Below are 57,671 nucleotides of genomic sequence, written 5' to 3'. Positions count from 1 at the left end.
AGAGCAAGACTGCCCCAAACTTGTTTTTATTCAATTCATCGCACAAGGAAGAAAGGTACAATAAAAATGCATTTTGCTTGTCTTGGAGATTCGCTAATGGGAGGTTGATTATCTTTATCGATGTGAATAGTCTATACATATAGTGATTGATTAAAATTGGGAAATCGTCCTCTGAAACGTTTTTCATGATTCTTTCGATAGCTTTTTGGGTGTCCAGAAATAAATTTCCTGTTAAGCCGTTCTGGTCAAGGGTGCGAAAGACAAAAGAATCATTACAGATTGTTTCAATGACAGCTATTCTTTCCTTGGGAGGGTTGGATTCCGCGTTGGCTGCTATATCGATACAGTCCTTGATTGAGGCATATAAGACATGGGTAATATAATTTAACGTTTCGGTGTTAAGTTTATTCCAGCGTTGCAATAACATTTTGCTTTCATCATATATGATTTTGTAATCGAGATACCTGATTGTATCCACTTGGGTATGATAGTAAGAAGTCTTCCTGATCCTGTAATAATGAAGTACTTTGTTAATGCCTACTACAGAGTTGGCAAACCTTAAGCAATCCAAGTTAAATACCGTATCTCCCCCATTGGTCAGATTGAGGGGGGATTGCTTTCTATATTCTTGTTGCTTTTTGACAATAGAAACTTTAAACAGCTTCCCCCATATGGGTCGAAAGCAGCCATAAATTTGCGGAAACATATCACCCAAGCTTGTGATATCTTCTGAATAAAAATCTGGGGGACAGCGAGTTCCACGCATTTGGACATTTTCATCCATAAACATTTCTGTACCGCCCACAGCAATATCCGCATCGTATTTTTTTGCGGCTTGATATAGTTCCTTCAAAAAGTCAGCGTGCAGGAAATCGTCACTATCCACCATGCACCAGTATTCAGAGGCAAGGTTTTCGCCATAATATACAAAGTCCGGATTAAGCGGTCCATTATGCAAAAAACTATTGTTTTGATTGCGAAATAATCTTATCCGGTTATCTGTATTTGCATATTCCTCCAGAATCCCGCTGGTTCGATCGGTGCATCCGTTATCTAAAATAACCCATTCAAAATCAGAAAATGTTTGATCTAAGACACTTTCTACACACTCTCTAATATAATTTTCCACATTATACGCATAAGTGATTATCGAGATGGCAGGTGCCTTTCTCCTTTCATCCACTTGTTTCGCTCCTTCCATAATGGGACAAGGGGACAGGTTCCTTGTCCCAGGAATAAATAACGGGACAAGGAGCCAATCCCTTTGTCCCTCTCCGAAAACATCATTCTTTATGTTTCCTTTTGATTTCCGCTTCAAGCTCAAGAATTTGAAAAGGTAATATCTTTTCTAAGAAAAATTCACGCTCTTTCTCACAACGCTCTTTCTCACAATGCCTTTTTTCACAATGATCCTTCTTACAATGCCTTTTTTTACAATGCTCTTTCTTACAATGCCTTTTTTTACAATGCTCTTTCTCACAATCCTCTTTCTTACAATGCTCTTCCACGCGAATTATTTTCTCAATATCCACAAAACCGGTCAAAGCATTTCCACCCAAAGCATGTTTAGATCTTGGAATTTTTACGTTCAGGGCAATGATTTGCTCATCAACAGGTCTTACCTCCATATGAAACTCTTTCGATTTTTTTTCTTTTTTATGTTTTTTGTGTTTTTTGTCCTTTTTGCTCATATAAATTGGGATGTCCAGCATCTTTTACCTACATCCTTTTTCCAGTAGTAGCTGTCTCATCCCTCTTCCCTCCCTTCTGTATGAAATATGAATTAAAAGGGAATCTTCTTCCTCAAACGCCCCATTTGCATATTTTTTTCTCATTATGGGTGGTATTTAACAGACGACCAATGAATTGTTCTCATTAGAAAGATAGGACCAGGGAGGGCATCCCCTCCTGGTCCTATCGGATCACTGATAGTGAGTCAATATAACAGCTTCTCCCGAACAATAGAGAAGTAATATACGGCTCTCCTAATCAACAATCCAAATGGTATTGCTTAACACTGTTAAGCAGGATCCAAATCAAGAATCACCGTTGAAAACATCAATTTCTTTTCTAAAAACAGTGTGTGTGTAGCCTGAGCAGTAGGGCTGAAGAAAGAAATGAGCTTTTCAACGTCAACGACTCCTGTCAATTGAGTTCCACATACAAAATCTGGTTCACATGGAAGGCTGATAGGTTGTGATTCCGAAAAAATGGTAAAACTAACAGGTGTAACTGAAATAGAAGTTGCCATGTAATTCACCTCCCTTCATTGATCTACTTCATATTATTAAAGTTTATACGGACAAGCTTGGACGAATTAATTGGTGCAAATATACATTTTTGCTAATTATAAATATTCTTCTACTCTAAGTAACTCGGCATTCACATAGGTAAAGTCACCAATTCCTGCCCATCATGTTACTTGGCTTAAGATTCGTTATCTAATTCAAGCTCCAGTACTTGGAACGGCAATATTTTTTCGAGGAAAAATATGCGATTACGTTTATCTTTCACGCGAATCAATTTTTCAATATCTACAAATCCTGTCAATACAGTTCCACCCAAAACTGTTTCGGATTTAGGGATTTCAATATTTTCCGTAATGATCATCTGTCCAACAGTGGTAACCTTGATATGATCTTTATCGTGCCAATTGTCAGGGAATAACTCATCAAGGCGTTTCATGTTTTTAGTCAATTTCTTTGATGTGGAAAGCCATTCTTTAGATTCACATTTGCTCTCCAACTCAAGCTCAAGAATTTGAAAGGGAAGGATTTTTTCCAGAAAAAAAATACGCTTCTTACCGGAAGTCTTATCTTTAATACGAATCAATTTCTCGATATCAACAAACCCCGTAGTGGAAGACCCTCCTAAAACTGAGCCAGTTTTAGGAATTTCAGTGTTTCCTGTAAAGATTTTCTTGCCAACGGTTATGATCTTACTCTTATCTTCATCGTCCATTCCTTCATGACACCCGCTATTTAATTCAAGTTCGAGAATTTGAAATGGCAGCTTTTTCTCTAAAAAAATTGCCTTTTCATGGAATGGCTTATCTTTAATTTGAATCAACTTCTCAATATCCACGAATCCCGTTATAGAAGTCCCGCCCAAAACGGAACTGGTTTTAGGAATCTTTTCATTATCTGTAAAGATTTTTTCCCCAACGGTTTCTACTTTGATGGAATTTTTTTTATGGTCTTTAGAATCCAACTAAATTTTCACTCCCTTCGTTAGAATTAAAGTAACGGTAGATAAATACTGTCTTATCCATTGATGGCTCTAACTCTAAGGAAGGCAATAGAGTTGACCTCAATAAGTTATTGAAACGATTCTACCAAGAAGACCCAATATCATCTAAATATATTATTCAAAATTTGTTGTTGGGGTAAGGGACAACTTCCCTACACAACAACGTAAACATAAAATATTCCCTTCCTATCAATAGTTAGTGGATTGAAATATTATTAAGGAAACTTTTGAAAGACGAAGTGACTTGTGACCCTAAGGCGAAGACAATTCGTAGTCGCAACGTATGCCTGATGGAAAAGTTGTACTTTCTGGTCGACAAAAAAGAGCATGTGTCACATGCTCTTTTTCTTTTCTTAATGATTGGCTACTCCCATATATTGAAACCCTATACTCTTGACCTTCTCCTTATCCACCATATTGCAGAAATCAAAAAGGTATGTCTGTTTCATAAGCGACTTAAGAGATGCCCAGTCTAGATTCTTATATTCATCCCAGTCCGTACAAATGACAACAGCATCAGCACCCGTAACAGTTTCCTCAATCGTCCTAAATTGATGTTCCTTCTCCATTTTTACAATTGGGTCATGGGCTCTAATCTCGGCCTCTTCCGCTAACAAATGCTCAATCAATTTCAGACTCGCCGACTCCCTCGTATCATCCGTATTTGCTTTAAAGGCAACGCCAAATACGCCAATCGTTTTATTTTTTAAATTGCCGCCAAGGGCATCTTTGATTTTTTCCATCAAATATAACGGCTGTTCTGCATTAACTTTTACAACACTCTCCAGGATTGAAAGCGGCTGGCCATTTTCCTTAGCAGTCTGGATCAAGGCATTCACATCCTTTGGGAAACAAGATCCACCATAACCCATGCCGGCACGAAGGAACAGCGGACCAATCCGCTGATCGAGTCCAATTCCTCTTGAAACATCATTTACATTGATGTTTAACTCGTCACACAACCTAGCTAACTCATTAATAAAAGAAATTTTCATTGCAAGAAAGGAATTGGCGGCATACTTGATCATTTCGGAGGCTTTCGGATTGGTTTCGACGATTGGACAGTGGAAGTCTTTATACAGCTCCTTCATGATGGATCGCGCTTTTTCACTTGTTGCTCCGATGACAATTCGATCGGGATTGAGGGCATCCTGAACCGCGGAACCCTCGCGGAGAAATTCCGGGTTCGAGACGACATCAAAGGGAATCAGGTCTTCTTGACTTTTTTTAATCCAATTTGTCACCAACTCTGCCGTTCCAACTGGTACTGTGCTTTTCGTGACAATGATTTTATAGTTGTTCATATATTTACCGATTGCTTCGGCGACATTTTTAACATAACTGAGGTCTGCACCTCCATCTGAGTTCTGCGGTGTACCGACACATATGAAAATCACATCATTCTCTTCAACTGCTTCTTTTGTCCTTTTTGTAAAATAAATATTTTGGGCTGCGGCATGCTTGGTTAGTAAGTCTCCGAGTCCAGGCTCGTAGAAATGTAGTTTACCAGCTTGTAAAGCTTGAATTTTACATTCGTCAAGATCCAGGCCCGTGACCCGGTGACCCATTTCACAAAAAATAAGCCCTGTCGTCGTGCCCACGTAGCCTGTGCCGACGATTAAAATTTTCACGTTTATTTATTCCCCCTTTATTTCACAGAGATAAGTAATCAGGTTAAAACTAGCTGAACTATTCGCAAGATTAATTTTTGAATGGTTCTCTTTATATGTCGTGGCTTGTATTAATTTATTCATAAAGGTGGTTTGTGGAAAATTGTCCGATGTAGAAAGGGCTATTAATGGAGAGTTATCCGAGAGGCAGAGTATGGAACGAGGCAATTTCTTTCCAACAAAAATTATTAGTGACCGGAATAGGGAAAAAATGCAATCTTCGGGCACAAAAATTATTTGTAACCGGAAAAGATGAAAACCCAGGTATTTGGTCACAAAAAAAAGGCACACTTAAATGGTACCTTCGCGCCGCTAGATCCATCCTTTTTTCTCGGCGATACTAGCGGCTTCGGTTCGATTTTTAGCATCAAGCTTGTGGATAGTTTCGGAGATGTAGTTGCGGACCGTTCCGGACGACAAGTATAGTTCAGAGGTAATCTCCTTAGTCGTCTTACCTAATGCTGCTAATCTTAAAATCTCTTGTTCTTTTGGGGTCAGCGGATTTTCTTCGCGGATGACGTCAAAAGTGAGCTCCGTGCTGAACACCCGTTTTCCTGTCATCACCTTGCGAATCGCCTCGGCAAGTTCATCAATTTCCCCATCTTTAAGTAAATAGCCGTGGACACCAATTTTTACTGCACGTTCAAAATATCCAGGTCGGGCAAAGGTGGTTAGGATGATCACCTTACTAGGAGACGAGCGCCGTACGAGTTCGTCAGCCACCTCGAGTCCGTTCAAAATGGGCATTTCAATATCCATCAAGCAGACATCCGGCTCGAGTTCTAAGATTGCCGCGAGTGCCTCTTCTCCGTTCAGCGCCTGGCCAATCACCTTCATGTCCACTTCCAAATCAAGCAGAGAACCGAGCGCCCCCAATAACATTCGTTGATCTTCAGCAATAAACAAGCGAATCATACAGCAGCCCCCTCTTTTTTTATAATCGGTACATTGATTTCCAAAACCGCCCCGTTCTGGTTTGACAGCGCTAGTACTCCGTCGATGAGTGCCAACCGCTCATCCATCCCCCTCAAACCATTTCCAAAACCGTGATTATTTCTTACGCCCATCCCATCGTCACGGATAACGATGTTTATTTTTTCAGAAAAAAGCTTGATTGAAATGGAACAATGGGTGGCACGGCTATGCTTCACGACATTGGTCGCCGCTTCACGCACACACATGCCGACAATATTCTGCGTAAACGGTGATATCTTAGAAAAATCAACATCACCATCGTACTGATAGGTAATTCCCGCCGCACGTAATATTTGCTGTATTTGCAGGAGCTCTTCCGCAATGGTGGCTGCGCGCATATCTGTTACCAGCTCACGCACCTGCTTTAGTGCCGCACGGGAAGTGACTTCCATTTCCTTCGCCTCGAGCCGTGCTCGTTCCGAATCAACGGCGATCAACCGTTGAACAAGCTGACTTTTTAACGTCAACAGTGACAACGTATGGCCAAGTGTGTCATGAAGATCGCGGGCAATCCGCACCCTCTCTTCACGCTTTACCAACTCCTCAATTTTCTGATTTGCTCGATCAAGCTCCTTTTCTAGATCCATTCGGCGATTCATCGAGCGGATTCCAAACGGAGAAATCAGTATAATGATGAGAAAAGGGACGAAGTAGATGAGCTCTGCCGGGGTGAAAAAGGTCTTCGTCTGTACCACATGATAGATGAACGGAATAATTTGCACACCCACCAAGCCAAGCAGCCCACGCCTAAAGGCTGTTTTTTCCTTGTACCAGCCGATGAAATTCGCCGGAAAAAATCCCATAAACATATAGTTTAAGTGATAAAACATGCTAAAAATAAACACAATCGCTAGTTGCACCGCTAACCAGTAGGTGAACTTTCTTTTTCCTATTGAAAAATAAAGCTGGCGATACGTCACCAAAAACAGCAGCACCATCCCATAGCCAATGAGCTGCTTCACTCCCGTTTCCCTCGTTAAATATATAACAGGAAATCCTATATAAATAAGAAAAATATAAGGGAAAAAGCCAAATTGCCTTGGAAAAATTGACCATTTCAAACCAAATCACACCGCTTCTTGTTTTCTTCTAATATATTTAGATAGTAGCATGAAGACGGCCAAATAGGCGATTAAAATCAGGATATTTTTCCACTCAGGCATATTTCCGCGAAAAATTTCCCAAGCACCGTTGCCAAAATTGTAAGATGGAAGCCATTTACCGATGGACTGCATCATTTTTGGCATAATCTCAAGCGGCATCCACAGCCCGCCTGCCACCGCAAGCACCATATAAATCACATTGCTGATACCTGCGGCTGTTTCAACCTTTTTCATCATTCCGATTAAAGTGCCAATTGCAAGGAATGGAAGCGATCCGAGCAAAATCCATAAACCGCTCGCGATCCATTCAAACGCGGTAAGCGAAACGCCATTGATGATCGCCCCTGCGATAAAAATAATTGTAATCGATAACAGATGCATCACACCTTGACCCATCATTTGTGCCGCAAAATAGACGGTGTCTGAAAGCGGCGTGATGCGAATAAATGTCGACCAGCCTTGCGAACGCTCCTGTACCATCCGGATTCCGAGTGTCATCATTGACGAGCCCATCACGCTGAACACTGTCATTGACATGAGGTAATGCGCCTGCCACTCCGCCTTATCCGGCGCATTCGTATTCACCACATTTGTAAAAATATAATAGAAGAGAATCGGCATTACAAGCGACCAAAACACAAAATAGCGATTCCTTAACACCCTGATAATCTCGAATTTACATTGCATTTGAAATGTTTTCATTTATATGGCCTCCTTCGTGCCGCTTGTCAGCTGTTCGAACGCTTCCTCAAGTTTTCCGCGTTCAATTTGAATATCCCGGGCACCAATTTTTTCTTGAAAAATTAGCTCTAGTACACGGTCGGTATTATTCGACTGGACGTAGACACGATTATTTTTTCGGTAAATATCATCAATTTCACTGTGAAGGTATAGGTTTTCTAGCGATATTTCTGGGTCGACGATAAAGGAAACGGATTGCTTCGAAATTCTTGACTTGATTTGCGCCGGCGTTCCGTCAGCGACAACGGCACCGTCTTTAAACAGTAAGATTCTGTCCGCGGCATCATCCGCTTCTTGCAGATAATGCGTTGAAAAAATAATCGTTTTGCCTTGGTCAGCCAGATGATGAATGGTTTGCCAAAAACGATTTCTTGAGGTAATATCCATACCCACTGTCGGTTCATCAAAAATGATGAGCTCGGGATTTCCCGCTAGAGCAAGAGCAAAACTTAATCGGCGCTTTTGTCCGCCTGAGAGTTTTTCCGCCCGGGTTTTCATATCCTGCTCGGTCAAGCCTGTTAAGTCGATAAGTTCCTTCATAGCGAGGGGCTCAGGATAGTAGCATCTGATTAGCTCAAGGATTTCGCGTACTTTTAAACCTGGCATGACACTGACTTCCTGTAGCATCGTGCCGATTTTTTCCCGGACTTGCTTTTCGTGTGGCAAGTGGTTAAATAATTTGACCTCTCCTGTGGTTGGTTTAAGCAGTCCTAATATCATCGAGATCGTCGTTGTTTTCCCGGCCCCGTTCGGACCAAGAATGGCCACCACTTCTCCTTTCCCAATGGTGAAAGTTACATCATTAACCGCTATTTTATGTTGAAATGACTTTGTCACGTTCGTTAAGCTTAAAATTTCATTCATCTTCCGAACACCTCCTGCTTTCTTGATTTCATTGTAGTATGCAGGAGAGGGAAATTTTAGTAAGCAATGTCATCAAAAACAGATGACAAATGTCATTTTTTTATTAGAATTTAGTAACTTCAAGTAGTGTCAGCCACCAAAAAAACGCACCCTTTCCAATGAAAAAGAGACCTCCATAAATGAAAGTCCCTTCATGATTCTTTATTTGACAAAACTTGAGGCGTATCAGGCACCCATCAACATGCACACCCCACGCGGACAAATGTCCACGAAGGGTGTCAGGTACCAATATAGAAAACCTAGTAAAGTAAATATTTTTCGCGGATGTCCATAAATTTGTTTAGTCCTGGCTGCCATTCTTTTTTCATTTGTTCGATTGATTTTCCTGCTTCGATTCCGGCACGGATGGAGCCGTTGCCGACGAGGTTATCGAAGAAGGAGATTCCGTTGCTGCCCGGTGCCCGGAATTGGAAATCATTCGGATACATGTCATGGATGGTTTTGACAATGTAAAGTCCTGTTTCAAATGGTTTGTATGCATTCCGGTTTGTTACATGGATTTGCACACCATGGCTTAACTTGTTCACAAATTTTGATGTAGAAGGGATAAACGATGCAGCTCTGAATTTAACGCCAGGTAAATGATAAGAATTCAGTTTTGCCGCAAGATCATCACTGTTAATATATGGGGCTCCGATCAATTCAAATGGTCTTGTTGTACCACGTCCTTCAGAAACGTTGGTTCCTTCAATTAAGCAGGCACCACCGTAAACTAATGCCGTATCCAAAGTTGGCATATTCGGTGACGGCATGACGAATTGTAGATCCGCGTCATCGTAATACATGCTCCGGTTCCAGCCTTCCATTTTAACAACCGTTAAATCAGCACCGATGGCGAACTCCTTGTTGAATAGCCTAGCTAATTCTCCGACTGTCATCCCGTGGCGGACAGGAATCGCATATTCACCAACAAACGAGGAATATTTATCCTCTAAGATTGGTCCTTCAACCTTTGCGCCGCTGATTGGATTTGGACGGTCAAGCACGATGAAGGGGATATTGTTTTCTTTAGCCGCTTCCATCGCTAATGCCATCGTGTAAATATACGTGTAAAAACGTGCTCCAACATCCTGAATATCGAATAACAATACATCGATATTGCTAAGCATTTCCTTGGTAGGCTTTTTGGTATTTCCATAAAGGCTGTATACTGGAACTCCTGTTTTCTCATCAATATAGGATTCAACATACTGGCCAGCCTGGGCACTGCCGCGGACACCATGCTCTGGGCCGTATAAAGCAGTCAGCTTTACATTCGAGTTTTTATACAGCAAATCTACGATACTAGTAAGCTCTTGATCGACACCAGTGGGATTGGTAATTAAACCAACACGCTTCCCTTTAATTAAATCCAGACGATCCTTTAATAACACCTCAACACCTAAACGGAACTTCCCAGTGTTCTTTTCTTTCTCTTTATCATTCTTGGCAACTGCCGCCGTTACCGTGGAAAGGACTAGCAATAGCGCGAGAATACCCGTAAGCCATTTCTTTTTCATCGTTCTCCCCCTCGTAGTTTTGATAGTGTTCTTTCCAGAATATATCCAATTAGACAAAACCATTGAAAAAATGGACAAAAGCCCTTGGAAAATAGTCAAAACACTCTAAAAAACGGACGAAACCTTAAATTCGGTCAAAACAAGACTCTACCTAGAAAAATTAATATCCTAAACCATGGTCAAATCCGTATAATACACTGCCATCCTGGCTGTAAATCGTAACCGGAAGCTTGGCCGTTGGCTTATTTACGCCAAAAATCGTGTTAACAGCTGCCTCAAAGCTTACATCCTTCGTTCCATACTGTGTAAGATAAGCATCTACATTAGGGTAAGACATAACATCATATGGATTTCGAATCCCTACGCCAATAACCGATGCTTCCGTTTGCTCTATCACTTGATTGGCCAGCTTCATTAAATTGGCAGAAGGCAATCTTCCGCTCACTGTCGAAGTATTCGTTCCAACAATGATATATTTTGCCGTTTTCGCTATCGCCAAATTTTGTGCTGAAAGTGGAGCCGTGGTATCAATAACGGTTACATTTTGATGGTGCTTTTTCACTTCAGCTGTTAAAACAGAAGCACTCGAACCGACAACCACAATTTTATCGTCAGTTGCCGACTTCAGCGGAAGCACACCGTTATTTTTCACAAGTGTAATCGATTTAGCCGCTGCTTCTTTTTCTACCTGTAAATGTTCCGCTGATCTCGCAACTTTTATAGCATTAGCGATCTTTTCATCAAGGCTCTTTTCCACTTCAGCCTTAACGATGCCGCGATTTAATTTCAGCGTTAAAATCCGCTCAACTGACTGGTCGATTCTTTCCTCTGAAATATCACCGGATTTCACTGCATCGTATAGGCCATTGGCTACTAATTCAAGACCTACCGGCATTAAGAGAATATCCGTTCCTGCTTTCACTGCACGAACAGCGGCATCTACTGGACCAAAATGGTCGACGATGGCCTGCATGTTCATGGCATCCGTCACAATCACTCCCTTAAATCCCATACTCTCGCGCATAAGACCCGTTAACACTTTGTGGGATAGCGTGGCGGGAACAGCAATTTCCGTTCCATCCTTTTTCGAAATGGCCTTTGTATTATCGATTTTCGGGAAAGTAACGTGAGCAGTCATTACGGCATCAATTCCGGCATTCATCGCTTGCTGGAACGGAAATAATTCCACCTTTTTCAAACGGTCGATATCATGTGGCACCTCGGGCAGTCCTAAATGCGAATCGGTTGCGGTGTCACCATGCCCAGGAAAATGCTTTGCTGTTGCAGCAGTTCCAGTTTCGTGAAGCCCTTTGATATAAGCTTTGCCCAATTTGGCAACGAGTTCTGGACTTTCACCAAACGAACGAACCCCGATGACTGGATTATCAGGATTATTGTTAACATCGAGATCAGGTCCAAAGTTCATATTAATGCCAACAGCGTTAAGCTCTTCCCCTATCGCCTTACCCACTTTTTCGGCTACCTCTTCAGACCTTGAGGCTCCAAGCGCCATGTTCCCTGGAAAATCGGTTCCGAATTGCAGGCGGGTAACGATTCCACCTTCCTGGTCAACGGAAATCAACAGGCCATACTTTTCCGCTGCGTCCTGATAAGCGCTAATTAGCTTCGTTGTTTGCTCAGCCGTTACCGTATTTTCACGGAACAATATAACGCCGCCAAGATGATATTGTTTAACAAGTTGGGCAATTTCATCATTCATTTTCGTGACATTGCTACCCTTCCATGTACGGAAATCCGGCATCAGCATTTGCCCGACCTTTTCTTTCATCGACATATGCTTAAGTGCATTACCAATGAGGTCATAGCGTGATCCTTTTTCTTTTTCAATCAAGATTTCTCCTTGATTCCCTTTGTATTGAATCGAGATTCGGTCACTGTACCTGTCATCGCTGACAGAGATAAAGGTTTTTCCATTGTGCCCTGATAAGGTAACTAAACCCTCTTTGACAGAGGCGACATTTTTATTGGAAGACTTCCAGGTTAGATTCTCCGAAGCCAACATAAAGTGGCCGTCTTCATAAACATGTAGGGCATTTAAATTAATCTTGTTGTCTTTCACTTCTCTTGTCACTTGCGGAACGTTAAGGTCAATGACTACATCCTTGATACCCGAAGACGCTGTTGCCTTCGAATGCGGCATCCCTGATAACAATAGGGCAAATGCCAAGCATGAGGTGATAAACATTTTGAAAAATTTACGCATGGTTTCCCCTCCTCTATTTTTTTAAAAATTAGTAATTTCTTAACTGCCATTCATTGCTGCTAAACTTCAGCTCCGAAGAATCAAGTTTCGGATTCAAGATATACCAGCCGCGGCCGTTCGTTGCCGTATCCGTTTTGTAAAGAAAGCGCAATTTTTCTGCGTCTTTCGGAATCGTCACTTCTTTTTTCTCCCAGCCATTACTTGCGCCAGTGAACTCAGCAAGTTTTTTCCAGGCGCCGTCTTTGAAGATCTCCACATTGCCGAAATCCCAGCCATCCTCGGTCATATACCAAGTAGTAAACATCAGTTTCGCGTCCATTTTCAGATGAAGGTCAGCCTCCATCACACGGTTCAGCTTATCTCCATACCCGGCAAACCAAGCCGAATCCTTGCCAGGAATCGAAACTGGAATGGCGTCTGCTACCTGCCGAGCAAACAATCTTCTTGTTTGATTCGTGGACACGGTATTTCTGCTCGGATGAACACGGTTGGTTAGTAAAATCGCAATCGTTTTATTGTTCGGACTGACGACAATCGATGTTCCTGTATAACCAGTATGTCCAAAGGAATAGGTTCCTTCCGATAAGGCATCCATATACCAGCCTTGGCCAAGTTCCCAGCCAAGTCCATGGTCATTACCAGGGAATTTCTCATTCTGATTTTCGAGCAATAGCTTAACCGTTTCTGGCTTCAAGATCCTTTTTCCAGCATACTTTCCATCGTTGATGAAAATATGAGCTAGCTTAGCAAGATCTTCAGCTGTTGAAAAAACACCGGCATGGCCAGCCACCCCATCAAGCGACCAAGCATTCTCATCGTGAACTTCGCCCCAAACCAGGCCGCGATTCGGAGTGGTTTGAAATTCAGTCGCAGCAATGCGATTTTTCAGTCGAGCTGGTGGATTATACATCGTGTCCTTCATCCCTATAGGCCCGGTGATATGCTCTTTCACAAATTCATCCTGACGCTGGCCGGATAATCGTTCCACCAATGCACCTAATGTAATCATGTTTAAATCGCTGTATTCATAGGCCGTGCCAGGAGGATTTTTTAATGACTGTTTAAAAACTAACTGCAGTCTCTCATCGCGTGAACTCCCTTTCGTATAGAGAGGAATCCAGGAGACAAAGCCGGATGTGTGTGTCAGCAACTGGCGGATGGTGACATTTTGCTTGCCGTTTGCAGCAAATTCCGGAATATACTTGGCAACCGGGTCATCCAGTTCAAATAATCCTTTTTCAAAAAGAATCATCACGGCTGTAGCTGTGAAAATTTTACTAATGGATGCCAGATCAAAAATCGTGTCCTCGTGCATCGGAACTGGGTTTTCCATTTCGGTAAACTTGCCGTCGATGTATTGAGCCGAATTACCATAGGCTGTATGTTTCACTATTTTCCCACCCCTAGCGACAAAGGCAACTGCACCGGGCATGATTTTTTCCGAAATCGCTTGGTTAATAATCTGGTCGATTTGCTGAAGCGGCGTTTCTACCATGCCAGCCCCTCTTGCCGAGCTGGGGTGAAGAACGCTTGATACTGGGATGACTGTTGAATTCCAGGTGAAAACTGGGTGAGGTTTCTGTGATGTAGAAGAACTCTTTTTTTCATGTTTTTCAATCGTTGGAACAATGGTTGTGTCACTTGTCGCAAAAGCAGTGGTGGTTCCCAAAAAAACGGTGCAAATTGAAGAAATGAGTAAGGTTTTTCTTTTCATAAGTCCCCCTTTGATAATTAATGAATTAATTGTAGGCGTCCCGTTATGTATAGAAAGATGATAACGCTTACAACTTATTTTAATCATATCTGCAGCAGTGTATAGTTGTCTATACCACATACGTCCTATTAAAGCCCTATTTGCTTATATTATCGGGTATAAAGCAGTGCATCATTAGTACCATTTTTTGAAATTTCTTGAAATTAAATATACAAGACAGGTGAACCCCTAGAATCAGTTAGGCAAATATAGGTTACCTTTCCTTGAAGCCCAGTTGACGGATATGTAATATCCACAGATTTAAAGGCTATATCCACATATATTTAGAAGTTACCAACAACAATTTAATGATATCCACAAGTTTATCAACATATTTTTATTGTTTACCGACATTAATTGACCCGAAATTTTTTTATCCACATTTCGCCTGCGTTTATCCACATTTTTAAAAATAATATCCACAATTTCTATAATGTTATTCACAACTTTTTACCTACCTTGAGGATAACTCCATTGTCCATAACAAAGGGACCTAGAAATATATTCTAAGTCCCATCTTTCCCCACTATTGATTCTCTATTCTGATATGTCAGCTTGCTTTTTATTGGTGGATATTCTTTCTTTTTCAACAATTTCCTTAAGTTCACCTTCATCGCCTTTTGCATTAATAATCTCGAAAATTTGATTCAATCCTTCACTTGTTTCATCCATGTTATTTTTCAAAAAAAAGCCTCCTTTTACTAATAGAATAACCAATTTGAAAGGCTGTATTTACCCTAAACGAGGTGTCAATATGAGTATGTTCACCGATTGACAAAATATCCAAATCGTTTAATCGCTAGAGTTAGTTTTTGCCAAGATAAAATGAAAGCGCATTCAATATTTAAGGGGTTAACATGTACAAACTTGGTCGCCGGGATCATCGGTGCTTTTGCTTGGAGAGAGATTGAAATAGCGGGAAATTTTCCCTATTGATTTCGACATTATTTTTCTTTTCTTCACTTCTATTTTTTGATATGTTTAAAGATAGCGTAGTGTCTTATCATAATAAAAATCCTTGACATTCTAGGCTTCTTCCATTTTTGATCCAGTTACATCCTTGAGCCCAGTTCAACAGCTTTACTACTATGATATGTTGCTTTCACCTTTAGCTTCATTCTTAACTCGTCACAAAGGCAATCTTGCTGCAACAGTTGGTTGTGGCGCTGCTGGAATAAATGATAATAATATTTACCCCTAATAATCATTTTCAACACATGAAAACCTCCTCAATAAGTTGGTTGACATAAATCGAAGGAGTTAGTCGTGTTCGGTAACTGGCAAGCATCGTCGTTAAACATTAGCCCCTTTAGTTTTGCGTCACCATTTTTCAATGGTTTTGCCGTTTCGTACGATTTATGTGTTTATAAAAAATATAAGCAACTTAATAAATAAAAAAAAGAGTCAATAGACCCAGAAAGTGTAAAAATTTGGTCATTGTGGAAAATAAAAAACATGTAACATATTGCGATTTACTAACGTCTTGGGAGTGTGGGCTTTATTTTACTAGTATGTTTTAAAGCTTCTTATAATGCCCATGCTGTAAATGAAGATAATTTTAATAAAAAGGAAGTTTAACATGGCAAAATTTCGATCTATTATTCTTTGTTCTATCGCTCTTATGATTCCTTTAGCAGGTTGCTCAGGAAAAAATAATTTTGTACAAAACGATAAAAAAATGGTCACCCAATCTCCACCCTCTGCTAACAAGCCATCAGCTGACACTAAAAATGTCAAGTATCGTCAGAATGGTACAAGCATCCAAGTTGTATCTAATCCTGAAACAGTCCCTGTTCTAATTAACAAGCTGAATAAGCTGCCTGATGATTACACGCCAAATGATTTGACTTATCCAAATATACCTTTCACCTTTAAAGAGAAAATAGAAAAACGAAAAATGCGGGCAATTGCCGCCGCTGCAATCGAAAAATTATTTGCTGGCGCCAAACAAGACGGTGTAAATTTACTAGGTGTTTCGGCCTACAGATCTCACGCTGTCCAAACGTCTTTGTTTAATTCCTATGTTAAAAGAGATGGCTATGAAGCAGCCAAAACCTATAGTGCTGTTCCTGGCACGAGTGAGCACGAAACAGGCCTTGCCATTGATGTGACCGGTGGAGACGGAAAATGTGCAGCCGAAAAATGCTTCGGCGGAACGGAAGAGGCAGCCTGGCTTGAGGATCATGTAGCCGAATACGGCTTTATCATCCGATATCCAAAAGGAAAAGATGCTATCACCGGCTACACATACGAACCATGGCACATCCGCTACGTTGGAAAATCAATTGCCAAAGAAATCATGAGCCGCGGCATTACCCTCGAGGAATACGTCAATGCTACTCCAGTCAATAATTAATTGGTTGATTGGTGTTCCTTTTGCTTTCTAGTGTGGCATCACTTTTAATGTGGTGCCTTTTTTTATGATGGTACCTAGATGGTGCCTGACACCACAGATGAACAAATGTCCTCGTAGGGCGGACATTAAAATAAAAAAAGGTGCCCCTGCTGCAGCTCTTTTGCAGTAGAGGCACCTTTTGTGTTATTTCCCCTTAATTTCCAACAACTTCAATCGCAGGTCATTTTCCATGGTAGCTAGGTCTTGTTCTGCAAGGCGGCGCTTATGTCTGCCTTCTTCTTGGATGCGCATTGTTTCCTCTAGCGTGCTGATCAAGCTTTCCTGAGTTTTCTTGAGGGTTTCAATATCGACGAGGCCGCGCTCGTTTTCTTTCGCGGTTTCGATTGTATTCGTTTTTAACATTTCTGCATTTTTCAACAGTAGCTCATTGGTTGTTTTAGAAACCTGCTTCTGAGCCTCGACCGCATGACGTTGACGAATGAGTGTCAATGCAATGGCCACTTGATTTTTCCATAATGGAATGGCCGTCATTATCGACGATTGAATCTTTTCCACAAGCGCTTGGTTCGTGTTTTGAATCAATCGGATTTGCGGGGCACTTTGAATCGTGATTTCACGGCTTAATTTCAAGTCATGCAGACGCTTGTCTAAACGGTCGGCAAATTGAATCATATCGTTGACTTCTTGAAATTTCATTTGATCATTTGTCGCTTCAGCCGCTCTTTTCAACTGTGGGATGGTTTTCTCCTGCATTTCTTCAAGCTTAATTTCCCCCGCGGCAATATATACATTCAAAGCATGGAAATATTCTTTATTTGTTTCATAAAGCTGTTCAAGCAATTTGATATCGGATAACAGGACGTTTTTACTGCGGTCCAGCTTCACACTGATCCGGTCAATTTGCGCTCCTGTTTTTTGATATTTGGAAAGTACCTCTTGCAGAGAGCCGGAAATTTTCCCAAACATACGAGCAAACAAGGATGGCTTCCCATCCTTAAGTTCATCTGGATTTACCTCATCAAGCCTCTTCATTAAATCACTAATGATTTCTCCAATTTCGCCAACATCCTTTTTCTGAACATGCTCAAGCATCATGTGTGAGAAGGATAATAGCTTTCCTTGAGCTTGGGTTCCGTATAAAATCATCGACTGATGGTTTGTCGGATCAATTTGCTCAGCAATCTGATACGCCTTTGCCCGGTTCTCCTCCGGAATCACATCAATTAATTTGACCGGTTTAACCTCACTGGTTTGTGCGACAGGGTCTTTGGCCAGTTCAAGTTTATCACCAAACGGATCGGCTAGTATATCATCTAATAAATTTCCAGTTTTATTCAGTTCCAATGGGTTGTTTTCGCTCATTTAATCCACCTATTCTTTTCAGGGAATTTAGAATCCTTTTGCTTATTAATCGTATGCTTTGCTACATCAATTTCAAAATTCAATGTATCGATATCATTAGAAATCACATGATATAAATCCTCTTCCAAAACCTTTGACATTTCATTTAATGTTCTACGCGTTTCAATGAGGGATTGCCCCATTTCAATGTTTTGTTTCGGCTGGGAGGATAAAAAGTTATATTTCTCAGTGAGCTCGACGACTGAATCTAAATGGGAAAAATAAAACTGCTCTGCTTGATAAAAGCGTTTCGGCTCCTTAGCGGTCATCTTGTGGATTTTTTTTGTAATCCGGAGAATATCAAGCCGTTGCTTTACAGATGCAAGATCACGAATCGTAAAAAGGTTTTTATTCAGGCGATTGATTTTCTGTTTTGCTTCGACTAAATTTTTCTTAATATAGCGGTATTCTTTTCTTGATAGCTGATGCTTGTTTATAAATTGACGGTTCATGTATAAGGAAAGGACAACATGGGTAAGGATTCCCCCAAGTATTGCATACCCTGCTGACGGCCAAAATGTCAGCCCAATTGGGAAAATGCATACTAGCCAAGTGATTACTGTTATCGGGACGGCCACAAACGAGCGGACAATAAACGAAAGAAAAGGGTTCATCATTAATCGACTCCTGACTATTTATCCATTATATTCATACGAAAGAAAGCAAATAAAGGTTTCACTTCCGTGAAAAAACTCATCAGAAGAAAGTTATTTCCATTTACTACTTCCACAATACACGAAAAAAATCCTGCCTGCTATAGACTTCAAGCGGAAAGAAATCTAGGGCTAGAGACGTATTTTTTCTTTGATGGTGTCATTGATGGTGTCAGGCACCACTTGTGTACATTTGTCCTTGTGTAGAGGACAGTGTAAAAAAGAAGAGCAAGACCACGATTTATGGTCTTGCTCTTCTTTTTGTTTTTTGATTTTAGTTTATTTGCCTTTCCAAGCTCCATCTTTGCCTAGTTTGTAGCCTTCAACGACGGTATTGGATAGCATTTGACCGGATTTATTTAAGTAGTACCATTTGTTTCCTATTTTTTTCCAGCCAATAGCCATGTCACCGCTTGAGTTTAGGTAATACCATTTGCCATTTTGGAATAGCCAGCCGATTTTCATAGACCCGTCGCCATTTAGATAATACCATTTGTTACTATCTAAAACCCAACCAGTAGCCATCGCGCCAGTTCTGTTCAAGAAATACCACTTGTTATTGACCTTAACCCAGCCAGTGAGCATTTTTCCTGTGTTGTCGAGGTAATACCAACTATAAGAATCTTTAACCCAGCCTGTTACTTTTTCGCTATTTTTGTAGAAATACCAAGCACCAGCTTCCTTCAGCCAGCCGCCTGTAACCGCAAACTTAACCGTTGTCTCATTTCTAGCCGCATCGGTTACTACTAAGGTGTAGGTTCCGTTCGCTTTAACTGCATCTCCGCTATTGAACTTAGATCCATTTAAAGTTGCGGTTCCTTCATTAAAAGTAATCGTGACACCTTTGACAAACTTTTGACCATCTTCTACTCCACTAACAACTGGAGCCGTTTGATCAATCTTGAAGTTAACAGTAGTTTTATTTCCAGCTTTATCCGTCACTATTAGAGTATAGGATCCGTCTGCCCTGACAACATCTCCACTTATAAATGCCTTTCCATTTAGAGTAGCCGTACCTTCATTAAAGGCAATGGTAACATCATAATTGAAGAGAGCATTGTTTTCGACACCGTTTACTACTGGAGCCGTTTGGTCAATCGTGAATTTGATGGTTGTCTTATTACCAGCAGTGCCATTTACTACTAACGTATAGGTTCCATCCATTTTCACAACATCGCCGCTCTTAAACGGAAAGCCATTAATAGTAGCATTTCCGTCGTTAAAAGTAATCTTAACATCATGGTTGTATAGGCCGCCGTCTTCAACGCCTGTAACAACTGGAGCAGTCTTCTTAACTTTCACTTCTACCGAATTAACCGCTTCTGTGTTGCCTGCATTGTCAACACTACGGTATTCTATTTTGAAAGTTCCATCAGTTGCTAATTTAAGGGAGGAGGTATAATCTTTCCACTCGCCTTGGTTCACTCTGTATTGAGTAACCTTTACGCCAGAAGTGGCATCTGTTGCGGTTAAATCAACCGCTGCATCAGACGTGTAGAAGCCATTTTCTCCGGTAGTACCTGTTACTTTTGCCGTAGTTACTGGAGCCGTTTTATCAATTTTCACAGTAAGTGATTGAGTTGCCTCCACGTTTCCAGCATGATCTGTACTGCGGAAGTCAACTTGGGTTGTTCCAGCAGTAGTCAGACTAATTGCTTGGGAGTAAGCAGTCCATTGACCGCCATTCACTTTGTATTCCGTTGATTTAACACCCGTTCCTTCATCTGTTGCTGAAAGCGTAACATTGACGTCAGAAGTATACCAGCCGTTTGTGCCCTCTGTTCCGGTGACTTTTGCCGTTGTTACTGGAGCCGTTTTATCAATTTTTACAGTAAGTGATTGGGTTGTTTCAACGTTTCCGGCATTATCTACACTTCGGTAGTCAACTTTGGTTGTTCCAGGAGTATTTAGACTAATTGCTTGGGAATAAGTAATCCATTCACCGTCATTTACTTTGTATTCCGTTGTTTTAACACCCGTTCCCTCATCTGTTGCTGAAAGCTCAACCGATACATCAGAAGTATACCAGCCGTTTATACCCGCAGTGCCAGTAACTTTTGCCGTCGTTACTGGTGCATTAGCATCAACATCAACAAGGTTAACTACAATTACTTTCTCAGCATGGTTTTGTCCTTCATCATCGACAATAAGCTTAACTTTGTTTTCTCCAAGGGTTAGACCGCTTAAAGAAAGCTTAAATTTACCGTCTTGAACAAGTGTGATTGGCTTTGTGCCTTCTTGCTTCTCACCCTTGCTGTTTGTGAATTCATATTTTGCATGCAACTTCGAATTTACATCATAATCTTCTTCAAAGACTTCTTCGACTAACGACTTCCAATCAATAAAGGAGTCTTCAATAGCTCCTGATAGGTCATAAGTTGAAGTCTTAACATTATAGGTAGCCTCTGTGACAATTTTCGGAGCAGTCTTTTTGACAAAAATTGGACCAATAAAATCCGAAACTACAACATCATCTTCAGTTACATTTAGAGTAGTTAAATCAAGGCTATATACACCATCAGGAGCATTCACCTTTTTACCCGTTGTCCAATCAGTGTAGCTTCCATTAAACGGTACTGTTTTCGCTCCAGTGGTAGTTGAAGTTGAATTCACTAACCATCCTAGATATCCATCACCATATTCACCTGCAGTTTGATTACTTGCATCCCACAGTTCCATATAAGTAATGTATTGACGATCAAAAAACTCATAGCGAGCCGTTGTGCTGTCTAACTTGCCGTCAGCATTCGGCGAAATAACTTTGCTATCAATAGAGAAATTCTTTAACCCCGTTGGTGGAGCAAAGTTTGCAGCAAACGGTAAAATTAACTTCGTTTTTCCATTGGTAATGTGGATATATCCAAACATTTCATTTCCAGCAGTACCTGTACCTTTTGGAACGTTTAATGTGACTTTTAATGAGTTTTCACCAGAGGCTGCTAGATTAAAATTCGGTTTGTCCACTTTCACAGTTGTTCCGGCTAAAGTACCTGTCGCAGCTTTCGTAACTTGTACCGTTACCGCATAGTCACTAGCGTTACCTGTTAGATTTTTTACTAAAATATCCTTTGTAATCGTGGATGGATTATTAGCATCAGTTGGAACATTTCCAAATGTTACCGTACCTTTGATGTTGTCATAGGTTTTTCCAGAAAAACTCGTTTTATCTAATGAATAAGCTAATGCTTCTGTTGTAGCAGCCTGATACGGTTGAACACGTCCTGGCCCCTGTGAAAACACGTCATATTTCGTTACATTGAGTTGCTTTGCCGTATTAGAGATGGCTACCTTAATATCAAATGGCGTCCAATTTGGATGCTCTGATTTTAGTAGGGCTGCAATCCCGGCAACATGCGGAGTCGCCATACTTGTCCCAGTGAAACGGTCATACGATTTGGAGTAGTCTGCATCTGGGAAGTCTTTGCCGTAAGCTGGAACTGAGGACATAATATCCGTTCCTGGTGCGGAAACATCTGGCTTGAGGTCGAAATTCGGGTTGGCCGGTCCACGTGAACTTGAGCTATTGATATCATCGCCAGCAGTTGTCCCTGTTGTAAAATTGCTGAATGTCACAGTGGCTTTTTTCGTTTGTAACGCTGTTCTTAATGTATTACCATCTGTAGTCGACATATCAAAGGTTGGGATAAATGAGAATGAATCACTAAGGAATACATCAGTCGGTCCATTACCGTTTGCTCCACCATTATTGTGGATAATCGCTGCCACTGCTCCAGCCTTCTTCGCATTGGCAATTTTTTCAACAAAGGCGATCGTACCCCGTGAGATAAGTGCGACTTTTCCGTTTACATCCAAACCTGTAAAATCTTTTGCTTCTCCAAGGCCTGGAACGGCAACAACATCATAAGTACCTGTTAAAACATCCTTAGGATCTTGACCAAATTTCCAACCCATTAAATTAAGGTTATAAGAAGTAAGTGCAGAACCTCCAAGCGTTACATTAACTTGTCCTGCCATCGTTTTTCCGGGAACAGTTGAATTTGCGACTGAAATAGCAAACGCTGCTGTTGAAGGGCTGCCAATGGTCCCTCGGTTCGGTCCGTCATTACCAGTTGCCACCACGGCTGTCGTACCGGCAAGTGCGGCATTATTTATAGCGATAGCATCTGATAAAGTTTGGCTATTGCTATCGCTGCTACCTAATGAAAGATTGATAATGTCCATTTTCTCTTGAACAGCTTTATCGATTCCGGCGATAACTCCTGCATTGGATCCACTTCCATATGCACCTAATACACGATAAGCATATAGCTCTACCTTTGGCGCTAATCCTTTAATTCCAAATGGATTATTACCTTGTGCAGCAATTGTTCCGGCAACGTGTGTACCGTGATCCGAATAGAAGGGGTTGCCGTCTGCATCAAATTCAGCCTTTCCTGATGGGCGGTCTAATGGAGAAGTTTCATATGGATCGTTAAAAGCTCGATCACGCGTATAATTGGCACGGCTGGATTGGTCGATAAAATTATATCCACCCTTATACACTCCTACAAATTCTGGATGATTGTAGTCAATACCAGTATCGAGGACAGCTACTTTGACACCATTCCCTTGATAACCTAAATTCCAAACTGCCGGAACATTTAGGAATGGATTACTCGTATTCATCGCTGGCTTAACCGTATCGCCATGAGTTTCTTTTCCTAAAGCATGCCTTTCTGCGTCTGGTTCAACCATCTTTACACCTTCAATGGAAAGAAGGTCTTTCACTTCGCTTGCTTTTACTTTAAGAGACATACCATTGAAAGTGTAGTTGTAAGTATAACCAACCTTGGCTTTAATGCCCTTTGCACTTATGTTATTTTTAAACTTTTGCTGCTGGGTAACCACTTTTTGCTGAATGGTTTTTTCTTCCGTTTTAGTTGTTGTTTTTCCCGCAACTTTATTGATTCCTTTTACTAATGCAACTGGGTATTCTGATAATTCGACGATTACAGCTACCTCTTCATCGCCGCTAAGGTTTTGTAAATCCTTGTGCAGGACTGCTGCCTTGCTTAATCCAGCCTTTTGCTGGGCAATCAAAGTCTTCATTTGCGTTAATGCTGCACTACTCAACTGATTCTTGGTAGATGTATTACCATTAGCTTGAGCTCTCCCGAATCCTGGAAATAACAATGTAAAGATCATAGTTAAAACTAGGAAACTACTATATAATTTTCGTTTTTGTCTAACCTTCAATCTGACAAACCCCTCTCAAATCTTATTTTTTTCTACTCTCTAAAACAGAAATCATCTCTTTAAATCCACCCCCTAATAGCCGATGCAATAGTTACTAGTATCACGCCTAATAATACTAAAATTTAGAATTATTAGGCGATAGTCATATTATACTATAAAACGACATATATTTTACATAATTTTCTAAAAATATATTAATATAGTTTTATTACTTTAGTTGGTGATGATATTTCGTAGGTGATAATAAGAGAAAGAATGGAAAAAGCAGGCTATCAGAAATGACAGCCTGCTTCTTTTCATTTATTTCCTCTTTTACTATTATTGTTCATAAAGTTCTATTGGGAGTCCATCAGGATCAGCGAAGAAAGTGAATTTTTTCTTTGTAAAAGGATCGACACGAATGGCCTCGACCTTTATTTGCTGTCCCTTTAAATAAGAAACTGCCTCTTCAATGTCTTCTATTTCGAGTGCTAGATGCCTTAAACCCACCGCTTCCGGATAGTTCGGCCTTTCTGGTGGATTTGGAAACGAGAATAACTCAATCTGATAATACCCATTCACTTCCAAGTCCAGTTTATAGGAATCTCTGTCCTCCCTGTAAACCTCTTGAACAGGCTTCATCCCAAGAATCTGAACATAAAAATCCTTTGATTTTTGATAATCAGAACAGATTATCGCAATATGATGTATTTTCGTTAACCTCATGAATGATCTCGCCTTTTCTCATCTACCATAGTCCGAAAAACAACTCCCTTGCCCGTCTTCTTAGACAAAGGGGGCAAATAAATATTGGATTATACTCAACTTGCAGCATCAACAACTGAAACCACATCTCATCCTGAAGTGTCCTCTCCACACAGACAAATGTCCACGGATGGTGCCTGACACCATTTCAATGAAACTTTAACACTACTTTAGTTTGCACCAAAGTCGGTTGGTTTCTCCGTGTCATTTTCAAAGTGGTAGAGGATGGCTTCCACGATTCGTTTGGAGGCGAAGCCGTCTCCGTATGGGTTTGAGGCTTTTGCCATTTGGTCATGTGCCTTCTTGTTGGATAAAAGCTCATCCGCCAGACCATAAATGGTCTCTTCATCGGTTCCTGCTAATTTTAATGTACCCGCTTCAATTCCTTCCGGCCGTTCCGTTGTATCACGTAACACAAGCACTGGCACTCCGAGGGAAGGTGCCTCCTCCTGAACACCACCAGAGTCAGTTAAAATCAAATAGGCTCTTGAAGCAAAGTTATGGAAATCAATCACATCTAGCGGCTCGATGAGCTGAATTCGGTCGTTATCTCCCAATATTCGATTGGCAATTTCACGGACCACAGGGTTCATATGGACAGGGTAGACCACCTGAACATCTTCGTGCTTTTCAACCACCCGGCGAATCGCACGAAACATGTTTTCCATTGGTTCTCCCGTATTTTCACGGCGGTGTGCCGTCATTAAAATTAATCGATCATTCCCTAGCTTGTCTAACACAGCGTGAGTGTAATTAGCTTTGACGGTTGTTTTTAACGCGTCAATCGCCGTATTACCTGTGATAAAAATGGCCTCTTCTCGTTTATTTTCAACCAAAAGGTTTTGCTTCGATTGAACTGTTGGCGAAAAATGAAGATCAGCCAAGACGCCCGTCAGCTGGCGGTTCATTTCCTCAGGATATGGCGAATACTTATTATGTGTCCGGAGTCCTGCCTCCACATGTCCAATCGGAATGGAATGATAAAAAGCGGCCAGGCTTGCCACGAAGGTTGTTGAGGTATCACCATGTACCAAGACAATATCTGGTTTTACTTCCGCCAACACCTGGTTAAGCCCTTCTAAGCATCGAGTCGTAACATCAATCAATGATTGTCTTTCTTTCATTATATTTAAGTCGTAATCAGGTGTAATTTCGAAAATATTCAAAACCTGGTCTAGCATTTCGCGGTGCTGTGCTGTGACCGTTACAATTGATTTTATTTTATCAGGATATTTCTCTAATTCTTTGACAAGCGGAGCCATTTTAATTGCTTCTGGCCTGGTCCCAAAAACTGTCATTACCTTCAATTGATTCACTATAAAAACCTCCAAGTCGTCTATCTACTGTTAGTATACAATTCATATCTTTAATTGAAAAATTAACGGTTAGAAAAGCCCTCATTTGTCACAATTCTCATGAAGAATAAAAAAATGATCGACTAAGATAAGCCCATTAACATGATAACAAATAACAAATGAAGGGAAAAGCGATTACCGAAATTTATGTTGCGAGCATAAAGATAGATTTCAATTGACAAAAGGGGAATATCAAGAAGGAAAGGTTTGTCCACAGGGTAACGGTGCTTATGTGGATATCTGGAAGATTGGTAAATATAGGCAAGGTAGTGAAATGAAACTCGAACGCTATCAAGAACTTATGAAAAAAGGATTACTCACAATCAATGAAGTCCGAAAGCGCGAAGGTCTTCCTGGTATACCTGATGGTAATAAGTTGTTTGTTCCTTTAACAAATGATCATATAAAATAATTATAAAATAAAGCCCGTTAGCACAATTGGTTGCACCTAAGGAAACATTTTCAAGGTTTTTGGTTTTATAAAAAAGAATCGAATCTTGCATAAAATTTATGTGATCTCCCCAATATAATCAAGAACCATCTTAATAACGAAGGAGGTAATAGAAAAATGAATAAAGATACTCAGAGTAATATGATAAACTCTCAAGCAGTAAAAGAACAGCTTCATCAACTCGAGGAACAGAACGGTACAAATGATAAAAATAAAAAGGGTAGTACGAATGAGATTCAACCAATTGCTACTGATGAAGGGCTAACACAATAATTTCTAGCACTGAAATAAATGAACCACTTTTGTCGAAATTAAATGCTTTTAGAAATGGAAATAGCCTAGTTGTTTCTTCGGGAGCGTCTAGGCTATTTGTATTTTCTTTACTGAAGCACGTGTTCTTGGTTCTTTTGTTGCATCTCTATTTTTGCATTACTGGACATCTCATTTAGGTACTGTTCTTTTGTATATCGTATTTGCCCAAACTATTTCTTAAGTTTTTTATAAAATAATGTAAGCCGAGCACTAGAATTTTCATGCTGTCCATCTTTATTGAAGCGTCTAAGCGACGCTTCTTTTTTAACTTCGCACTTTTCCTCAACAGCTAATTAACTCGCTGTTTAATGTGGTACACTTTTCCGCGCTTGTCCGTAACAGAATCCACTATCATTTCATAGAATGTACAAGCTTTTAATAAAGGTGGTGATACACTATGGATTTCGAACGCGAACATCGTCATAATCCTTTCGCTTTAATCGTTGTTCTTTTCATCCTATTGATTATTGTTGGGGCATCTTTCATGTTAGGTGGATACTAATTTCCAACAATTAGCGACACTTATTACAACATTTCAATGCACTGTCAGTATGGTAGATGGAATATAATACTCCTCCAACAATGTATCCCATCTACTATTAGCCCTCTGGTATCTCTGTGCCCGAGGGCTTTTTGTTTAACAAAATCACCTTAACTTTTTGCTTCTTACTCTGGACTACCCTGAAAGTTTTGGCTGTACACCTATCCTTACTAAAAATTCTCGTGCTTTTTTGAGGGCCTCTTTTTTTGTTGGTGCTTCCAGTAATTTAAATTGAGCCGATTCATCTTCAATGGTGTAAAATTTGCAATCTACACCTTCTACAGTTGAAAAAAATGCACCGTGAAAACCTTATTATTCACTAAAACGACATTACGGAGTTCGATTAGAGTTTGATTAAATCATTTTGATCTGCTTTTTTTCCAACCTAGCCCCATAATACTTTTTTTCAAATAACACAGTTAAATAAGCCTAGGCCCTGACCAAATGCTCCTTTTTTATATAAATAATATATAAAGGAGAGGATTAACCATGAATATTATTCAACGACTCATTCCTGTGTCTAACAACGACACTCGTCCAGGCCTAAAATTGGTGCCAAAATTCATTACCATTCATGAAACCGATAATACAAGTGCGGGAGCAGATGCGGAGGCACATGCTCGATTACAGCAGCGCGGCAACGATCGGACAGCATCTTGGCATTTGCAAATCGATGACCACGAAATCCTACAGTCGATTCCGTTTGATGAGGTGGCTTGGGCCGCCGGCGATGGTAGAAACGGCCCCGGCAATCGAACGTCGATTCATATCGAAATGTGTGTGAATACAGACGGCGACTATGAGAAGACGGTTTCTAATACAGTCGAAGTCGTCCAATATTTAATGAGCAGATATATCATACCGATTGATCATATTGTTCCTCATAAGCATTGGACGAGTAAGAACTGCCCCCAAAATTTACTACTTCGATGGAGCAGTTTTATTAAAAGCTGTCAGAGTACCAATAATGGATGGGTGAAAAAGGATGCTCAATGGTTCTTTTATAAAAATGGCAGGAAACAAACAGGTTGGGTGAAGGTTAAGAATAAGTGGTATTTTCTTGATGTCAATGGTGTTATGCAAACCGGCTGGGTGAAAGATGAGAGTAAGTGGTATTTTCTTGATAACAATGGAGTTATGAAGACAGGCTGGGTGAAAGATGAGAGTAAGTGGTATTTTCTTGATAACAATGGAGTTATGAAGACAGGCTGGGTGGAAGTTAATAATAAATGGTATAACTTCGGTAAGGATGGAGCCATGGTCACAGGCTGGATTAAATATAAATCCAAGTGGTATTTCTTGAAATCAAACGGTGAAATGGCAATTGGCTGGCTAAAAGATAATGACAAATGGTATTACCTTGATCCCGATGGGTCGATGTTATCCGGTCAACAGACTATTAGTGGTAAAGAATATACCTTTGGCAAAGATGGTGCATTAATCGAAGCAGCAGCACCTCCAGCTGGCGGAAACAAAAGTGGAAGTGTGGATGGAAAAACTCCAGCAAGTGATAATACAGGTGGAGATACAACGCCGGCTGTTGGTGAAAACCTTGGGGGTGATGAAATATCCCCAATCATTCATAACACTATTGATAGCGATCCAATCCCTTTCGCTGGTGAAAACGCCCCATTAAACTCAGACGAAATAACGCATTCAAGCCAAATTAAAAAGCAATAGTTTAGCAGGGCCCTCTTCCTAGAAGAAGGGCTTTTAATTTTCCCACTTTCTTACAAATCCTCCCTTTTCAAAAAAATGAATCATCCAAAACTAGCAAAAAAATCCTCCTGCCCTTCTAATTTAAAACTTGTTCAAGTCGGATCAAACTTCCTATCATAATTACATATCAGAATAATAATGGGATTTTTTTACTACAAGTGGTAAAATGTATAGGAATTTACATTTTTCAAATTGGAGACTAAGTTGAAGCTTACCCTTTAGCTGCTACACTAACAAATGACTCTTAAAACACTTAAATAATGAGGTGGTGTACATACCTTACCCATTCTAGCGGATATCATGACTACTTATATATCATTATAATCATCTAAAACTCTAAATCTCCATGAACCAGAACTACATTGAATACTGCCACTCACCTCGCCTGTCCACGAGCGGTGCCAGTAACCTATATATTAATAAAACATTCTATTTGGTAATTTTTTGGAGGGGTTAATAACATGAGGTCTCAAAAGAAAAAATCTAAAAAATGGTTAAAAGTAACCGGAATAGTCCTTTTAGTACTGTTGATAGCTGGAGGGGCTTACGGTTACACCGTATATCGCTCTTTTAAAAATGCAGTTGTGACGATGCATCAACCACTCAAACGAGAAATGTCTGTTAAACGGGAGAAACCCGTAGCCTTTGAAAAAAAGGATCCTTTTTCCGTTTTAATGCTAGGGGTTGATGAACGAAAAGGGGACAAAGGGCGATCTGACACGATTATTGTCTTAACTGTAAATCCCAACAACAAATCTGTAAAAATGCTTAGTATCCCTCGTGACACCCGCACGGAAATTATCGGAAAGGGCAAAGAGGATAAAATCAATCATGCCTATGCTTTCGGTGGTGTGCCCATGTCGATGGACACCGTCGAAAATTTCCTTGATATTCCAATCGACTATTATATGCAAATTAATATGCAGGGGTTTAAGGATATTGTCGATGCTGTTGGCGGTGTAAAGGTCCAAAACGACCTAGATTTCACAGAGAGCGGCTTCCATTTTGCTAAAGGGGAAATAGAGCTAAATGGGGAACAAGCCCTTAGTTTTTCAAGAATGAGATATAATGACCCACGAGGAGATTTTGGCCGTCAATCAAGGCAGCGTCAGATCATTCAAGCGGTGATTAATGAAGGCATGAGCTTGTCATCCTTAACGAATTTCTCACATATTTTTACTGCACTTGGAAAAAATATTAAAACAAATCTTACGTTTGATCAGATAATGGATATTCAAAAGAATTATCGGGAGACTGGAAAAAACATTCAACAAATGGAGATAAACGAAACCGGCACAAAGATCGATAAAATTTACTACGGCCTGGTCTCACCAGAAGAAAAGCAAAAAATTCAAGCAGAACTAAAGAAACAATTAGAATTGCAATAATGGATGACCAATGGCTGACTCTACCAATCGTTCAAAAAACGATATCATGAGTCAGCCATTTTTCATCCCTACTTTGAATAATTTAACAACTGATCGTCCTGTATCCACCCCATAAAGACAAATGTCCACGAGTGGTGCCTGACACCCTTATCTTTCAGTGGGTGTCAGCCATACTTATAACTCTATTTTTGTTTACTTTACAGTACCAAGGTGTGCTAAAAAGTTTTCTACTTCATGTTTATACGGCATGGCTGGAGCTGTGCCTATTTTTGTAACTGAGAGGGCTGCGACCGCATGGGAGAAGGTCATGGCTTCTCTCACTGACGAACCAGAGCTTAATGCGTGAGCAAATCCGCCGTTAAAGGCATCTCCTGCCCCTGTCGTATCAACAGCTTCAACCTTAAATCCCGGAACCAATTCTCCTTTTTCACCGCCAGTGTAAAGAAATGCTCCCTTACTTCCCAAGGTGATGATTACAGTACCGACACCCATTTCATGAATCTTTTTCGCTGCTGCCAGCGCTGTACCTTCATCGACAACCTCGACACCACTCAATTCAAAAGCTTCTGTTTCATTTGGAGTAATAAAGTCGACACCTCGAAGAATTTCTCTTGGAAACTCCTGATAGGGAGCTGGATTCAAAATAACCGGAACTTGATGCTTCCAAGCAAGCTTCACCGTAGTCACAACTGACTCAATACTAGTTTCTAATTGAAGCAAAACGATGTCCGCATCTTTTACCTTCTCTTCCGCTTCTAACACTTCTGCTTCCGTAATCGTCCCGCACGCCCCAAGTGCAACGACAATGCTATTTTCACTCTTATCATCAACAGCAATCAACGCAGCCCCTGTAGCCTGACTAGGATCCACCTTTATAAATTCCGTATTCACATTCTCAGCTTGGAAATGACTCAATGCTTCTCTTCCAAAAACATCCTCACCCAATTTCGTTACAAACGTGACCTCTGAACCGCAGCGTGCCGCAGCTGTTGCCTGGTTTCCCCCTTTCCCCCCAGGTCCCATCTTAAACGGACCGCCAAGAACGGTTTCTCCCGGTTTCGGAAGATGTGGTGTCCGGCTCATTAAATCAACAACATAACTTCCAACTACAACAACCTTTGACATAATTCTCCTCCTATTTGATAAAATAGGAAAAACGCAAAAGGATTGCGTTTTTACCAATCTAATGTATTCAAACCAGCTAATTCCACACAACGATTACTTTGTCTTAACCTCATTTACATTCTTAGAAGTTACAAGTGTAGAATCAAGAATGACTTCTTTTTCAACACTTTCTTTCTTAGAGATTTTCAAAGCTGTCTTTACTGCCTCTTTTCCAAGGAAAACAGGTGGTTCAGCGATAGTTGCTTCTAATTTTCCACCCTTAATCGCTTCAATCGCAGGATCTACGGCATCACAGCCAATTAATGTAATTTCATCAAGCCGTCCTGCTGCTTCAATCGCAGCTAATGCACCAAGTGCCATTTCATCATTTGCTGCGTATACACCATCAATCTTAGGGTTCGCTTGAAGGATGTCCTCCATAACCTTCATTGCCTGACCGCGGTCAAAGTTAGCAGCCTGTCTTGCCACCACTTTAAATCCAGGAGTAGCGTCCACTACTTCATTAAACCCTTTGCTTCTGTACTGCCCTACGTTTGTACCTAAAATCCCTTGAATTTCAACAATATTCCCTTTTCCACCAAGTGCATCTTTTAAAAAGTTTCCGGCAATTCCACCAGACTTAAGTGCATCGAATCCAATATGTGTAATAACTTCTCCACCATTTGATTGACGGTCAATTGTAAATACAGGAATTTTTGCATCGTTAGCCTTTTTGACTCCCTCAGCAATGGCATCGCTATCAGCTGGGTCAATAATTAACACATCAATATTTTGCTGTAAAAGATTCTCTACGTCCGCTAGTTGTTTACCAGGGTCATTTTGTGCATCCGTAACAACAAGATCAATTTTATCTTCCTTCGCCTGTGCCTCTGCCCCTTCTTTAACTGCAACGAAGAACGGGTTATTAAGGGTATTCATTGACAAACCGACTTTTAACTTACCATCCTTAGATTTCGAACCGGATGTTTTTGAACTCGATCCTTCATCCATACTACACCCCACAAGACCAATGATAATTGCAAGCATTGCTAACAGAGAAATAACCTTTTTCATCTTCTTACCCCCAACAGTTTATTTTTTTATTTTTGAAAACTTACTATCTACTAATACAGCAACTAAAATGACAAGACCTTTAGCAATACTTTGATAGAAAGGAGAAACGTTCATCAAATTAAGAATATTATCAAGAACACCCATAATTAGTGCCCCAATTAACGTTCCTGTTACTCCTCCCTTTCCTCCAGCTAAACTCGTCCCACCAATAATAACGGCTGCGATAGCATCCAATTCAATACCTGTCCCCGCAGTTGGCTGTGCTGACATCAATCTTGAAGTGTAAATAATCGAGGATAATGCTGAAAGAAGCCCTGCAATCCCAAATACAGCTATTTTAATAGCCTTAACATTAATACCAGCAAGAATAGCTGTTTCCTCATTTCCACCGATGGCAAAAATATAACGTCCAAAGCTAGTGTATTTTAACATCCAATACATAAATCCAAAGATGATAAACATGATGATGATTGGAATCGGTATCCCAAATAACCGGCCGCTGCCAATGAAACGATATGCTTCATTACTTACAACAAGAGGATAACCTTTTGTATAAACAAGCGTCATCCCACGGGCGATAACCATGATTGCCAAGGTAGCAATAAAAGATGGCACCCCAAATCTCGCTGTTATAAAGCCATTAAAAAGTCCAAACAGTAAGCCTACGCCAAGGGCTGCTAATAAAGCTAGTGCCAGCGGCCATCCAGCAGTTAAAGCCCCTGCTAAAATAGCACCGGAAAATGCCATAACGGCTCCGACTGAAAGATCAATTCCCGCAATTAAAATAACCAGTGTCATTCCGCTCGCGATGATGGCAATAATCGATACTTGGCGAAGCACGTTCATCACGTTACTCATTGTAAAGAAAACATCTGATAAAGCCCCTGCAATCACACACAATACAATAAAAATCAATAATACACGGTACTTTTCAACCAACGTCAACCAGTTAAAAGATCCCTTTTGCCTTTCTTGCTTAACAGGTGTCGTACTATGCATTCATTACACCCCCTGATGCGTAATAAAAGATTTTCTCCTGAGTAGCTTCATTCTGGTTGAACTCCGCGGTAATTCTTCCATCATTCATAACTAAGATGCGGTCGCACATGCCCAGCAATTCTGGCATTTCTGAAGACATCATGATAATCGAAATCCCGTCCTCTGTAAGCCTTTTCATTATCTGATAGATTTCAGCCTTTGCACCAACATCAATACCCCTAGTTGGTTCATTTAAAATTAATACCTTGGGATTCATCTGCAGCCATTTTCCAAGAACAACCTTCTGCTGATTTCCTCCGCTTAGCGTTCTAACTTCTACACTTGGGTCATGAACCTTTATTTTCAAATCCTTAACCCAACGGTTCACAATCTCATCCTTCTTTTTTCTCTTCAAAATTCCAAAACGGGAAATTTTTCGATAAGTCGGCAAAAGCAGGTTTTCATATACCGATAGTCCAAGGACCAAACCTTCCTGCTTGCGGTCATCAGTAACGAGTGCAATTCCCGCATCAATTGCACCCCTTGGGCTTTTAACAACCTTTGAATCTACTTTTATGGTCCCACTCATATTTTGGTATAAGCCAAAGATGGCCTTGGAAAGCTCAGTTCTTCCCGAACCCATAAGACCGGCGATGCCAACAATCTCACCCTTTTTTATCGTAAAATTAATGTTTTGTAGCATGTCCGGAATCGAAACATCTTTAACCTCGAGGATTACATCATTAGATGGGGCCCCCTTCTCCGGGAACAAATCTGTCAGCTCGCGTCCAACCATCATCGTTACCATATCCTCTTTCGTAACATTTTTCACCAAAGCACTTCCGATATATTTTCCATCCCTTAAAACTGCGATAGAGTCAGCCACCTTCTGAACCTCTTCTAAGCGATGGGTAATAAAAATGATTCCCATTCCTTGGTGCCTCAACTCTTTCATAATCGAAAGTAGCTTGTTCGTTTCCTCATCATTTAAAGCAGCCGTTGGTTCATCCATAATGATAATCTTCGAGTTGAACGAAAGGGCCTTCGCTATTTCAACCAACTGTTGTTCCGCAACGGATAAGTCTGTAATAAGTGTGTCGGGTGAAATCCGGGTTAACCCTACCCGCTCGAGCCACTTACGCGTTTCCTGCTTCACTTGTTTGCGGTCGATGATACCCTTTGTTTTGCGGGGCTCCCGACCGATAAAAACATTCTCAGCAACACTCATATGTGGAATCAAGTTAAATTCTTGATAAATAATACTAATGCCTAAGTTTTGCGAATGCTTTGGTCCCTCAATAGTGACTGGCTCGCCATTTATGTATATCTGCCCATTGCTTGGCTGGTGAACGCCTGCAAGCACTTTCATTAATGTTGACTTGCCAGCACCATTTTCACCAAGCAAAGCAAGAATCTCGGACTGATTTACATGAATGGATACAAGATCGAGAGCTTTTACCCCAGGGAATTCTTTTGAGATTTCCCTCATTTCAAGTAACGTTGTCCTCATTCATCCCTTCCTCCTTTGAACGAATTTCATATTTTAATAAACAACTCCTGCTACTAAAATCACATTTGCATATCCTGTAAACTCACCCGTTCTAATTAACCCTCTTGCTTGTTTCGTTTGTTGCTTAAATTCGATATGTGGGACATAGTTAATCGGAATGTTTTGGAATCTGCTAACAATTTGCTGATGCATTTCAGGGCTAACTGTTTTGACTTCCTCTGCTAAAATAATCTTCTCAACCTCAAGCTCAGTTAGAACTGTATCAAGTGTCTCTAAAAAACCTGGTATTCCCTCTTTCAGAGCTAAGTCAATCCGATGTGTCACATTTTCAGGGATTGGTAAGCCTGCGTCAGTGATTACAATGGTATCAGTATGACCAGTTTCGGAGATTAATTGATTAATTCTAGGGTTTAAAATTCCGCCTTTTTTCATATCTATCTTCCTCTCATTTCAAAATGTAAACGTTTAGATTTTGATTTTATTTAATTGACATGATTCGCGAATTTTTAATTCTGGTGATAAAAGGTATTGTCTTTTTGGCAGATTTCCTTTCACATTCATTCGTTCATAGAGTAATTGGACAGCAATTTCACCTAGTGTATTCATCGGCCTTGATACGACAGACAATTTCGGTTTGATAAATGTAGCAATTTCCACATCATCAAAGCCAATAAAGGAAACCTCTTCCCCCAATTTCCAATCCAAATCGATTATTGCCTTCACACAGCCAATCGTCATTAGGTTGTTGGATGAAAAAATGGCTGTAGGTTTATTTTCTAAATCAAACAGCTCATGTGCAGCATGGTAGCCGCTTCCTTCCATGAAATCTCCTTGAATAACCATGCTTTCATCAAAGGGGATATTATATTCCTCAAGTGCTTTCTTATAGCCTAAAAACCGTTCATGTCCAGGTGTTGTATTTTGCGGTCCACAAATAATCGCAATCTTTTTATGTCCTTGTAAAATTAAATGCTGTACAGCCTGATACGATCCGTTCACATTATCAACCAATACTGTATCCACTTCAAAATTCTTAATTGCCCTATCAACAGCGACAATTGGTATCCCCTGGTCATGAAGCAATTTAATATGGTCACCTGCTTCATTTGCGGTTGTAATAATAACCCCGTCTACTCCACGCTCAATAAAAATTTTAACAATCTCTTCTTCTACTATTGGTGATTCATTGGTACTGCTTAAAATCGTATAATATCCTTTTTCCCTTGCTTTTTGTTCAATTCCAGAGACAACAAGTGGAAAAAACGGATTTTTAATATCTGGAACAATAATACCAATTGTATGAGTTTCCTTTCTTTTCATACTTCTAGCAACAGCGCTGCGGATATAACCAAGTTCATTGATAGCGTTTACAATTCTTTCTTCAGTTACTTTTCGAACCCCGCCTTGATTATTGATTACTCTTGATACTGTGGCGATTGATACATTTGCAAGCTTCGCTACATCCTCAATTGTCGGTTTGTATTCCATGTAAAAAACTCCTAAATTCAGCTATTAGTATGTAAACGTTTAGATTTCCTTTACCTAAGTTCTTTTTTTTAAAGAAAAAAACGGTTTGTGCCTCTGATTTAAAAATGTAAACGTTTAGATTTTATATTTCGATTCTATCACCACTCGTAAATGGGCGCAATATTTTTTTAAATATTTTAAAAATTACGCGCATTAATTTTTATGACAACATGAAAAGCCACTCTTCGGGATCAGTTTTATATAGAAGTAGAATTTCTCCATGGTGCCTGACACCAAAAATAATCTTTAAAGTATTGTAAAGGTTTAAATGTTTCTTTCTATAGATCGCTGGTGAATGAGTATTGGAAAATCCGGGTATCTCGATGGTGAACGAGACATGAAGTAATCTTATCTTTTTTTTCGTTTCTCACATTCCATTAAAATATCCATTGAAATCATATTCATTTCACCTCAAAATGGAATTAAGTTTGCAAAGTAAATTTATGACTATATGGCAAAATCTTAACAAACATTCTAAGAGGAACGCGGTGAATCAAGTGATGTGGTTGTATGTTGTTCTTTCCTATTTAATTGGCAATATCATGTTTGGGTATCTGGTTACAAAAGCCCTGTATCACAAGGATATTCGCCTTCATGGAAGCGGGAATGTCGGGGCTCGCAATGCCGGTCGACTTCATGGAAAGAAAGCGTTCGTTATCATTTTTCTTGGCGATGCATTAAAAGGTGTGAGCGTTATTCTCATCGCCCGCTATCTTCACTTTCCTGAGTATATACAAATGTTTGGACTAGGGATGGCTATTCTAGGCCATATAAAACCAGTTGCATTGAAGTTCAAGGGTGGGAAAGGAATCTCCACTTTTATTGGCGGGATGATTTGCTTCGATCCACTGCTAATCCCCATAATCCTGGTGGGATTTTTCGCCCTTTATCCATTTACCAAAAGCTTTACCTTTGCAGGGTTAGGAGCGTTCCTTGCCATTCCAATATTTCTATTTTTCAAGTCATATAATTGGATAACCTGTGTAATGGCACTCGCCATAATCGTAGTCATTTTTCTAACACATTCTGAAAATATCAAGGAAAGGCTGAAGGATCGTGGACAATAATCATGGGTATTTTTTTAAAATTGCAACAAGCTGTAACGAATTTGAACGAATTCACCAATTAAACTATCAAACTTTTTCAGAAGAAATTCCTCAGCATGAAAAAAATGAGCTAAAAAAATTGGTGGATCCTTTCCACCATGAAAATACATACATCATTTGCATTAAAGATGACGAGCTTATCGGTATGGTCGCTGTTCGCGATAATCGTCCGTTTTCGCTTGACCGGAAAATTGGTGCTATCGAAGAAGCACTCCCTATTATAGTAAATCGCCCTTGCGAGGTTCGGCTTCTGGCAGTCAAAAAAGAATTTCGAAATGGTCGGGTCTTTGTTGGGCTTGCGCAATTTTTAGCTCAATATTGTTTGGAAAAGGGGTATGATGTCGCTGTTATCTCCGGAACGGTCCGTCAATTAAAGCTATATAATCAAATGGGCTTCCAGCCATTTGCCCAGCTGACCGGTATAGAAGAAGCCCTTTTTCAACCCATGTATTTAACGAAAGAAACATTTGAAGCATCGCTTGCAGGTAGAATTCTTCATCCATCCATACCGTTTTTACCAGGGCCCGTTCAAATCTCTGACGGAGTTCGCGCTGCACTAATGGGCCTCCCCTACTCCCACCGAACTAAAGGTTTCCGCGAAAAACTAAACAGGATCAGGGGTCTGCTATGCGACTTAACGAACTCCCAGTATGTCCAGGTTTTACTAGGCTCAGGCACACTCGCAAATGAAGTCGTGGCTGCCCAGCTTTCATTAATGAAAGGCAGAGGACTCATATTGGCTAATGGTGAGTTTGGCACCCGCATAGTAGAACAAGCGCAGCGGCAGGGACTTAGCTTCGATGTATTGGAAAAAGAATGGGGGCAAACTTTCTCAAAGGAAGAAATTGTTGAAAAATTATCAACCAAGTCGACATGGATTTGGGCTGTGCATAGTGAGACATCCACCGGCATGCTAAATGATCTGACGCTCCTCAAGAGGATTGCGGGAGAGCACGGCCTTAAGCTTTGTCTTGATTGTATCAGTTCCATTGGCGCGGTGGAATTGGATTTATCGGGGGTATTTTTAGCAACCGGCGTTAGCGGGAAAGCCTTGCGTGCGTTCACTGGGTTGTCCTTCGTCTTTCATCATCACCAGGTTGCTCCGTCGCCTGCCCTTCCAAAATACATTGATTTGGGGGTCTATATGGTCAAGGACAGTATCCCGTTTTCTCATTCGTCCAACTTTATTGAAGCGCTGCTAGTGGCAGTAGAAAACATGACGAGCGAAACATATAGAAAGATTAGTGAAACGCATCAATGGTTGAGAAATAACCTTAAACATTCTGGCTATCATTTGATAACAAGCAATGAAAATATTTCTCCTATGATTCTAACCATTGAACTGCCCAAAGCTGTCTCATCTTATGAAATCGGGAGAGTTCTTCATTACAATGGTTACCTGTTACACTTTGAAAGCGAGTACCTCCAGCAGCGAAACTGGATGCAAATTGCTTGCATTGGCGATTATTCCACCGCGACTTTAGAAAAAATGACTAACCTTCTTTATCAGGTTGTCACATACGAACTACAGCAGCTTCAGGCTTCAACGTCAAAGCTCCTGAATGAAGGGGCCCAATTAGAGCGGAAAGTCACATTAATAAAATGACAATTCAATCAGTGGCAAATCTTTTCCACCCCCACTGATTGTCCATCCCACGAGGACAGTGTCCACAAAGGGTGCCAAATTGACATCCTGAAATATGTATAAAAACTCCATGGTGTTAATATTTATTATATATGGAAATATTCACTTATTTTGTGTATAGGGGGTAAGTCTCTGAAGATTGTTAGAGTCATTCAATGGGTGATTGGTGCTCTCCTTCTCGTTTATGGCATTTATCTAATATTTGGATTACAGGAGTTCTTCGGTACCTTAGCCATTATTGCGGCCTTTTTTATTCTTCCTACTCTTGAAAAAAAAGGAAAAAATGCTGCTAGCCAAGATGAGCATCATCATGATTATAATAGTGACACGGCTAGCGAGGCAGAAAATTCTTCCTGGAGCAGGGACTCTGACGGGGGCAGTGTCTCAGGTGGAGAAGGCGATGACTAGTCTCACTATTTTGTCCATCCACGTACTGAACTTCTTCATTAAATCCACGTTCATCTTATGAATGTCCCTGATTATTTTAGGAACATTCATTCATACTCTCAATAACGCAGAAAAAGATGGGTTTGCCCATCTTTTTCTACGTTTTTTTCGCTTTTGAAAAAAAATACAGGAACCATACCGCATGATTTTGCTCATCGGCAGCCGCCCTTCGAAAAGTTTCTTTTATATATGCGTCGGTTGCGGAATCAGCAATTTCTAGATAAAAGTCAACTGTTTTTTGCTCATCCTTAAGTGCAAATTCCAATCCATCCAAATAAACATCAGGACATCGCTCAGTGATTTTGGGTTGTGGCTGTCTGCCAGTCAGACTAGTATAAATCTGTCCAAATTGTTGAAAATGCTTGATTTCATCTTGGTGAATCTCAAGAATTCGTTTTCGCTCATTTTCTCTTCTGGCTAGTTTTGCTATTTTAGCATAACAATTTATCGCACTATACTCTCCGTTAATTGCTTTTTCAATATCATTTATCAACTTATTCGGTTGCCTATTTAAAGCATCATAGTAATTTGAATACGGATACATAACTAGGCTCTCATCTCCCTATTTTATACTTATGAATATCCTACGTTTCACGTGCAAAAAAGGTGCCTGCCCAATAATTATTTAAGAAAAATACAAGTTTTAACTCGATTTCAGTGATGTTTTTCCTAATCAAACGTTTCATTAAATCTGCCATTTGACCCTTTAAATAAAGGTATTCTTTCGTTACACTGGGGAGGAAGTGTGTCGACTAATCTTCTTCGTAAACGACAAAATACTCATTATATCCTAACAAAGTACATTCCTCGACCATTTTTTCCGTATTTCTGTCTTAACCAATTGATTGATTAAATCCCCTAAATACTCATTAATAAAGGTTTCTACTCCAAAGACAGAAAAAAGATTGTCGATTTTCCCTTCACATAATGGAAAATACAGGTTACTATTAAATTAACAAATTAAGGATGTACCTGAAAGTATTGGGTAATGTTGATAAAAAGGAGTGTGAAGAAATTATTGGAAGCCCCGCAACCTTCTTATTGGGTTGTACCGACTCTTTAGAGTTAAATATATAGGCATGAAAGGAATTTAGCTTTGAAAAAGAAAATTTTACTATTATCGATTTTTACTATTTTACTATTAGGCATAGGACTTGGTGCTACGCATTCCAATGCTGCCACAACAGGATGGAAACTCGAAAAAGGCAAGTGGTATTATTACCAAAATAATACGACGGCAAAAGGCTGGCTCTACATAAAGAATAAGTGGTATTACATGGATGCCAAGGGGGCCATGCAGACCGGGTGGCTCAATCAAAAAGGTAAATGGTACTATCTGCTAGCAGATGGCTCGATGAGAACAGGATGGCTTAGTACCAACAACAAATGGTATTACCTCCAGGCTGATGGTTCAATGAAAACAGGATGGCTTAACAACAACAAATGGTATTACCTCCAGGCTGATGGTTCGATGAAAACAGGTTGGATTATGCTTAATTCAAACTGGTACTTTCTAAAAGCTAGCGGAGAGATGAGTATTGGTCTCTTAACAGTTGCTTCGAAAAATTACTATTTTAATAGTTCAGGTGTCATGCAAGTAGAGCAATGGATGGAATTAAACGGTAATAAATATTATTTTAAAAGCGATGGATCAGCTGCAACAGGCAGTTCTGATATTATCGAAAAAAAATATTTATTTAACACAGATGGCATCTTAGTCTACGGCTGGGGGAAAATCGGTGGAAATTGGTATTTTTCTGATAATGAAGGCCTTGTTCAAACTGGTTGGCTGACTGACAAGGAGAAAAAATACCTTTTAGATCAAAACGGAGTCATGCTAACGGGTTGGTATAATGAACAAGGTAATAGATACTTTTTCGATAGCGGTGGAGCTCTAACCACAGGAATGGCCACGATAGAGGGCAAAGCATACTTTTTCAATAATGAAGGGGGCCTCTATACCGGTGGCTGGTTTACAATCGACACTAATAAATATTTTGCAAATGATACAGGTGTACTCCAAAAGGGCTGGCTGCTAGACGGAGGTCAGTGGTATTACTTTAATCCTTCAGGGGTGATGACAACAGGTTGGTTCCAGGATAAGGGAAATTGGTACTATTCCGATACAAATGGGGTCATGCAGACAGGCTTGATTACCGTGGATGGCAAGGAATACTTTTTTGCGGATAGTGGTGTCTGGATTCCTACTACATCTAAGGGGTTAGCCGGAAAAACGATTGTATTAGATCCCGGACATGGCGGCTATGACAGCGGTGCAGGGGCAGCGGGCGTTCTCGAAAAAACCATCAACTTGCAGGTAAGCCTTAAATTTGCCGAACTTCTCAAAACCAATGGTGCCACTGCTTATTTAACCAGGAGCAAGGATGAATTCATCTCCCTGGATGGCAGGGTGGAATTCTCAAATTCGATAAAACCAGACGCGTTTATCAGTATTCATGTAAATTCGGCTGATAGTACAAGCGCGCAAGGAATTGAAACCTATCATAATTCTAAGGATGGGGTCATGCCGGCAGAAAGCAAAAAGCTCGCAGCGTACCTCCAAGATGAAATCATTAAATCCACAGGTGCTGTTTCCAGGGGCGTGAAAGATGAAAGCTTCCGGGTAATCAGAGGCAATCAAGCACCAGCCGTCTTGGTGGAAATTGGTTTTATCTCAAACGATAAAGAAAGAGCAAACCTGGTGAGCGACAGCTATCAAAATAAAATCTGCACTGGATTGCTTAATGGATTGGTAAAGTTTTTCGATCAATAAGTTTGTTTTGATGAAAAGAATCAAACCTAATTAAGAGGGAGACTTTTCAAAAAACTATCTAACTTATAAATAAATAAACGCACGCACCAAGCGGGTCAATGCCCACATGGTGCGTGCGTTTTTACTATTGAAATCCCCAAATATCTAATACATCCACGCCAAAACGTCCATCACACAAAGACATTTGTCCACGAGTGGTGCCTGACACCCTAGCTTTGACATCCAATCTTTTGAAATCCTAGATTATTCCACATTCAATTTAGAATCTTTTTTCGCTAGTTTTAGATAAATCATATAGAGAATCCCAATGGCCATCCAGACGAAGCCGAGTTTCTTTGAAGTTGGGTCGAGGTTGAACCACACGTACCCGATGATCAAGAACCCGATTAACGGGAATACCAAGTGATTTAGGTAATCTTTACTCTTCTGCTTCCTGACAAAGTAGTTAATGACAGATAAATGCAGGAACAAGAAGGCAGTCAACGCTCCGAAGTTAACAAGTGAAGCAAGGCTATCAATCTGCGAAGCAAATCCAAGCGTTACGACAAGCGAAATCACGGCGACTAGTAAGGTACTTATATATGGTGTTTTGTACTTGGCATGAACCTTTGAGAGTATTTTCGGCAGCTTTCGGTCGCGTGCCATACTGTATAAAATCCGCGAGATAGCCGCCTGAGCAACAAGCGCATCCGCAATCCCCCACGCAAGGGCCGTTGCCAAAATAGTTGTCCACTTTAACCATGACCCACCGGCAATTTCAGCAATTTGATAAAAGGCAACGTCTGCATTTTCAAAAGAGGTATAATCGGGCCAAATTAACGCTGCCACCCATGTCTGGATGATGAACAAGACACCAACCACTAACAGGGAGAAAATAATAGCACGGCCTACCACTTTCTTGCCTCCCTTTGTTTCTTCAGCCAGCGTTGAAATAGCATCAAATCCAAGGAAGCTTAATACCGCAATGGAAACCGCTCCCATAACCATGCTCATGCTAAAGTTTTGTTTATCAAAAATCGGCTTAAAATTGAATTCGGCGCCATTGACTCCTTTGGAAATCGCAATAATGGCCGCGCCAACAAAAACAACCAGAACAATCAATTCAAGGATAACAATGATTTTATTCGCCTTTGCGGTAATTTCAATCCCAAACACGTTAATAACCGTATTGATGCCGATGAAAATAACCAGCCATATCCAGATTGGGATTTCTGGTGCAATGTCACTTAAAGCCGCAGCACTAACTAAATACAATAAGGCCGGTACTAAAATATAATCGAGTAAAATAACCCATCCAGCAAAAAAGCCGACATGTTCATTGATTCCACGCTGGGCATAGGAATAGACAGACCCCGCAATTGGAAACGCCTCGGACATCCTTGCATAGCTTAATGCAGAAAACACCATTCCGACCATCCCAATTAAATAAGCAAGGGCGACCATTCCGTTCGACCCTTGGGCAACATATCCATAAATACCGAAAGGCGCAATCGGGACCATAAAGACAAGCCCGTAAATAAGTAAATCCCAGAATGTTAACGACCTCTTTAATTCCTGTTTATAACCAAATTGTTCAACGTTCGCCTGACTACCCGATGATTTCGGCGATTGATTGGTATTCGTTGGTACTCCTGGTTCCATCCCTCTTCTTCCTCCCTAATCGAACAGCTTAACATCGTAAGCTTCTAAAATGGATTTTGGCACGAAAAATCTTGCCGTTAACAGCGGATCAACAATTTGTGAAACCTGAACCTGTCCAGCCGCACTGAACAGCATTGTCAACTCTGGCAATGTCAAATCGGTATGCGGAAGCAACGTATCAACAAAAATCTCAACTGCCGCTTTTGCTGCTTCATCAAGCGTAGCCTTCGAAACGATCACCGCCACACCTTCTTTATTTTCAAGAAACGGAAACGGAATCGACTTCCCTTTAATTACTTCTAACGTGACGCTCACTTTACCGGGAATCTCGACGCCAGATACCCCAATTTCCCCGTCTCCCATGGCCGCATGCATATCTCCAAGACCAAACAGCGCGCCTTCTTGGAATACCGGAAAATAGAGTGTCGCCCCACTCGTGATTAACGTGGTATCCATATTTCCACCATGAGCACCCGGTGTCCCACAGGAAACTGGATCCCCTTCTGGTGCAACCCCGATTACGCCAATCATCGGGTTTAATGGCAGTTGAATGCGCTCATTAAACACGGCTTTTCCATCGACGATCGGAACCATTTTGACTTCGAACTCATCAATCCTGTGCCCCATTACGCCGAGTCCTGGTCCGGTAGCAAGGACTCCCATATCCCCAAGCTCAATCTTGTCAATTTTTACTTTTAAAATATCCCCAGGCTTTGCACCTTCTACAAAAATGGATCCTGTTGCTGGGTTAATTTGATTCCAATCGATGGCGTTAAATCCTGTCTCAGCCGATTGAATTTGATTTTGAAAGCAATCAAACGTTTCAACAACAACCTGTGAACCAGACGGCACGCGTAATCCTACTTTATTTTTTTTACTAAACGCATAAAAATACTGTTCTTTTGCTAGTGTTTGAACCATAAGCCCGCCTCCCTTTTTCTTCATTATAAAAAAAGGAAAGCAGCTTGTTTTACAGTATCTTGATGAGATTTTGCATTATTTTTAAATTGTTCTGATTTTTCTAATAAATAGGTAAAATAAGACAATAGTTGAAAGACCTAGATTCCCGCTCATTCCAGCAAGGACTCCTATTGTAAGAGAAACCCATAGCCCTAACACCGTTGACGCAATGATTACGATAGAAAGTTCCCATCCCCACCGTACAGGATAGCCGAGCAAAAGCCATAATGGCAGGCACAATGAAATAAATAAATGGATATAAAAAATAAACACAGCTTCAATATCCAGCACAAGCGTCACTAAACAAGCCAGAACACATAAAACCAGGCTTGCAGCATAACCCTTTTGAATTGCCTTGTCCCCCTTAAATATTGTCAGGAGTAAACTAATCAGATTATGGAGAGAAACGCCAAGACTTAAAGCAAAACAGGACAGCGCACTGACAACGAGGACATACAAAAGCGGACTTGAAAAAGCGTGCTTCATAAGAGGGAACAGCCCTACTAAATCCCTTTCTCTACCATGTGACATCAAGAAAACTGTAATCACAGACAAGGCAACTGGCATACTGCTCCAGCAAATAGCCGTCAGGCTAATCGTTGTTTTTAGCCTCGTCCGCTTGACTCTTAATAAGTCGCCAGTCATCACATAATAAACGAGCAAATGACCAGCCGTAAAAACCATGAATAGAAGGGCGGCAGCCACTAGATTCCCCGTATCCCAATCAGCTGCCGGAAGTTTAATGAATCCTTCGTGAATCGAGGAAACTCCGTGAAAAAGAATGGTCACGATTGGCAAAATCGTAATCCCAGTAAAAAAACCAAACAGCAGCCAGCGCCCTATTTTCTGAACACCACCTGCCCCACCCATTCCCGAAAACACAAATACAAAAAAGAACAACAACGACAATGTCCATGCTGGTTGAATACCAAAAACGGCTTTCATAAACGATTGGGCGAGGACCCCGGTTATGATTAAGCCTTCACTTCCCGCAACGAATAAAATCAAATAAATGGGGACGCTTCCCGTGCCAGGAATTCTTGCATTTAAAAAAGCTCCTAGGTTTTCATAGACGGCAAATCCATCGTTCAACCGGCCAATTTTACCGCTGAACCACAACAGGACAGCGGTTCCAGCGATGGAAAGAACAAGGCCCGCCATATACCCTTGGGAAACGGTTAAGTAAATGGGAAAAAACACAAACGTGCCGGTCAGAAGTCGAAACAACAGTGATGTAGTCCCCGTCGACACTTGATTTTTTCCAGGGATCTGTAAATAGTCAGCCACGTTCCTATGCCCTGCAAATTCCCCCATATGAAAAATCAACATAACAATCGCAAGGAAAAGGATCACATACCAATCAATCATGAACCATTCTCCTTACACTGACTTCTCGTATTAAAAATAGTCGGTACTGATACCATCATCTGTTTTTTTCTTACACTGACTTTTCGGCCTGAAAACAGGAGGTCCCCATCCATCATATGTTTTTCTCCTTATACATACTTGGCGTCATACCCTCCACTTTTTTAAAAATATTGCTAAAATGGTGCTGACTCGAAAACCCGACCGCCTCGGCAATTCTACTCATACTCCACTCGGATTGTTCGGTAATCAGTTTTTTGGCCTGATGAATCCTATAGCTTAACAGATATTCTTGAAACGTTGAGTCAATTTCTTCAGAAAATAAATGGCTTAAATAGGAGGCACTCACAGGAATTTCATCCGCAATCTCCTGCAGGCTGAGTTTTTCTGAAAAATGGTTTTCTATCTGCTTAATCACATATTGAATATGGGGAGACTTTGCCACCGCATGTTTATTTACATGGAGGTATTTTTCAATCACGGCAAACAACTCCTGTTCAATTACAGGCTTCACTAAATATTCCATCACCTCCGCCTGAATCGCCCTTTTAGCGTAAGAAAAATCCTGATGCGCAGAAACAATAACAATCTCGATCCCACCTTGTTTTTCCTTTAGACGCTTGGACAACTTCAAGCCATCCTCACCGGGAAGCCGGATATCAACAAACGCCAGATGGATGCTTTCTTTCTCTGTGATTTTCCCCGCGGACACCCCATCCTCGGCCTCAAAAATATTCCATAATGGGTACTTACGATGAATCAGATAGCGGAGCTGTTCGATTTCCAAATATTCATCATCAACAATCAGGATGTTCATTCAATCATCTCCAGGTATGTATGGCCAATAGGCATGGGCGAGTGTACACCCATCCTTTGTTTCTGACAGTCTAATCGTAGACGGCAGGTCAAAAATGAGTTGAAACCGTTTCTCGATATTATGAAGTCCGGTCCCCTTCCAATAGGCGGGCTCGAGGATTCGATCTGGACCGTTGTCAAACACTTTTAAGGACACCCAGTTCCCTTCCCGCTCGAAAAAAATTGTTAACAGCTTGTCCCCCGCTTTTTTCTCAAGTCCATGCTTAAAGGCATTCTCAACGAATGTTTGAAGCGTATAAGGAGGAATCTTACAGTCAAGCAAGGCTATGTCAATTTCGTAGGTAACCATTAACCGTTGCCCAAACCGCAACTGTTGGACTGCCAAGTAATTTTTCGTATGGTCTAACTCTGTCGAAAAAGGAACAAGGGCTTCATGATCCTGATAACGGTAACGTAAAAACAAGGAAAACTGCTCAAGTCCTTTGGTCATATCGCGATGCCTGCCAATTCGACTCAACGATAAAAACGCATTAAGCGCATTAAATAAAAAGTGGGGCTGGATTCGCTCTGCCAGCTGTCGGTACTCACTTTCCTGGAGCTCCTTTTCAAGCCGTACTTTGATATTCTCAAGCTCCAGCACATCCAGCTCTTGATCCAGCAGTCCTAACATCAGCAAGACAACTAAGCCGACAATCGGCATCAGCACACCGAGGAACATCACAAGTACAAACATAAACTCCACCACACTAAAATATTTATCTGAATATTATTTTAAATCAAAATAGTGGAAAGGTCACCCTTTCCTGCTGACTTCTTTTAATCGCTGGATTTCTTGACTCCAATGATATTGGAACAGATTCCAACTCCGCTCTAAAAATAACCTTTGTTCTTCCTTCATAATTCCCATGATTTTTTGCTCGCTATGTTATGATTTATAAAAATAATAGTTATCACATCATTCTCATCGTGTTTCAGATTTTTGAAAGGGAGGCCAATTATGGAGCAAAATGGTATTTTTCATGCGGTTTGCCCACTCGACTGCCCGGATCAATGCGGATTACTTCTACATAAAAAAGACGGTAAACTTGTCAAAGTTGAGGGAGACCCACAACATCCGGTGACGAACGGTCATATTTGCAACAAAGTTCGGAATATGGCAGAGAGGATTTATGATGAAAAGCGTTTGAAATACCCATTAAAGCGCATTGGACCCAAAGGCGATGGGAAATTCACACGTATCAGCTGGGCTGAAGCCCTCAGCACGATTACCTCCCGCTGGAAGGAGCTTATCAAAACAGATGGATCAGATAGCATTCTTCCTTACAGTTTTTATGGGAACATGGGCAGACTCAGCGCGGAAGGAATGGACCGCCGTTTTTGGAATCGCTTAGGTGCCTCCCAGCTGGATCGAACGATTTGTTCATCCGCTGGCTCTGTAGGGTACAAATATACGATGGGCGGCAGCCTGGGGATCGACCCGGAAGATACCATTCATTCCAAACTAATCATTTTTTGGGGCATCAATGCCGCCAGCACCAACATGCATCAGGTCGCCCTTGCGCAAAAGGCCCGCAAGCAAAACGGTGCCAAGATTGTCGTCATCGATGTCCACAAAAATCAAACTGGCAGATTAGCAGACTGGTTTATTCCGATATTACCAGGAACCGACAGCGCCCTCGCACTCGGACTGATGCATATTCTGTTTTCCGAAAACATGGTTGACCAAGGCTTTTTAGAAAAATATACCGTCGGCCATGAAGCACTAAGGGAGCATGTCTTGCAGTATGACCCGGCCTCCGTTTCCAAAATGACCGGAGTTTCAGTCGATGATATTTATAAGCTCGCAAGAATGTACGGTGAAGCGTCACCTTCGTTTATTCGGATCGGCAACGGCCCGCAGCATCACGACAATGGCGGCATGTTTGTCCGAACTGTCGCATGTCTGCCTGCTCTCACCGGACAATGGCTGGAGAAAGGCGGCGGGTGCATCAAAGGAAACTCTGCCTACCTTGCTCCGAATACCGAATACTTGCAACGTCCTGACCTTTTGATAAATAAACACACCCGCGTGATTAATATGAACCTACTTGGCGAAGCATTATTGACACTTGATCCGCCAGTTAGATCACTTTATGTGTACAGCTCGAATCCAGCGGTTGTTGCTCCAAGCAGTTCGAAAGTAAGGAAAGGACTTGAGCGCGAAGATTTATTTACCGTCGTCCATGATCTATTTTTAACAGAGACAGCCAAATATGCGGATATAGTTTTACCAGCAACATCATCCTTTGAAAATACGGATCTTTACACATCGTACTGGCATCATTTTGCGCAAATTCAGCAGCCTGTCATCGAACCATACGGGGAGGCGAAATCCAATGTCGACGTTTTCCGTCAGCTTGCTAATGGAATGGGTTTCGATGATCCACTTTTACAAGAAACAGAAGTGTCAATGATTGCTGCGGCGCTTGATAACCCTCAAAATCCTTATCTAGAAGGAATAAACTACGAGGCATTGGTTAAGGAGCAATATATGAAGGCCAAGGTCAAACCGATGTTCCCTGGAAAACTGCCAACACCGAGTGGCAAAATCGAACTCTATTCGAAGAGGATGAAAGTAGACGGATACCCGCCGCTGCCAACCTATATCCCGTTGGAAAACGATGGGGAACACCCCTATCAATTTGTCCCTGGGCCGAATCATAATTTCTTGAACTCTACTTTTTCTAACAACCAAAGGCACATTGAGCTGGAACAAGAACCAAGATTGCATATGAATCGTAAGGATGCCACGGCACAAGGAATTGATGATGGAGAAATGGTACGGGTTTGGAACAATCGCGGAGAATGTGAGCTAAAGGTTTCTGTGGGGGAAAACGTCCTTCCAAGAGTAGTCGTAACACAAGGCCTTTGGGCAGATACAATAGGTGGAAAACAGCTAGTAAATTCCCTAACTCCCGAGCGCATAGCCGACATGGGCGGCGGTGCCACCTTCTTCTCCGGTCGGGTCAGTGTAATGAAAATGTAAAGAACCCTTTCAATATGGTGCCTGACACCACAAAAATACAAATGCCCGCGCGTGGTGGACACGCGGACATTTCAGGCACTTGTATAAAGCATCCTCTCTACACGGACATTTGTCCACGAACGGTGCCGGACACCACTAACTAATTCTACCTAACTCGCCTTGTACCCTTTACCCATTATTTCGTGGACGTTGTGGACGGTGACGTAGGCGTTTTCGTCAGTATCGCTAATAATATTTTTCAGCTGGACGATTTCTTGTTTATTGATAACGATATAGAGCACATCTTTATTCTGCCCGGTATAGCCGCCGCGTCCATCCAAAACCGTTAAGCCGCTGGACATTTTATTAGTGATATTGGCCAGGACCAACTCGGGAGAATTGGAAATTATGATATAACAAAATATCGATTTCTTCTAACCTATTATTTATTTCTATTAGAAAAGGGTCCAAGTCTATTTAGGCTTGGACCCGAACTGCTCAAAAAATCCCCCAGTTCTCTCCTCAATTTCAATGCTTGAATCAATCAGCACCTCGTGTAACCGGGTTTACTTATAAAATATCCTTTTTACAAAAAGGTGTCAGGCACCATCAATAAAAGGTACCTGACACCATGAATGACATCATGAAGATGCTCTCTCTACGCGACTTCCTCTCCGCCGCTTTTTAACGCTTTTACCATCCAGTTTTTCCCTTCGACCAAGCGTGTCACTAACATGGCACAGACAGTGTTGCCAGTGGCATTTAGCAGTGTTGCCGGTGCATCAATGATGGTGCTGATGACGGCGATAATTGGCAACGTTTCAGGCGGGAAGCCGTACACGCTGATAATCAGCATCTCACCGATCATCCCACCACCAGGAATCGCTCCCATGACAGCTCCGACTAAAAAGGCGACAGCCAGAATGCTCAACATATTAGAAATGCTGGTTAAATCCCTTCCAAACAAAGCAAATAGAAAAACAATTTTCAACACCCCGCCAAAAACGGAACCATCTTTATGCGTGTTCGCACCGAGTGGAATAATCGTTTCGGCAATATCCTTTGGAACCCCCATGTTTCTAACCATAGCTAGGTTCACGGGAATACAGGCAGCACTTGAGCACGTCGCAAGCGCCGTGACAGATGGTGTGATGGCATTTTTCCAAAAAAGCTTGACCCCAGCCTTTCCTCCTGCGATAAAAGCGTAGAGAGTGAAAAAACCAAAATAATAAATCACTGTAAGAATGAGATACAGCACAAACGAGCGGGCGTATCCTTCTAAAATTTGCGGACCGAGATCCCCGATAACAGCGGCAAAATAACAGCCGAGCCCAATCGGAGCGTAATACATGACGATGCTGACCATCTTCATGATCACGGCTGACGCTGCTGATAAAAAGTCCGCAACAGGTTTCGCTTTTTCCCCAACCGCAGCCGTAGAAATCCCGAATAAAAGCGCGAAAACAATCAGCTGCAGCATATTACTTCTCGATAGCAATAAGTTAAAATCTGATACCGTGAAGGTGGCGACCAGATGGTCAAGGAACGTTAGTTTCTCAGCATCGGTCTCAACGGACGAATGATTCATTACTTCTTTAATTGAAGAAATATCGGTATTTTCTAATGGATGAATGATTGAAGCACCGGCAAGTCCCAAAATTGCTGCGACAGAAGCAGTCACTAAGAAAACAACAAGGATGCTGCCCATAATTTTTCCAAGCCTTTTCATGCCGTTCATATTCGCGATCGCAGAAGCAATGCTGAAAAATACTAAGGGCACAATCATCATGAACATTAAATTAAGAAAAAGATCTCCAAACGGCTTAACCACCGCTGTCTTTGGTCCAAAAAACAAGCCTGCTGCACCACCAATTACGATGGCGGAAAGCAAAATAATCGTGAAACGATAATTTTTAAAAATAGATTTCACTATCCCACTGCCTTTCAACATAAAAAAAAGATAAGTTCTCATTAAAAAGAATACTCAAGTTCACTCGCCAGGTAAATAACTTTATTAATCGCAAATATGTCGAAATATTGAATTCCTTCAACAAACGAAGCTGTTGAGCATTTCCTTTTTCGAAAGAATTTTCTATTCATGATTTCCCATACAAATTATCCACAGCGTTGATTTTTATTAACGAATAAACGATAAAAAATGGAAAATGGTGCTTGACTTGGGTGTCAGGCACTATTTTCCATTTTTTACAAATCCATTGATAGTGTCAGGCCCCATCGATGGCACCCGCATTAATATTGTTGATGCTTGTGCCATTTCCATGCATTTGCGATGATTTGTTCTAGATTCCGTTCCGCTTTCCAGCCAAGTTCTGAAAAGATTTTCGCCGACGAAGCAACGAGCTTCGCCGGATCACCTGCACGGCGGTCAACCATTTCGACATTTGCCTTCACTCCGGTGACTTTTTCACATGTCTCGATTACTTCCTTCACCGAATACCCAAGTCCATTGCCAAGATTATAGACATCAGCCGACTTCTTCCCTGCTAATAATGCTTCGAGTGCGAGAATATGAGCAGCGGCTAAATCAGTGACATGAATATAATCACGAATACAAGTACCGTCCGCCGTATCATAATCAGAGCCAAAAACAGACACTTTTTCCCGCTGACCTAAAAGCTGTTGCAGAACAATCGGAATTAAGTGCGTTTCCGGATCATGGCTTTCGCCAATAACAGCGGATTCATGGGCACCGGCAGCATTAAAATAACGCAGCACAATATAATTCAAGCCATACGCTTTTGAAAAATCAGCCAGGATTTGCTCCACCATCAACTTGGAATGACCATAAGGATTAATGGGTGCCGTTTTCGTTTTTTCATCAATAACATCTACATCAGGAATACCATAGGTAGCAGCAGTGGAGGAAAAAATAAAGTTTTTCACCTTAAATTTCTCCATAACCTTTAATAAGGTTAAAGTAGAGGCAACATTATTTTGATAATATTTCAAGGGATTGACCACGGATTCCCCAACCAAGCTATTAGCTGCAAAATGCATAACCGCCTTGATGGGATAGCTTCTAAAGACCATTTGCAGGTCATCCTCATTGCCGAGATCGCCCATTACAAAAATTGCCCGGCTGTCAACTGCCGCACGGTGTCCGGTAGACAGGTTGTCCAGCACAACGACCTTTTCTTTTTCAACTAATTCCTTCACAAGATGGCTACCAATGTAACCCACCCCGCCAACAACGAGAATCATATTCATTTCCCCTTAGCTAGAATTTCATTTACTTTCCCCATTATAACATGTTAACGAAAGGACATCTTGTTACAAACACAGTGCAAAAGAACCCCTATATATCGATTCCATTTTAGTGGAAAATACCACCAATGGGTGTCAGGCACTAAATTGGACCACTCACAATCTGTCGAAATTATTTTTTTGTTTCCGACATGCTTCTCCTTTATTCCTCGCTGACATTTGATATCTTTAGGAAAAAAGGAAATTCAACTTAGGAAAGGTCAATTTCAACAATCGATACCCCATTTGGTCGTTATTCTTGTAAAAAGGAATTATTCCCCTTATTTCAGTCCATACTGATGAACGACGTTTTACTAGCCTTTAACTTTTCACTAGGGGTGAATATCATGGAAAAACAGGAGAATTTTTTCATTGGGTTAATATGGGGGACAACCTTAAGCATTCCATTATGGATCGCGTTTTTCGGCTGGCTAAAAATTATTTTCCATTTTTTATAAAAGGGAGCAATGACCATCTGTTACATTCTTTGGTACGACAGCCTTTAATAAGGTCCAATATGCCTTTTGTATATCATAAAGTATGTTTAGTTTAGGTTCCTTTCTATAACCAAGGGAACAACATGTCCGCAGTGATATTATAGAAATAGACAAAAATAAAGAATCCCCGAAAAGGATTCTCCTCAACCGATTTTTTCAAATTGGACAAAATCAAATCATCACTAAATACCGAATTCCCTTATTGGTTATAATCCCAAACAATCCGCCACTCATCCTTATCCTTCACGACAAAAACCTCCTGCTTCAAGTCAAAGTTGCCGTACTTTCCTTTGTAGGTTTGAGTAACAAGGATCTTATAAACATTCTCTAGTGCTGGACCGATTTTAGACATTTTCCATTTCTTTATTTGTTCTGGCTTACCGGCTGTATACGTAAAGCTTTCCACCCCAAAATGAGTCATAAACACATGTGCTCGGTCCTGAATGTACCCGCCCTTCGGGAACTTTTTCTTCATCGCGGAATGAAATAAAGCCCATGATTTCGAGAAATCTCCCTCCTGTTCATAGTGATAAAACTCATCTACAACCGCCTTTGCTTGTTGATCTGGAGAAACCCTCACAAACTGAAACACAAGAAAAAGGCCAGCAACCAATAAAATCCCGATGATTAATCCTTTGAATGGAGCAGACTTTTTTGCCATTGCAATCTCCTCTATCTTCGAAAGCTCGTATATTAAAAATATGCACCACCATGTCCAAATAGTCATTAAAGCTAAATCTTCGTATAAATAACAATTTTTTATTTGAGTTCTCATGGTCATCTCTATTAAAATCAACAATGAGAGTTGTTGATTTTTTGAGGAGGCTGCAAGAAATGAAACTGAGCAGTGAAGAACTGGAGATTTTAAAAATAATCGAAGAAAACCATAAGGTATCCGTAGAAACGATTGCCCTAATGGCCATGACAAGCGAAGAAACAATCCAAAGCACTATCAAAAAGCTAGAAGACGAGAAAATTATTATGAGTTACCCAACCTTAATTGATTGGACCAAGGTGGAGGGGCAAGAAAACATCGTTGCCATGATTGATGTAAAGGTAACACCAAAACGGGGAGTAGGCTTTGACGAGGTCGCCGAGAGAATTTACCGTTTTCCTGAAGTGTCCTCTTTGTATCTCATGTCCGGTGCTTATGATTTATCCATCACCATTGAAGGAAAAACGATGAATCAAATCGCTGCTTTTGTATCGGAGAAACTATCAACAATTGAAAACGTCGTCTCCACCACCACCCATTTCATGTTGAAAAAATACAAACATGATGGCGTGATTTTTGAAAGTGGGGCTGACGATAAAGACCGAAGAATGGTGGTTTCACCATGAAAAACGACTATGCCCACTATATTTCACAAACGGCTAAGGAGTTGCAGCCCTCTGGCATAAGAAAATTTTTCGACCTCGCCGCCGGTATGAAAGACGTAATTTCTCTAGGTGTCGGTGAACCAGACTTCATCACCCCTTGGAATATTCGCGAAGCCGCCATTTTATCAATGGAGCAAGGTTTTACTTCCTATACCGCTAACGCAGGTTTGCTGGAATTGAGGGAGGAAATCTCCATCTATCTCAAGACAAGGTTTAACGTAGAGTACGACGCGAAAAATCAAATTATCGTCACAGTCGGAGCAAGCCAGGCGATCGATCTAGCCTTCCGGGCAATTTTAAACCAGGGTGATGAGGTATTGATTGTCGAACCGGCGTTTGTATCCTATGCACCCCTGGTTTCATTAGCCGGCGGGAAACCGATAGCCGTTTCAACCTCAGCGGCAAATGGCTTTAAAGTGACTCCTGAACAAATAGAACAGGCGATTACCGAAAAAACGAAAGCCATTTTGCTCTGTTTTCCAAACAATCCTACCGGCACTTCTTTAAACGAAACGGAACTGATAGAAATCGCAAAAATGATTAACAAGCATGATTTACTTGTCGTTTCCGACGAAATTTATGCTGAATTAACCTATGATGAAACTTTTACAAGCTTCGCCTCCATCGACGGCATGTATGAGAGAACGATTTTAATCAACGGTTTTTCCAAAGGATTTGCGATGACGGGCTGGCGCTTGGGGATGCTTGCGGCTCCTAAGGAATTGGTCGAGGTTATGCTGAAAATTTTCCAATACACGACGATGTGTGCTCCCACTATGTTGCAATACGGTGCAATTGAAGCGCTTCGCAACACGTTTCACGAAGTGGAATCAATGCAAAAAAGCTACCGAAGACGGCGAAATTATGTCGTCCAAACACTGAACAACATCGGCTTGGACTGCCATACCCCCGGCGGTGCCTTCTACGTGTTCCCTTCGATAAGGGCAACTGGTCTTACATCCGAACAATTTGCCGAAGAGCTACTGATGAAGGAAAAAGTAGCGGTCGTTCCCGGCAATGTGTTTGGCGAAAGCGGCGAAGGCTATATTCGTTGCTCTTACGCATCCTCTATGCCGCAGCTTCAGGAAGCACTGAAACGCATGCAGAGGTTTATTGAAGCGAAAGGTGTATCCAGTAATAACCATGTAGGAGAATCCATTTACTATTAATATAACGAATTGCCTATAAAAATAGAGAAAACAAACCTTTTCCTGAATCGTTTACCGATTTCACACAACCACCCTGTTGCTTTCAACAGGGTGGTTTATTTCTGAAGTAAAGTACAGCTCCGAGCTTTGACAACAGACTAGGAGTGACCGGCAAAAAAATGGATACAATAAAATTACCTATTGAAAAATAACCAAAAAACGAATAATATATAAAGGTTGTTAAAAAAACGTTCGGTTTTATGGAGGAACTACGATGTTTAAACTCAAAGAAAATCATACAAATGCAAAAACAGAAATCATAGCGGGCATCACCACTTTTTTCACGATGGTTTATATTGTCGTGGTAAACCCAGTTATACTTGCCGATGCTGGCGTTCCATTTAATCAAGTATTTACAGCAACCATCATTGCCGCGGTTGTCGGAACACTTTGGATGGCATTGTTTGCAAACTATCCAATCGCTATCGCACCCGGAATGGGATTAAACGCCTACTTTGCCTATTCTGTCGTCGGCGGCCATCAGGGGATTAGTTACCAAACAGCCTTCGCCGCTGTCTTTATTGCTGGGATTATTTTTGTCATTTTATCCTTAACCCCGCTAAGGGAAAAATTAATTGAGGCCATCCCGGAAAACCTCAAGCACGGGATTACCGCAGGTATCGGCCTATTTATTGCTTTTATCAGTCTACGCCTAACAAAAATTATTACCGCCCACCCGACCAATCTCGTTGGTCTAGGAGATCTTCATACCCCATTAGCCGTTTTGACGTTAATAGGGCTTGCTATCACACTTATATTAATGGCGCTAAGGGTCAACGGTGCCTTATTTTTTGGCATGATCATCACGGGAGTAATTGCCTTCTTTACTGGTCAGCTTAAATTTGATAAAGGATTCATTGGTTTTCCTACGCTTCCCGAAGGACTTATTGTCTCTAATCCATTGACAGCGATGACCGATGTGATTCACCACAGCCTTTACGCCGTTGTTTTTTCCTTTATATTAGTAACGATTTTTGATACTACCGGAACGATGATTGGTGTCGCAAACCAAGCTGGTTTAATGAAAAATAACAAACTGCCCCGGGCACGCAAAGCACTTCTCTCCGATTCAATTGCTACTGCTGTTGGCGCGATGTTTGGAACGAGTCCGACAACGG

48 protein-coding genes, 1 pseudogene and 1 riboswitch (1 of these 50 only partly in view) are annotated in these 57,671 nt (G+C 41.0%); of the genes and pseudogenes, 14 read left to right on the top strand and 35 right to left on the bottom strand.

The window, feature by feature from the left end; translation table 11 throughout:
• The 14 genes from RTR43_RS03830 to RTR43_RS03765 all read right to left on the bottom strand — a co-directional run.
• Positions 1 to 1,183: the 5' portion of a glycosyltransferase family 2 protein gene (locus tag RTR43_RS03830; RefSeq protein WP_312469775.1), read on the bottom strand. It extends 569 nt beyond the left edge of the window; 1,183 of the gene's 1,752 nt are visible here — the first part of the coding sequence; its start codon is at positions 1,181 to 1,183; its stop codon lies beyond the left edge, outside the window.
• A 100-nt stretch (positions 1,184 to 1,283) separates the two neighbouring features.
• Entirely contained in the window at positions 1,284 to 1,691 is a 408-nt protein-coding gene (locus tag RTR43_RS03825; protein WP_312469774.1) for a hypothetical protein, read from the bottom strand.
• Between the two features lie 329 nt (positions 1,692 to 2,020).
• On the bottom strand, positions 2,021 to 2,251 hold the full coding sequence (locus tag RTR43_RS03820; protein WP_312469773.1) for a hypothetical protein: 231 nt from the start codon (positions 2,249 to 2,251) through the stop codon (positions 2,021 to 2,023).
• A 176-nt stretch (positions 2,252 to 2,427) separates the two neighbouring features.
• Positions 2,428 to 3,210: a hypothetical protein gene (locus RTR43_RS03815; RefSeq protein ID WP_312469771.1), complete on the bottom strand. Its 783-nt coding sequence runs from the start codon at positions 3,208 to 3,210 to the stop codon at positions 2,428 to 2,430.
• Positions 3,211 to 3,602: 392 nt separating this feature from the next.
• Complete coding sequence (locus RTR43_RS03810) at positions 3,603 to 4,880, bottom strand: UDP-glucose dehydrogenase family protein (RefSeq protein WP_312469769.1); 1,278 nt, start codon at positions 4,878 to 4,880, stop codon at positions 3,603 to 3,605.
• Positions 4,881 to 5,231: 351 nt separating this feature from the next.
• Positions 5,232 to 5,834 (bottom strand): response regulator transcription factor, encoded by a 603-nt coding sequence (locus tag RTR43_RS03805; protein WP_312469767.1) that lies wholly within the window; start codon positions 5,832 to 5,834, stop codon positions 5,232 to 5,234.
• On the bottom strand, positions 5,831 to 6,955 hold the full coding sequence (locus tag RTR43_RS03800; protein ID WP_312469765.1) for a sensor histidine kinase: 1,125 nt from the start codon (positions 6,953 to 6,955) through the stop codon (positions 5,831 to 5,833). Before RTR43_RS03800 ends, RTR43_RS03805 begins: the two co-directional genes overlap by 4 nt.
• A gap of 6 nt (positions 6,956 to 6,961) precedes the next feature.
• Complete coding sequence (locus RTR43_RS03795; RefSeq protein ID WP_312469763.1) at positions 6,962 to 7,699, bottom strand: ABC transporter permease; 738 nt, start codon at positions 7,697 to 7,699, stop codon at positions 6,962 to 6,964.
• A complete protein-coding gene (locus RTR43_RS03790) occupies positions 7,700 to 8,602 on the bottom strand; it encodes an ABC transporter ATP-binding protein (RefSeq protein WP_312469761.1) in 903 nt (300 codons plus the stop codon).
• A gap of 299 nt (positions 8,603 to 8,901) precedes the next feature.
• On the bottom strand, positions 8,902 to 10,161 hold the full coding sequence (locus tag RTR43_RS03785) for an exo-beta-N-acetylmuramidase NamZ family protein (RefSeq protein ID WP_312469759.1): 1,260 nt from the start codon (positions 10,159 to 10,161) through the stop codon (positions 8,902 to 8,904).
• A gap of 160 nt (positions 10,162 to 10,321) precedes the next feature.
• Positions 10,322 to 12,385: a glycoside hydrolase family 3 protein gene (locus tag RTR43_RS03780; protein ID WP_396954527.1), complete on the bottom strand. Its 2,064-nt coding sequence runs from the start codon at positions 12,383 to 12,385 to the stop codon at positions 10,322 to 10,324.
• Positions 12,386 to 12,413: 28 nt separating this feature from the next.
• The gene (locus RTR43_RS03775) at positions 12,414 to 14,099 is read right to left on the bottom strand and encodes a serine hydrolase domain-containing protein (RefSeq protein WP_312469757.1); all 1,686 of its coding nucleotides are present in this window, start codon (positions 14,097 to 14,099) and stop codon (positions 12,414 to 12,416) included.
• A gap of 576 nt (positions 14,100 to 14,675) precedes the next feature.
• The gene (locus RTR43_RS03770) at positions 14,676 to 14,822 is read right to left on the bottom strand and encodes a hypothetical protein (protein ID WP_312469756.1); all 147 of its coding nucleotides are present in this window, start codon (positions 14,820 to 14,822) and stop codon (positions 14,676 to 14,678) included.
• 368 nt (positions 14,823 to 15,190) lie between these two features.
• Positions 15,191 to 15,355: a hypothetical protein gene (locus tag RTR43_RS03765; protein ID WP_312469755.1), complete on the bottom strand. Its 165-nt coding sequence runs from the start codon at positions 15,353 to 15,355 to the stop codon at positions 15,191 to 15,193.
• Positions 15,356 to 15,407: 52 nt separating this feature from the next.
• Positions 15,408 to 15,492, bottom strand: a riboswitch (cyclic di-GMP riboswitch).
• 225 nt (positions 15,493 to 15,717) lie between these two features.
• Here RTR43_RS03765 and RTR43_RS03760 point away from each other — a divergent pair.
• Positions 15,718 to 16,494 carry a M15 family metallopeptidase gene (locus tag RTR43_RS03760; protein WP_312469754.1) on the top strand — a complete coding sequence of 259 codons (777 nt, stop codon included), beginning with the start codon at positions 15,718 to 15,720 and terminating at the stop codon, positions 16,492 to 16,494.
• 183 nt (positions 16,495 to 16,677) lie between these two features.
• Here the strand turns inward: RTR43_RS03760 and RTR43_RS03755 are convergent, their stop codons facing one another.
• The 5 genes from RTR43_RS03755 to wecB form a co-directional block, all read right to left on the bottom strand.
• Entirely contained in the window at positions 16,678 to 17,856 is a 1,179-nt protein-coding gene (locus RTR43_RS03755) for a toxic anion resistance protein (RefSeq protein ID WP_312469752.1), read from the bottom strand.
• Entirely contained in the window at positions 17,853 to 18,512 is a 660-nt protein-coding gene (locus tag RTR43_RS03750) for a 5-bromo-4-chloroindolyl phosphate hydrolysis family protein (RefSeq protein WP_312469750.1), read from the bottom strand. Before RTR43_RS03750 ends, RTR43_RS03755 begins: the two co-directional genes overlap by 4 nt.
• A gap of 315 nt (positions 18,513 to 18,827) precedes the next feature.
• Entirely contained in the window at positions 18,828 to 23,744 is a 4,917-nt protein-coding gene (locus RTR43_RS03745) for an OmpL47-type beta-barrel domain-containing protein (protein ID WP_312469748.1), read from the bottom strand.
• Positions 23,745 to 24,062: 318 nt separating this feature from the next.
• Entirely contained in the window at positions 24,063 to 24,449 is a 387-nt protein-coding gene (gloA2, locus tag RTR43_RS03740) for an SMU1112c/YaeR family gloxylase I-like metalloprotein (RefSeq protein ID WP_312469747.1), read from the bottom strand.
• Positions 24,450 to 24,658: 209 nt separating this feature from the next.
• Complete coding sequence (wecB, locus tag RTR43_RS03735) at positions 24,659 to 25,807, bottom strand: non-hydrolyzing UDP-N-acetylglucosamine 2-epimerase (protein WP_312469808.1); 1,149 nt, start codon at positions 25,805 to 25,807, stop codon at positions 24,659 to 24,661.
• 211 nt (positions 25,808 to 26,018) lie between these two features.
• Here wecB and RTR43_RS03730 point away from each other — a divergent pair, with 211 nt between their 5' ends.
• The 5 genes from RTR43_RS03730 (at position 26,019) to tagU (ending at position 30,254) form a co-directional block, all read left to right on the top strand.
• A complete protein-coding gene (locus tag RTR43_RS03730) occupies positions 26,019 to 26,255 on the top strand; it encodes a hypothetical protein (RefSeq protein ID WP_312469746.1) in 237 nt (78 codons plus the stop codon).
• Positions 26,256 to 26,411: 156 nt separating this feature from the next.
• Positions 26,412 to 26,567 carry a hypothetical protein gene (locus RTR43_RS03725; RefSeq protein WP_312469745.1) on the top strand — a complete coding sequence of 52 codons (156 nt, stop codon included), beginning with the start codon at positions 26,412 to 26,414 and terminating at the stop codon, positions 26,565 to 26,567.
• Between the two features lie 436 nt (positions 26,568 to 27,003).
• Positions 27,004 to 27,108: a YjcZ family sporulation protein gene (locus RTR43_RS03720; protein WP_312469743.1), complete on the top strand. Its 105-nt coding sequence runs from the start codon at positions 27,004 to 27,006 to the stop codon at positions 27,106 to 27,108.
• 528 nt (positions 27,109 to 27,636) lie between these two features.
• The gene (locus RTR43_RS03715) at positions 27,637 to 28,827 is read left to right on the top strand and encodes an N-acetylmuramoyl-L-alanine amidase (RefSeq protein WP_312469741.1); all 1,191 of its coding nucleotides are present in this window, start codon (positions 27,637 to 27,639) and stop codon (positions 28,825 to 28,827) included.
• Positions 28,828 to 29,327: 500 nt separating this feature from the next.
• Positions 29,328 to 30,254 (top strand): polyisoprenyl-teichoic acid--peptidoglycan teichoic acid transferase TagU, encoded by a 927-nt coding sequence (gene tagU, locus RTR43_RS03710; protein WP_312469740.1) that lies wholly within the window; start codon positions 29,328 to 29,330, stop codon positions 30,252 to 30,254.
• 192 nt (positions 30,255 to 30,446) lie between these two features.
• Here tagU and rbsK read toward each other — a convergent pair whose 3' ends face one another.
• The 6 genes from rbsK to RTR43_RS03680 all read right to left on the bottom strand — a co-directional run bounded on the left by rbsK (position 30,447) and on the right by RTR43_RS03680 (position 36,408).
• The gene (gene rbsK, locus RTR43_RS03705) at positions 30,447 to 31,379 is read right to left on the bottom strand and encodes a ribokinase (RefSeq protein WP_312469738.1); all 933 of its coding nucleotides are present in this window, start codon (positions 31,377 to 31,379) and stop codon (positions 30,447 to 30,449) included.
• Between the two features lie 93 nt (positions 31,380 to 31,472).
• Positions 31,473 to 32,432 (bottom strand): substrate-binding domain-containing protein, encoded by a 960-nt coding sequence (locus RTR43_RS03700; RefSeq protein ID WP_248734487.1) that lies wholly within the window; start codon positions 32,430 to 32,432, stop codon positions 31,473 to 31,475.
• An 18-nt stretch (positions 32,433 to 32,450) separates the two neighbouring features.
• Positions 32,451 to 33,431 (bottom strand): ABC transporter permease, encoded by a 981-nt coding sequence (locus RTR43_RS03695; protein ID WP_312469736.1) that lies wholly within the window; start codon positions 33,429 to 33,431, stop codon positions 32,451 to 32,453.
• Positions 33,424 to 34,920 carry a sugar ABC transporter ATP-binding protein gene (locus tag RTR43_RS03690; protein WP_312469735.1) on the bottom strand — a complete coding sequence of 499 codons (1,497 nt, stop codon included), beginning with the start codon at positions 34,918 to 34,920 and terminating at the stop codon, positions 33,424 to 33,426. The genes RTR43_RS03695 and RTR43_RS03690 overlap by 8 nt, the downstream gene beginning before the upstream one ends.
• A 33-nt stretch (positions 34,921 to 34,953) precedes the next feature.
• Complete coding sequence (gene rbsD / locus RTR43_RS03685; RefSeq protein WP_312469734.1) at positions 34,954 to 35,352, bottom strand: D-ribose pyranase; 399 nt, start codon at positions 35,350 to 35,352, stop codon at positions 34,954 to 34,956.
• 33 nt (positions 35,353 to 35,385) lie between these two features.
• Positions 35,386 to 36,408 carry a LacI family DNA-binding transcriptional regulator gene (locus RTR43_RS03680; protein ID WP_312469732.1) on the bottom strand — a complete coding sequence of 341 codons (1,023 nt, stop codon included), beginning with the start codon at positions 36,406 to 36,408 and terminating at the stop codon, positions 35,386 to 35,388.
• A gap of 527 nt (positions 36,409 to 36,935) precedes the next feature.
• Between RTR43_RS03680 and RTR43_RS03675 the strand changes: the two genes are divergently transcribed.
• The 3 genes from RTR43_RS03675 (at position 36,936) to RTR43_RS03665 (ending at position 39,606) form a co-directional block, all read left to right on the top strand.
• Positions 36,936 to 37,514, top strand: coding sequence for a glycerol-3-phosphate acyltransferase (locus tag RTR43_RS03675; protein WP_312469731.1), 579 nt, complete (start codon positions 36,936 to 36,938; stop codon positions 37,512 to 37,514).
• Entirely contained in the window at positions 37,504 to 39,159 is a 1,656-nt protein-coding gene (locus RTR43_RS03670; RefSeq protein ID WP_312469730.1) for an aminotransferase class V-fold PLP-dependent enzyme, read from the top strand. Before RTR43_RS03675 ends, RTR43_RS03670 begins: the two co-directional genes overlap by 11 nt.
• 198 nt (positions 39,160 to 39,357) lie before the next feature.
• Positions 39,358 to 39,606, top strand: a complete 249-nt coding sequence (locus RTR43_RS03665) for a hypothetical protein (RefSeq protein ID WP_312469729.1) — start codon at positions 39,358 to 39,360, stop codon at positions 39,604 to 39,606.
• 136 nt (positions 39,607 to 39,742) lie between these two features.
• On the opposite strand, the gene RTR43_RS03660 is transcribed toward RTR43_RS03665, so the two are convergent.
• A complete protein-coding gene (locus RTR43_RS03660) occupies positions 39,743 to 40,189 on the bottom strand; it encodes a ferritin-like domain-containing protein (protein WP_312469727.1) in 447 nt (148 codons plus the stop codon).
• Positions 40,190 to 40,741: 552 nt separating this feature from the next.
• Here RTR43_RS03660 and RTR43_RS03655 point away from each other — a divergent pair.
• On the top strand, positions 40,742 to 42,418 hold the full coding sequence (locus tag RTR43_RS03655; protein ID WP_312469726.1) for an N-acetylmuramoyl-L-alanine amidase: 1,677 nt from the start codon (positions 40,742 to 40,744) through the stop codon (positions 42,416 to 42,418).
• Between the two features lie 243 nt (positions 42,419 to 42,661).
• Here the strand turns inward: RTR43_RS03655 and RTR43_RS03650 are convergent, their stop codons facing one another.
• The 5 genes from RTR43_RS03650 to RTR43_RS03630 all read right to left on the bottom strand — a co-directional run bounded on the left by RTR43_RS03650 (position 42,662) and on the right by RTR43_RS03630 (position 47,933).
• Entirely contained in the window at positions 42,662 to 44,059 is a 1,398-nt protein-coding gene (locus RTR43_RS03650; RefSeq protein WP_312469724.1) for an APC family permease, read from the bottom strand.
• 15 nt (positions 44,060 to 44,074) lie between these two features.
• Positions 44,075 to 44,980 (bottom strand): acetamidase/formamidase family protein, encoded by a 906-nt coding sequence (locus tag RTR43_RS03645; RefSeq protein ID WP_312469723.1) that lies wholly within the window; start codon positions 44,978 to 44,980, stop codon positions 44,075 to 44,077.
• Positions 44,981 to 45,061: 81 nt separating this feature from the next.
• Positions 45,062 to 46,387, bottom strand: coding sequence for a hypothetical protein (locus RTR43_RS03640; protein ID WP_312469722.1), 1,326 nt, complete (start codon positions 46,385 to 46,387; stop codon positions 45,062 to 45,064).
• A 112-nt stretch (positions 46,388 to 46,499) separates the two neighbouring features.
• Positions 46,500 to 47,201, bottom strand: coding sequence for a response regulator transcription factor (locus RTR43_RS03635; RefSeq protein ID WP_312469721.1), 702 nt, complete (start codon positions 47,199 to 47,201; stop codon positions 46,500 to 46,502).
• Positions 47,202 to 47,933, bottom strand: coding sequence for a sensor histidine kinase (locus RTR43_RS03630; RefSeq protein ID WP_312469720.1), 732 nt, complete (start codon positions 47,931 to 47,933; stop codon positions 47,202 to 47,204).
• A 264-nt stretch (positions 47,934 to 48,197) separates the two neighbouring features.
• On the opposite strand from RTR43_RS03630, the gene RTR43_RS03625 reads away from it, so the two are divergent.
• A complete protein-coding gene (locus tag RTR43_RS03625; protein ID WP_312469806.1) occupies positions 48,198 to 50,225 on the top strand; it encodes a molybdopterin-containing oxidoreductase family protein in 2,028 nt (675 codons plus the stop codon).
• A 149-nt stretch (positions 50,226 to 50,374) separates the two neighbouring features.
• Here the strand turns inward: RTR43_RS03625 and RTR43_RS03620 are convergent.
• The 4 genes and pseudogenes from RTR43_RS03620 to RTR43_RS03605 all read right to left on the bottom strand — a co-directional run.
• A pseudogene (locus tag RTR43_RS03620) lies at positions 50,375 to 50,614 on the bottom strand (YitT family protein); the annotation flags it as partial.
• Between the two features lie 248 nt (positions 50,615 to 50,862).
• Positions 50,863 to 52,155, bottom strand: a complete 1,293-nt coding sequence (locus RTR43_RS03615) for a dicarboxylate/amino acid:cation symporter (protein ID WP_396954529.1) — start codon at positions 52,153 to 52,155, stop codon at positions 50,863 to 50,865.
• A 299-nt stretch (positions 52,156 to 52,454) separates the two neighbouring features.
• Positions 52,455 to 53,426 carry a UDP-glucose 4-epimerase GalE gene (gene galE / locus RTR43_RS03610; protein ID WP_312469717.1) on the bottom strand — a complete coding sequence of 324 codons (972 nt, stop codon included), beginning with the start codon at positions 53,424 to 53,426 and terminating at the stop codon, positions 52,455 to 52,457.
• Between the two features lie 738 nt (positions 53,427 to 54,164).
• On the bottom strand, positions 54,165 to 54,626 hold the full coding sequence (locus RTR43_RS03605; RefSeq protein WP_312469715.1) for a hypothetical protein: 462 nt from the start codon (positions 54,624 to 54,626) through the stop codon (positions 54,165 to 54,167).
• 173 nt (positions 54,627 to 54,799) lie between these two features.
• Here RTR43_RS03605 and RTR43_RS03600 point away from each other — a divergent pair, with 173 nt between their 5' ends.
• The 3 genes from RTR43_RS03600 to RTR43_RS03590 all read left to right on the top strand — a co-directional run.
• Positions 54,800 to 55,306, top strand: a complete 507-nt coding sequence (locus tag RTR43_RS03600; RefSeq protein WP_312469714.1) for an Lrp/AsnC family transcriptional regulator — start codon at positions 54,800 to 54,802, stop codon at positions 55,304 to 55,306.
• A complete protein-coding gene (locus RTR43_RS03595; protein ID WP_312469713.1) occupies positions 55,303 to 56,514 on the top strand; it encodes an aminotransferase in 1,212 nt (403 codons plus the stop codon). The genes RTR43_RS03600 and RTR43_RS03595 overlap by 4 nt, the downstream gene beginning before the upstream one ends.
• Before the next feature lie 253 nt (positions 56,515 to 56,767).
• Positions 56,768 to 57,671, top strand: a 904-nt coding sequence (locus tag RTR43_RS03590) for an NCS2 family permease (protein WP_312469712.1), incomplete at its 3' end; no start/stop codon positions are given.

It is taken from the genome of Neobacillus sp. (genome assembly GCF_031988165.1).
Taxonomy (GTDB): Bacteria; Bacillota; Bacilli; order Bacillales; family Cytobacillaceae; genus Neobacillus; species Neobacillus rhizosphaerae.
The sequence above is the reverse complement of the archived record's forward strand: the minus strand, read 5'-3'. Positions and strand labels throughout refer to the sequence as shown.

What these genes read in the sequence shown, in the direction of transcription:
- RTR43_RS03825 (WP_312469774.1), bottom strand. Translation starts at nt 1,691, where the DNA reads ATGAGCAAAAAGGACAAAAAACACAAAAAACATAAAAAAGAAAAAAAA.
- RTR43_RS03820 (WP_312469773.1), bottom strand. Translation starts at nt 2,251, where the DNA reads ATGGCAACTTCTATTTCAGTTACACCTGTTAGTTTTACCATTTTTTCG.
- RTR43_RS03805 (WP_312469767.1), bottom strand. Translation starts at nt 5,834, where the DNA reads ATGATTCGCTTGTTTATTGCTGAAGATCAACGAATGTTATTGGGGGCG.
- RTR43_RS03795 (WP_312469763.1), bottom strand. Translation starts at nt 7,699, where the DNA reads ATGAAAACATTTCAAATGCAATGTAAATTCGAGATTATCAGGGTGTTA.
- RTR43_RS03790 (WP_312469761.1), bottom strand. Translation starts at nt 8,602, where the DNA reads ATGAATGAAATTTTAAGCTTAACGAACGTGACAAAGTCATTTCAACAT.
- RTR43_RS03785 (WP_312469759.1), bottom strand. Translation starts at nt 10,161, where the DNA reads ATGAAAAAGAAATGGCTTACGGGTATTCTCGCGCTATTGCTAGTCCTT.
- RTR43_RS03780 (WP_396954527.1), bottom strand. Translation starts at nt 12,385, where the DNA reads ATGCGTAAATTTTTCAAAATGTTTATCACCTCATGCTTGGCATTTGCC.
- RTR43_RS03775 (WP_312469757.1), bottom strand. Translation starts at nt 14,099, where the DNA reads ATGAAAAGAAAAACCTTACTCATTTCTTCAATTTGCACCGTTTTTTTG.
- RTR43_RS03760 (WP_312469754.1), top strand. Translation starts at nt 15,718, where the DNA reads ATGGCAAAATTTCGATCTATTATTCTTTGTTCTATCGCTCTTATGATT.
- RTR43_RS03755 (WP_312469752.1), bottom strand. Translation starts at nt 17,856, where the DNA reads ATGAGCGAAAACAACCCATTGGAACTGAATAAAACTGGAAATTTATTA.
- RTR43_RS03750 (WP_312469750.1), bottom strand. Translation starts at nt 18,512, where the DNA reads ATGATGAACCCTTTTCTTTCGTTTATTGTCCGCTCGTTTGTGGCCGTC.
- gloA2 (WP_312469747.1), bottom strand. Translation starts at nt 24,449, where the DNA reads ATGAGGTTAACGAAAATACATCATATTGCGATAATCTGTTCTGATTAT.
- RTR43_RS03725 (WP_312469745.1), top strand. Translation starts at nt 26,412, where the DNA reads ATGAATAAAGATACTCAGAGTAATATGATAAACTCTCAAGCAGTAAAA.
- RTR43_RS03720 (WP_312469743.1), top strand. Translation starts at nt 27,004, where the DNA reads ATGGATTTCGAACGCGAACATCGTCATAATCCTTTCGCTTTAATCGTT.
- RTR43_RS03715 (WP_312469741.1), top strand. Translation starts at nt 27,637, where the DNA reads ATGAATATTATTCAACGACTCATTCCTGTGTCTAACAACGACACTCGT.
- tagU (WP_312469740.1), top strand. Translation starts at nt 29,328, where the DNA reads ATGAGGTCTCAAAAGAAAAAATCTAAAAAATGGTTAAAAGTAACCGGA.
- rbsK (WP_312469738.1), bottom strand. Translation starts at nt 31,379, where the DNA reads ATGTCAAAGGTTGTTGTAGTTGGAAGTTATGTTGTTGATTTAATGAGC.
- RTR43_RS03700 (WP_248734487.1), bottom strand. Translation starts at nt 32,432, where the DNA reads ATGAAAAAGGTTATTTCTCTGTTAGCAATGCTTGCAATTATCATTGGT.
- RTR43_RS03695 (WP_312469736.1), bottom strand. Translation starts at nt 33,431, where the DNA reads ATGCATAGTACGACACCTGTTAAGCAAGAAAGGCAAAAGGGATCTTTT.
- RTR43_RS03690 (WP_312469735.1), bottom strand. Translation starts at nt 34,920, where the DNA reads ATGAGGACAACGTTACTTGAAATGAGGGAAATCTCAAAAGAATTCCCT.
- rbsD (WP_312469734.1), bottom strand. Translation starts at nt 35,352, where the DNA reads ATGAAAAAAGGCGGAATTTTAAACCCTAGAATTAATCAATTAATCTCC.
- RTR43_RS03680 (WP_312469732.1), bottom strand. Translation starts at nt 36,408, where the DNA reads ATGGAATACAAACCGACAATTGAGGATGTAGCGAAGCTTGCAAATGTA.
- RTR43_RS03660 (WP_312469727.1), bottom strand. Translation starts at nt 40,189, where the DNA reads ATGTATCCGTATTCAAATTACTATGATGCTTTAAATAGGCAACCGAAT.
- RTR43_RS03650 (WP_312469724.1), bottom strand. Translation starts at nt 44,059, where the DNA reads ATGGAACCAGGAGTACCAACGAATACCAATCAATCGCCGAAATCATCG.
- RTR43_RS03645 (WP_312469723.1), bottom strand. Translation starts at nt 44,980, where the DNA reads ATGGTTCAAACACTAGCAAAAGAACAGTATTTTTATGCGTTTAGTAAA.
- RTR43_RS03640 (WP_312469722.1), bottom strand. Translation starts at nt 46,387, where the DNA reads ATGATTGATTGGTATGTGATCCTTTTCCTTGCGATTGTTATGTTGATT.
- RTR43_RS03635 (WP_312469721.1), bottom strand. Translation starts at nt 47,201, where the DNA reads ATGAACATCCTGATTGTTGATGATGAATATTTGGAAATCGAACAGCTC.
- RTR43_RS03630 (WP_312469720.1), bottom strand. Translation starts at nt 47,933, where the DNA reads ATGTTTGTACTTGTGATGTTCCTCGGTGTGCTGATGCCGATTGTCGGC.
- RTR43_RS03625 (WP_312469806.1), top strand. Translation starts at nt 48,198, where the DNA reads ATGGAGCAAAATGGTATTTTTCATGCGGTTTGCCCACTCGACTGCCCG.
- RTR43_RS03615 (WP_396954529.1), bottom strand. Translation starts at nt 52,155, where the DNA reads ATGTTGAAAGGCAGTGGGATAGTGAAATCTATTTTTAAAAATTATCGT.
- galE (WP_312469717.1), bottom strand. Translation starts at nt 53,426, where the DNA reads ATGATTCTCGTTGTTGGCGGGGTGGGTTACATTGGTAGCCATCTTGTG.
- RTR43_RS03605 (WP_312469715.1), bottom strand. Translation starts at nt 54,626, where the DNA reads ATGGCAAAAAAGTCTGCTCCATTCAAAGGATTAATCATCGGGATTTTA.
- RTR43_RS03600 (WP_312469714.1), top strand. Translation starts at nt 54,800, where the DNA reads ATGAAACTGAGCAGTGAAGAACTGGAGATTTTAAAAATAATCGAAGAA.
- RTR43_RS03595 (WP_312469713.1), top strand. Translation starts at nt 55,303, where the DNA reads ATGAAAAACGACTATGCCCACTATATTTCACAAACGGCTAAGGAGTTG.